This window comes from Saccharothrix carnea (genome assembly GCF_003014735.1).
In the GTDB taxonomy this organism is placed as follows: Bacteria; Actinomycetota; Actinomycetes; order Mycobacteriales; family Pseudonocardiaceae; genus Actinosynnema; species Actinosynnema carneum.
The window spans coordinates 57,672-115,342 of the sequence record NZ_PYAX01000002.1 but is presented as its reverse complement, the minus strand read 5'-3'; the positions used below and the strand labels follow the sequence as shown (position 1 = coordinate 115,342).

38 protein-coding genes and 7 pseudogenes (2 of these 45 cut by a window edge) are annotated in these 57,671 nt (G+C 70.2%); 21 read left to right on the top strand and 24 right to left on the bottom strand.

Annotation, left to right across the window (positions count from 1 at the left end; all coding sequences use genetic code 11):
- Nucleotides 1–3,920, bottom strand: partial view of a LamG-like jellyroll fold domain-containing protein gene (locus B0I31_RS04810; protein WP_146173728.1) — the 5' portion only. 718 nt of this gene lie to the left of the window's left edge; 3,920 of the gene's 4,638 nt are visible here — the first part of the coding sequence; it begins with the start codon at nucleotides 3,918–3,920; the stop codon falls past the left edge of the window.
- A 283-nt stretch (nucleotides 3,921–4,203) separates the two neighbouring features.
- Here B0I31_RS04810 and B0I31_RS04805 point away from each other — a divergent pair, with 283 nt between their 5' ends.
- Nucleotides 4,204–5,073, top strand: a complete 870-nt coding sequence (locus tag B0I31_RS04805) for a helix-turn-helix transcriptional regulator (RefSeq protein ID WP_181319993.1) — start codon at nucleotides 4,204–4,206, stop codon at nucleotides 5,071–5,073.
- A 192-nt stretch (nucleotides 5,074–5,265) separates the two neighbouring features.
- Here B0I31_RS04805 and B0I31_RS04800 read toward each other — a convergent pair whose 3' ends face one another.
- Both B0I31_RS04800 and B0I31_RS04795 read right to left on the bottom strand, forming a co-directional pair.
- Complete coding sequence (locus B0I31_RS04800) at nucleotides 5,266–5,775, bottom strand: response regulator (RefSeq protein WP_106614108.1); 510 nt, start codon at nucleotides 5,773–5,775, stop codon at nucleotides 5,266–5,268.
- Nucleotides 5,776–5,869: 94 nt separating this feature from the next.
- Nucleotides 5,870–6,307, bottom strand: coding sequence for an Rrf2 family transcriptional regulator (locus B0I31_RS04795; protein WP_106614107.1), 438 nt, complete (start codon nucleotides 6,305–6,307; stop codon nucleotides 5,870–5,872).
- Nucleotides 6,308–6,433: 126 nt separating this feature from the next.
- Between B0I31_RS04795 and B0I31_RS04790 the strand changes: the two genes are divergently transcribed.
- Nucleotides 6,434–7,183, top strand: coding sequence for an SDR family NAD(P)-dependent oxidoreductase (locus B0I31_RS04790; protein ID WP_106614106.1), 750 nt, complete (start codon nucleotides 6,434–6,436; stop codon nucleotides 7,181–7,183).
- Nucleotides 7,184–7,953: 770 nt separating this feature from the next.
- Here the strand turns inward: B0I31_RS04790 and B0I31_RS04785 are convergent.
- The gene (locus B0I31_RS04785; RefSeq protein ID WP_106614666.1) at nucleotides 7,954–8,598 is read right to left on the bottom strand and encodes a TetR/AcrR family transcriptional regulator; all 645 of its coding nucleotides are present in this window, start codon (nucleotides 8,596–8,598) and stop codon (nucleotides 7,954–7,956) included.
- A gap of 140 nt (nucleotides 8,599–8,738) precedes the next feature.
- Here B0I31_RS04785 and B0I31_RS04780 point away from each other — a divergent pair, with 140 nt between their 5' ends.
- From B0I31_RS04780 to B0I31_RS43050, 3 genes are all read left to right on the top strand, one after another.
- Entirely contained in the window at nucleotides 8,739–9,518 is a 780-nt protein-coding gene (locus tag B0I31_RS04780; protein ID WP_106614105.1) for a glucose 1-dehydrogenase, read from the top strand.
- Nucleotides 9,475–9,987: a nitroreductase/quinone reductase family protein gene (locus tag B0I31_RS43055; RefSeq protein ID WP_219910597.1), complete on the top strand. Its 513-nt coding sequence runs from the start codon at nucleotides 9,475–9,477 to the stop codon at nucleotides 9,985–9,987. The genes B0I31_RS04780 and B0I31_RS43055 overlap by 44 nt, the downstream gene beginning before the upstream one ends.
- 746 nt (nucleotides 9,988–10,733) lie before the next feature.
- On the top strand, nucleotides 10,734–11,813 hold the full coding sequence (locus B0I31_RS43050) for a Mu transposase domain-containing protein (protein WP_425444347.1): 1,080 nt from the start codon (nucleotides 10,734–10,736) through the stop codon (nucleotides 11,811–11,813).
- Between the two features lie 80 nt (nucleotides 11,814–11,893).
- Here the strand turns inward: B0I31_RS43050 and B0I31_RS04765 are convergent, their stop codons facing one another.
- Together B0I31_RS04765 and B0I31_RS04760 are read right to left on the bottom strand one after the other, a co-directional pair.
- A complete protein-coding gene (locus B0I31_RS04765; protein ID WP_106614104.1) occupies nucleotides 11,894–12,367 on the bottom strand; it encodes a hypothetical protein in 474 nt (157 codons plus the stop codon).
- Nucleotides 12,364–12,753, bottom strand: a complete 390-nt coding sequence (locus B0I31_RS04760; protein ID WP_106614103.1) for a hypothetical protein — start codon at nucleotides 12,751–12,753, stop codon at nucleotides 12,364–12,366. The genes B0I31_RS04765 and B0I31_RS04760 overlap by 4 nt, the downstream gene beginning before the upstream one ends.
- Before the next feature lie 131 nt (nucleotides 12,754–12,884).
- Here B0I31_RS04760 and B0I31_RS04755 point away from each other — a divergent pair, with 131 nt between their 5' ends.
- The 3 genes from B0I31_RS04755 to B0I31_RS42880 are packed head-to-tail and all read left to right on the top strand — an operon-like array spanning nucleotide 12,885 to nucleotide 14,606.
- Nucleotides 12,885–13,583, top strand: a complete 699-nt coding sequence (locus tag B0I31_RS04755) for a hypothetical protein (RefSeq protein WP_106614102.1) — start codon at nucleotides 12,885–12,887, stop codon at nucleotides 13,581–13,583.
- Between the two features lie 20 nt (nucleotides 13,584–13,603).
- Nucleotides 13,604–14,317 carry a hypothetical protein gene (locus B0I31_RS04750; RefSeq protein WP_106614101.1) on the top strand — a complete coding sequence of 238 codons (714 nt, stop codon included), beginning with the start codon at nucleotides 13,604–13,606 and terminating at the stop codon, nucleotides 14,315–14,317.
- A gap of 19 nt (nucleotides 14,318–14,336) precedes the next feature.
- Complete coding sequence (locus B0I31_RS42880) at nucleotides 14,337–14,606, top strand: hypothetical protein (protein WP_181320060.1); 270 nt, start codon at nucleotides 14,337–14,339, stop codon at nucleotides 14,604–14,606.
- 4 nt (nucleotides 14,607–14,610) lie between these two features.
- Here B0I31_RS42880 and B0I31_RS42875 read toward each other — a convergent pair.
- Nucleotides 14,611–14,691, bottom strand: a pseudogene (locus B0I31_RS42875) (hypothetical protein); the annotation flags it as partial.
- 480 nt (nucleotides 14,692–15,171) lie between these two features.
- Between B0I31_RS42875 and B0I31_RS04740 the strand changes: the two are divergent.
- Nucleotides 15,172–15,839 (top strand): annotated as a pseudogene (locus B0I31_RS04740) (transposase); the annotation flags it as partial.
- A gap of 178 nt (nucleotides 15,840–16,017) precedes the next feature.
- On the opposite strand, the gene B0I31_RS04735 reads toward B0I31_RS04740, so the two are convergent.
- Nucleotides 16,018–18,843 (bottom strand): AfsR/SARP family transcriptional regulator, encoded by a 2,826-nt coding sequence (locus B0I31_RS04735; RefSeq protein WP_106614100.1) that lies wholly within the window; start codon nucleotides 18,841–18,843, stop codon nucleotides 16,018–16,020.
- A gap of 233 nt (nucleotides 18,844–19,076) precedes the next feature.
- On the opposite strand from B0I31_RS04735, the gene B0I31_RS04730 reads away from it, so the two are divergent.
- The 3 genes from B0I31_RS04730 to B0I31_RS04715 all read left to right on the top strand — a co-directional run bounded on the left by B0I31_RS04730 (nucleotide 19,077) and on the right by B0I31_RS04715 (nucleotide 24,069).
- Nucleotides 19,077–19,586, top strand: coding sequence for a hypothetical protein (locus tag B0I31_RS04730; RefSeq protein ID WP_106614099.1), 510 nt, complete (start codon nucleotides 19,077–19,079; stop codon nucleotides 19,584–19,586).
- A 1,175-nt stretch (nucleotides 19,587–20,761) separates the two neighbouring features.
- A complete protein-coding gene (locus tag B0I31_RS04720; RefSeq protein ID WP_106614098.1) occupies nucleotides 20,762–21,643 on the top strand; it encodes a hypothetical protein in 882 nt (293 codons plus the stop codon).
- A gap of 1,076 nt (nucleotides 21,644–22,719) precedes the next feature.
- Nucleotides 22,720–24,069: a hypothetical protein gene (locus tag B0I31_RS04715; protein ID WP_106614097.1), complete on the top strand. Its 1,350-nt coding sequence runs from the start codon at nucleotides 22,720–22,722 to the stop codon at nucleotides 24,067–24,069.
- A 14-nt stretch (nucleotides 24,070–24,083) separates the two neighbouring features.
- Here the strand turns inward: B0I31_RS04715 and B0I31_RS04710 are convergent.
- A pseudogene (locus tag B0I31_RS04710) lies at nucleotides 24,084–24,764 on the bottom strand (DMT family transporter); the annotation flags it as partial.
- 84 nt (nucleotides 24,765–24,848) lie between these two features.
- Here B0I31_RS04710 and B0I31_RS41510 point away from each other — a divergent pair.
- Nucleotides 24,849–25,222 (top strand): annotated as a pseudogene (locus B0I31_RS41510) (transposase); the annotation flags it as partial.
- Between the two features lie 163 nt (nucleotides 25,223–25,385).
- On the opposite strand, the gene B0I31_RS04700 reads toward B0I31_RS41510, so the two are convergent.
- From B0I31_RS04700 to B0I31_RS04675, 5 genes and pseudogenes are all read right to left on the bottom strand, one after another.
- Nucleotides 25,386–25,910: a hypothetical protein gene (locus B0I31_RS04700; protein WP_106614095.1), complete on the bottom strand. Its 525-nt coding sequence runs from the start codon at nucleotides 25,908–25,910 to the stop codon at nucleotides 25,386–25,388.
- 247 nt (nucleotides 25,911–26,157) lie between these two features.
- Nucleotides 26,158–26,503, bottom strand: a pseudogene (locus B0I31_RS04690) (transposase); the annotation flags it as partial.
- 281 nt (nucleotides 26,504–26,784) lie between these two features.
- Entirely contained in the window at nucleotides 26,785–26,976 is a 192-nt protein-coding gene (locus tag B0I31_RS39890; protein ID WP_146173727.1) for a hypothetical protein, read from the bottom strand.
- A gap of 532 nt (nucleotides 26,977–27,508) precedes the next feature.
- Nucleotides 27,509–28,264 (bottom strand): class I SAM-dependent methyltransferase, encoded by a 756-nt coding sequence (locus tag B0I31_RS04680; protein WP_106614091.1) that lies wholly within the window; start codon nucleotides 28,262–28,264, stop codon nucleotides 27,509–27,511.
- Between the two features lie 309 nt (nucleotides 28,265–28,573).
- On the bottom strand, nucleotides 28,574–28,765 hold the full coding sequence (locus tag B0I31_RS04675; protein ID WP_146173726.1) for a hypothetical protein: 192 nt from the start codon (nucleotides 28,763–28,765) through the stop codon (nucleotides 28,574–28,576).
- 377 nt (nucleotides 28,766–29,142) lie between these two features.
- Between B0I31_RS04675 and B0I31_RS39885 the strand changes: the two genes are divergently transcribed.
- Nucleotides 29,143–29,514, top strand: coding sequence for a hypothetical protein (locus tag B0I31_RS39885; RefSeq protein ID WP_146173725.1), 372 nt, complete (start codon nucleotides 29,143–29,145; stop codon nucleotides 29,512–29,514).
- A gap of 313 nt (nucleotides 29,515–29,827) precedes the next feature.
- Here B0I31_RS39885 and B0I31_RS04670 read toward each other — a convergent pair whose 3' ends face one another.
- The 4 genes from B0I31_RS04670 to B0I31_RS04655 form a co-directional block, all read right to left on the bottom strand.
- A complete protein-coding gene (locus B0I31_RS04670; RefSeq protein ID WP_106614089.1) occupies nucleotides 29,828–31,720 on the bottom strand; it encodes a glycosyl hydrolase 53 family protein in 1,893 nt (630 codons plus the stop codon).
- Between the two features lie 140 nt (nucleotides 31,721–31,860).
- On the bottom strand, nucleotides 31,861–34,065 hold the full coding sequence (locus B0I31_RS04665; protein ID WP_106614665.1) for a family 43 glycosylhydrolase: 2,205 nt from the start codon (nucleotides 34,063–34,065) through the stop codon (nucleotides 31,861–31,863).
- A gap of 11 nt (nucleotides 34,066–34,076) precedes the next feature.
- Nucleotides 34,077–35,813 carry a right-handed parallel beta-helix repeat-containing protein gene (locus B0I31_RS04660; RefSeq protein ID WP_181319990.1) on the bottom strand — a complete coding sequence of 579 codons (1,737 nt, stop codon included), beginning with the start codon at nucleotides 35,811–35,813 and terminating at the stop codon, nucleotides 34,077–34,079.
- Between the two features lie 44 nt (nucleotides 35,814–35,857).
- Nucleotides 35,858–36,280: a glycosyl hydrolase 53 family protein gene (locus tag B0I31_RS04655; protein ID WP_281262274.1), complete on the bottom strand. Its 423-nt coding sequence runs from the start codon at nucleotides 36,278–36,280 to the stop codon at nucleotides 35,858–35,860.
- Nucleotides 36,281–37,453: 1,173 nt separating this feature from the next.
- On the opposite strand from B0I31_RS04655, the gene B0I31_RS42460 reads away from it, so the two are divergent.
- The 5 genes and pseudogenes from B0I31_RS42460 to B0I31_RS43045 all read left to right on the top strand — a co-directional run.
- Complete coding sequence (locus tag B0I31_RS42460; RefSeq protein WP_281262273.1) at nucleotides 37,454–37,762, top strand: rhamnogalacturonan endolyase family protein; 309 nt, start codon at nucleotides 37,454–37,456, stop codon at nucleotides 37,760–37,762.
- An 18-nt stretch (nucleotides 37,763–37,780) separates the two neighbouring features.
- Complete coding sequence (locus B0I31_RS04650) at nucleotides 37,781–39,031, top strand: rhamnogalacturonan lyase (RefSeq protein ID WP_281262272.1); 1,251 nt, start codon at nucleotides 37,781–37,783, stop codon at nucleotides 39,029–39,031.
- A 78-nt stretch (nucleotides 39,032–39,109) separates the two neighbouring features.
- Complete coding sequence (locus B0I31_RS04645) at nucleotides 39,110–40,429, top strand: RICIN domain-containing protein (protein WP_106614087.1); 1,320 nt, start codon at nucleotides 39,110–39,112, stop codon at nucleotides 40,427–40,429.
- A 92-nt stretch (nucleotides 40,430–40,521) separates the two neighbouring features.
- Nucleotides 40,522–41,985, top strand: a complete 1,464-nt coding sequence (locus B0I31_RS04640) for a GDSL-type esterase/lipase family protein (protein ID WP_219910596.1) — start codon at nucleotides 40,522–40,524, stop codon at nucleotides 41,983–41,985.
- Nucleotides 41,986–42,184: 199 nt separating this feature from the next.
- Nucleotides 42,185–42,301: pseudogene (locus tag B0I31_RS43045) on the top strand (sugar ABC transporter permease); the annotation flags it as partial.
- Here the strand turns inward: B0I31_RS43045 and B0I31_RS04630 are convergent.
- The 6 genes and pseudogenes from B0I31_RS04630 to B0I31_RS04605 form a co-directional block, all read right to left on the bottom strand.
- A pseudogene (locus tag B0I31_RS04630) lies at nucleotides 42,299–42,552 on the bottom strand (IS481 family transposase); the annotation flags it as partial. The pseudogenes B0I31_RS43045 and B0I31_RS04630 overlap by 3 nt on opposite strands.
- Before the next feature lie 115 nt (nucleotides 42,553–42,667).
- On the bottom strand, nucleotides 42,668–43,147 hold the full coding sequence (locus B0I31_RS04625; RefSeq protein ID WP_106614086.1) for a nuclear transport factor 2 family protein: 480 nt from the start codon (nucleotides 43,145–43,147) through the stop codon (nucleotides 42,668–42,670).
- 364 nt (nucleotides 43,148–43,511) lie between these two features.
- Nucleotides 43,512–44,354 carry a 3-hydroxyacyl-CoA dehydrogenase family protein gene (locus B0I31_RS04620; RefSeq protein WP_106614085.1) on the bottom strand — a complete coding sequence of 281 codons (843 nt, stop codon included), beginning with the start codon at nucleotides 44,352–44,354 and terminating at the stop codon, nucleotides 43,512–43,514.
- On the bottom strand, nucleotides 44,351–45,382 hold the full coding sequence (locus B0I31_RS04615; RefSeq protein ID WP_106614084.1) for an HAD-IIIC family phosphatase: 1,032 nt from the start codon (nucleotides 45,380–45,382) through the stop codon (nucleotides 44,351–44,353). The genes B0I31_RS04620 and B0I31_RS04615 overlap by 4 nt, the downstream gene beginning before the upstream one ends.
- On the bottom strand, nucleotides 45,379–45,675 hold the full coding sequence (locus tag B0I31_RS04610) for an acyl-CoA dehydrogenase family protein (protein WP_106614083.1): 297 nt from the start codon (nucleotides 45,673–45,675) through the stop codon (nucleotides 45,379–45,381). The genes B0I31_RS04615 and B0I31_RS04610 overlap by 4 nt, the downstream gene beginning before the upstream one ends.
- 3 nt (nucleotides 45,676–45,678) lie before the next feature.
- Entirely contained in the window at nucleotides 45,679–45,954 is a 276-nt protein-coding gene (locus B0I31_RS04605; RefSeq protein WP_245949688.1) for an acyl carrier protein, read from the bottom strand.
- Between the two features lie 212 nt (nucleotides 45,955–46,166).
- Here B0I31_RS04605 and B0I31_RS04600 point away from each other — a divergent pair, with 212 nt between their 5' ends.
- On the top strand, nucleotides 46,167–53,885 hold the full coding sequence (locus B0I31_RS04600) for a non-ribosomal peptide synthetase (protein WP_106614081.1): 7,719 nt from the start codon (nucleotides 46,167–46,169) through the stop codon (nucleotides 53,883–53,885).
- Nucleotides 53,882–57,671, top strand: the 5' portion of a protein-coding gene (locus B0I31_RS04595; protein ID WP_245949686.1) for a condensation domain-containing protein. 1,568 nt of this gene lie beyond the right edge of the window; only the first 3,790 of its 5,358 coding nucleotides appear in the window; the start codon lies at nucleotides 53,882–53,884; its stop codon lies off the right edge, out of view. Before B0I31_RS04600 ends, B0I31_RS04595 begins: the two co-directional genes overlap by 4 nt.

The following is a 57,671-nucleotide window of genomic DNA, read 5'->3' as shown; positions in this document are numbered from 1 at the left end:
ACGCGGATCTCGTCGGCGAACAACGCACGGCTGTGCATTTGCACGTCGTCGATCGCGCCGACGAACCTGTCGCGAGCCGTCCCTCGCGACTTGGCCTGGCCGACTTGCAACTTGCCGTCGTTGTGCTGAGGCAGGGTGAGTTTCGCCGTGGCGACCAGCGCGCCGTTGACGTGGAGTTCGAGCTGCTGCCGCTGCTTGTTGTGGACACCGGTGACCTGCGTCCACACGCCGGGCTGCACGTCGCCAGCGACGGCGGACGCATCGGCGGCGGACAGCTGCCACTTGCCGTCCCGGTTCGCGGACAGCGAGAACGCCGGGACGGTGTCAAAGGCTTGCGACACGATCGTGCAGGTGCAATCCCTGCCCGCGTCCGGCCGGACCCACGCGGACACCGAGTAGCTCTCCAGCGGGTTGACCGCGTTCGGCGCCTCGACACCGTTGGTCCCGGTGAGCCGCAACGCCTGGTCGGCCGAGTCGGAGTTCTCGCTCTGCCCTTCGGTGTACGCCGCCGTCCCGTTCCACGTGCCCGTGAGGCCACGGCCCGAGGAGTCGTTCAGGTTCCCGTCCAGCCGCCACGAACCCGCCGACACCCGGCTCTGGCTGACCACGCCCTTGATGTCGTCGGCCGACAGCACCCGGCTGTAGGTTCGGACCTCGTCGACCGCGCCCGGCCAGAAGTCGGCCTCGGCGCCGTTGAACTTGCCCCGGCCGACCACCGCCCGGCCCGTGGCGTTCCACTCGGTGCCCGGGTAGAGGAAGCGCTCGTCATTGCCCGGCTCACCGTTGACGTAGATCCGCATCTCCTTGGTCGACCCGTCGTAGACACCGGTCAGGTGCACCCAGTCGTTGACGACGGGTGTCTGTTTCGCACTGACGCCGTGCCACCTCAACGTGGGGCCGTCGGCGATGTCGGCGGAGAACTTCAGGAAGACCCACTTCTGGCTGTCGCCGTGGTACTGCAGGTAGTAGCCGCTGGTGAAGGCGCCGTCCTGGCTCACCGCGGTCATCGACCTGCCGGCGGCGACGAACCGGTCCGCCTTCACCCAGGCGGAGATCGAGAAGCTCCGGTCGGTGCGCACCGCCGGGCCACCGGTCACCACCTGGTCGTCGGTGCCGTCGAACCGCACCGCACGACCGAGATCTCCGTTGTCCACGAAGGTCGCACCGTTGACGAGTGCGCCGTCGCTCGCTCCCGCGACCTCGTTGCGTGCCTTGGTGTTCGATTGACCGCCCGGCGCGGGCTCGTCGTCGAACTTCAGGTGCCCGGTGCGGACGTCGTCCCGACTCACCTTGGCGCTGACCTCGGCATCGGACAGCGCCCGGTCGAAGACCTGCACCTCGTCGATCGCACCGGACCACGGGTGCGACTGGCTGCCGGCCCACTGGAGCCTGCCGACCGCCACCCGGCCGCCGGACTGCCACGGAACCCATCCCGGCGGCGTGGTCTTCTTCCCGATCAGCACACCGTCCGCGTACAGCCTGGTTTCGGCGGCGTTGCGGTCGAACACCCCGGTCAGGTGGGTCCATCGGCCTTGTTGCGGCTGGTGTGCCGGTGCCGAGCCCTCGGTGACGACTCCGGCCCCGGGATTCGCGGTGTCCCCGCCGGGAAGCCAGAACGCCCACTTCGGGCCTTGGCCGTCGTCCCGGTAGTGCAGCAACCAGCCGCTGTAACCGGTCTGGTCGTTGTCCTGGCTGACGACGCCCATGGGGCGATCGGGCATCACGTCCGGGCGGGCCCATGCGGACACCGAGAAGCTGGTGTCCGTGCGCGTCACGTTTCGGGCGGTCATGGCACTTCCGTTGGCGCCGTCCAACAACAACGCGGTGCCGACCGCGCCCGACGTGTAGGAGGCACCACCGCTCAGTTCCCCGTGCCGGTCGCCCAGGTACGCGTTGTCCTTGGCATTGCCCTCGAACGACCACTGGCCGAGCGCTCCGTCACCGGCACGCACGTAGACCCCGTGGGTCCGCGCGGGGCTCTTGTTCCCGGCCCGGTCGACGCTTTGCACGAACAACGTCTGCGGACCGTCGGCGGACGGGGCGATTGTCGCGAAGGCCGGGCCGCCCAGCGCGGTGGCATCGGCCCGTGTCGTCGGCGGGTCCTGCCACCCGTGCAGGTAGTGGTCGATGTCGCCGACACCGTTGCTGCCGAAGGTGAAGACGTCCGACACCCCGACACCACCGTGCCAGTTGTTGTCCTGGGTGTGGATCCTGGACTCCACGGTCGGCGCGACCGTCACGGGTGTCCGGTCGACCGCGAACACCGGGCCGTGGCTCGCGCCGCTCGACGCCGGGGTGTCGTCCTCGGCGTGCAGCCACCAGTTGATCCGCAGCCCGTCCTTGTCGGCGAGCGGAACAGCACGGCTCACCGGGACACCGGACGGAACCCAGTCGCCGTCCGAGGTCTCTTCGGCCCGTCCTTCCGGACGGATCCGCCACTTGGGCCTGACGCGCTCGTGGTCGGGGTCCGACAGCGTGGCGATCAGGCGGATGTCCTGGTTGGAGATGTGCGGGATCCCTGCGCACCACTGGCACGGCTGCGGTAGCGGCGGATCGGTGCGCAGGTCTTGGGGCAGATCGGGGACGCGGTTCCACTTGATCACGATCCGCGTCTCGGCCGACGCGTACTTCCGCCACGCGGTCTGGTCGTTGGGGTCCGAGGCGTGCAGGTAGTACGTGGACGCACCGCCCACGTTCAGCATTCCGCGGATGTCCAGCTCGACCCCGTGCGCACCGTTGCAGGAGTTCGGGGCGGCGAACTCGATCCGCTGGTTCGGGTTCTCCGGTTTGTTGTTCCAGGTCGTGCCGTCGCCGATGGCGTGGTGGACCAGCCGCAGCTGGTGGTTGCGGATCTCGCAGTTCGGGCTGTACATCACCGTGCTGTAGAACTTCGCCTCGAGGATGTCCTTGCCGCTGAGCAGGCCGGTGTCGTGGAACGAGAAGTAAGCGCGGGCCTCACCGATGCCGTTGCACTCGCCGCGTCCGTTCCAGCACTGCCCGACCTGGGCCCAGTCGGGATGAGTGGCGTCGGCGCTCCTCCTGTTGTACGCCTGGTCGCGGAAGCGGTCCCCGGACAGCACCGTCGCCCAGTAGTTGTGCGCGTGGGGGAAGTAGGCCGGATCCACGGTGACCGGGTACGCGGTCGACTCGTCGGCCAGGAACGCCCGGTCCGGAACCAGCGTCAGCACGTCCCCGGCGACCTCGACGCCGACGTTCTCGACTCGACCCTTCGAGTCCCACATCGTCGAGGGCGCCGAGCTGAGCACGGTCGCGCCCTTCTCGTCTACCGCCTTCAACGCACCGGAGTCGTCCGCCGTGACGCGCAGCCCCTTGACCGCCACCCGCAACCGCACGCGGGCCAACGCCGGGTTCTTCGCGGCCTCGGCGGTCTTCACCACCAGCAACTGCTGGTACCCGCCCGACTCCACGCGCATCACCAGGTCGATCCCCGGCAGGACCTCGGCGTAGGTCGCGGCGGTTCCCGACAACACCGGTTCCGGCAGCGCAGTGGGCCAGTACAGCGCCAACTCGTTGGCACCGGCAACGATCGTGATCAACGGCTTGGAACCGCCACCGGACAGGACCACGTCCTCGGCGACCGCCTTGGACGCCACCGACCCGTCCGCGCGCACCGCCAGCGTCCGGTCCAACGGCACCCAGGCCTGCTCGCGCTGGAACCTCATCGGAGTCGCGGCCAGCTCCGTGGTACGGGTGCCATCCGGTTCGGCGTACACGGTCGAGGTCGCGGTCCGCTGATCCACCACCTCGACCCTGGTGCCCTGACGTGCCGCGGCCACGGCGGCCGCCGATTCGTCCGGAGCCTGCCGAACAGCCACCGGATGTCGTTCCGCACCGCCCTCTCCGCCGCTCACCGCCCACGCCTCGGACGACGCGGACGACATCGCGAGGAAAACGGACACAAGCAACAGGAAAAGGCGCGCGCTGAATCCACGCGCCCGCCATTGGCGCACCATGACTGAAGCCCCCCGGTCTCTGACGTCTCCCCGACCTACCCGGTCACGATTCCGCGGCGCTTCTCGCGTCCGGCGGCTCTTGACACCCCTTCACGACGAGACGCTAACGGGATTACCTGGCGATCGCTTGGACAAATGTCAGCACTCCGCCGGCCCAGCGGGTACTAGCATCGATCACGGGCAGCACGTCGCGTACTCAGGGGGATACGTGCACACAGAGCCAGAGCCCATGCGCCGTACTGGCGATACGTCCTTCGTGCTGCGCCTGCCACGTCCGGCGCTGGCCGGCCACGTCCTGGCCTATGGTGGGTACAGCCGCACGTGGACCGAGCCGACCACGTGCAGGATGACGGCGCTCGGCTCGGTCACGTTGATCATCGACATCGACACCTCCGTCACGCGCGCGATCGACGGGACACCGGCGGCCTCCGTCCCCTCACCCGTCAGGGGGCTCAGCGACCAGCCGACGAGCTACGAACAGACCGGCCGGGAAACAGCTGTCATCGTGGAGTTGTCGCCGCATGGCGCCAAGGCCCTGTTCGGCCTCCCCCTGAAGGAGATCGCCAACACCGACGTCAGCCTCCACGAGCTGCTCGGCCCGCGAGCCCGACGGTTGTCGGAACAGCTCGCCGAGGCCGGCACCTGGTCCGAACGGCTGCGGATCCTCGACGAGCGGCTCACCACCTGGATCTCCGATGGCCCAGCGCTCGCCACACCACTTCAAGGTGCCTGGCGTCAACTCATCACGTCGGCCGGGCGGGCGAGGATCGACGCCGTGGCCGACCAGATCGGGTGGTCGCGCCAGCACCTCAACGCCCGCTTCCGCGAACAGGTCGGGCTGCCTGCCAAAACAATCGCCCGCATCGCCCGCCTCCACAAAGCGATCGACCTCGCCACTCGACCGAATCCACCGCTGTGGTCCCACATCGCGGCGGCGTGCGGATATACTGACCAGTCGCACCTGAACCGCGACTTCCGCGCACTCACCGGCCACAACCCGACGGAACTGATCACCTCCGTCAGCCAGGGAAGCACTTACCTGGGCGCCTGGGTCGGTACTCGACTTGTCGCGCCGAGCTCGGCCCCGATCCTGCGGTGACGCTGCGCACGACGTCCGGACCGGTGACGAACACCCGGCCCGTGGGGTGCCATCACGACCAGGTCGGTCAGCGCACGGCCACGATGTGGTCCGCCCGTCCAGTCCGAGCGCACGACCGGCCCGGTCACCGCGCCCCTGGCCGGTTGGCAAGTCGATCAACAGCGCCCCCTCGGCGCGATCACCCGATCCGGCTCAACGCGTGCGCGCGGTGGCGGATACGACCAGTTCCGCCAGTGCGGGCTTGGCTTGCGGGGCGATCACCGCCGACTCCAGTGCGATCAGGGCCCGCCGCGCGCGGTCGGCGATGAGTTGCTCCACGCGTGTGACGGCACCTGTTGGGTGCCAGAAGTCGGCCACGTGGTCCGACCTGTGTTTAAGGCGTGCGCACCGGTCCGGCTCGTTGATGATGACGTCTTCGGCGTGCCGGATGCAGCCCCACGCGGAGTCGCCCCACGGATCGGCGACCTTGACCTCGCGGGGTTGTCGCAGGGGCTCGACAAGCCGTATGCGACGAGTGGACGCGATCCCGTCCAGCACCGGCGTCCTGATGTCCATCAGGATCACGTCGGGGCGGATCTCGCCCGCCAGCGCGACAGCTTCGGCACCATCAGCGGACTCGCCGACCACCTCGCCCCCCGGCGCGGCGGTGAACAGGGCCACGAGCCCACGTCGGAACAGCGCCTGGTCGTCGACGACGAGTATGCGAAATCATGTTCCGTCCTCGGTGATCGGCATACGCAGGTTCATGGCGAAGCCGCAGTGCTCCCGGGCCGGCAGTGAGGGCGCCGCCGTAGAGCTACTGGCGCGGTACCGCGAGGACGTCCTGGAGCACGTCCTGCATCGTGACGCGGGCCAACTCGGCTCTCAGCGTCTCCTCGATGCCCCCATAGATGCCCTGCATCGCCGGCCGGATGCCGTAGCCCACCACGCACTCCTGGTCCGGGGTGGCGCGGTGCATCGCGAACAGCGGGCCGGGCTCCACCGCGTCGTACACGTCGAGCAGGGTGATCGACTCCAGCTCGCGTGCCAGCGCCCAGCCGGCGCCCGCGCCACGCCGGGACTCCACGAGCCCCGCCCTGCGCAGCTCGCCGAGCAGCCGCCTGATCACCACGGGGTTGGTGTTCGCGCTGCCCGCGATCTGCTCGGACGTGGCCACGTCATGGCCGCGACGCTGGTAGAGGCCGATCCAGGCCAGCGCGTGCGCGGCGATGGTCAACCTGCTGTTGGCGCTCACGAAGCCCTCCTCTCGGCCGTAACACGCCATGTTACGGCCGCTCTGTCGTAACAGCAACAGTTGCGACAGTGAGTCGTAACGATTAGTGTTACGACCACTGAAGGATCGAACAGCGAGGTGGGAACAATGAACGAGCCGCTCACCGGCAAGGTCGCCCTGGTCACCGGAGGGTCCCGCGGACTGGGTGCCGCCACCGTCAGGCTCTTGGCCGAGCAGGGCGCCGACGTCGGGTTCACCTACGTCAACTCGGAGAAGCTGGCACAGGCCGTGGTCGACGAGGTGCGCGCCACGGGCGCGAAGGTCGCGGCCTTCCGGTCCGACCAGGCGGACCCGAGCGGGGCACCGGCGCTGATCGACGCGGTGGTCGCGCAGTTCGGCGGCCTGGACATCCTCGTCAACAACGCGGCGATCGGCGTGGCGGGCACGGTGGACGACCCGGACGCCGACACCGCCGCGCTGGATCGCATGCACGCCACGAACTACCTCGGCGTGATCGCGATCATCCGGGCCGCCTCCCGGGTGCTACGCGCCGACGGCCGCATCATCACGGTGAGCTCGGGACTGGGCTCCCGGGTCGGCGTCCCCGGCAACGCCGACTACGCCGCGACCAAGTCGGGGATCGAGCGGTACACCATGGGCGCCGCTCGCGACCTCGCACCCCGAGGCATCACGGCCAACGTGGTGGAAGCCGGACTGATGGAGGGCGGGATCGAAGCACCCGACCCCGAGACCCTCAAGACGCTGCTCGGCTCGCTGTCACTGCAGCGCATGGGTCATCCGCGGGAGATGGCCGCCGCGATCGCCTTCCTGGCGAGCCCCGCCGCCTCGTACGTCACGGGCGCGGTGCTGGACGCCCACGGCGGCTACAACGCCTGACCCGAAGGTTCCCGTGGGCGGGCCATCACTGCCGTAGGCAGAAGCCGGGTTTCCCGGCGGCACCGCCCGGCGGACGGTTGTGGCGCATCCGGACCTCGGGAGGAACGCCCACAGTGGACCCGAGATCGTTCGTCGTCAACGGCCGGACCCACGTTATGCCGGCCGCGCCGGTCGTCCTGATCTGCTTCGATCCTGCGGCTTACCGGAATATCCGGATGGCGGCGTAGCTGGTGTGGCCGGCGTGAGCTTGGTCCGCCGGCAGCGTCCATACCCGGCACGGTAGGGGCCGGGGCGGCCGTCGAACCAGGCTCTTGCGACACCAGCGCGCAGCATGGCGTCGGTGGGGTTGCGTGGTCCGGCGGTGAGCGTCGATCTCGATCCGCCCCCTCGCGGGCAGGCCGTGCTGCTCGTGCGGCAGCGTCTCAGGAGGTCTCCGAACGGCGCCACGGTTCAGCGAATGCCCGATCAATCCCGGGGCCCCGCAGCACCAGTCTCGGACCCCTGGCTCTGCCTCCGGCCCGCAGGGCCATCACGGTGCTACCACCACGGGGGTAGCCGGGGAACCCGTCCGAGGGGGACGACCGGAGCCGCTTCCAGCAGTAGCGTCGACGACATGATCGACCTGACGGGGCGGACATAACGACATTCGAGCCTCTGGCGCCTGGGCCCCGAACCTCAGCGCAAGGTGGACCTCGACGATCGAGCCCGAACCCGCGCACGACTGGGTGATCTCCGGAGCTGTTCCCAGGCCGACATGTTGTCGGCGGTACTCAGTCGTTGGTGGACGCCCCTGGTCCAGTCGCGGCGTACCGGGCGGCGATGGTGCGGACGGCCTCGTCGACTACCTGAGCGACGCGTTCGGCGCTCACCTCCCAGCCCGGCACCAGGAGTGTTGGCCAGAAGACGTAGTTGGAGATCATGCCCAGGAACTGGGTGGCTGCGAGGTCCACGTCCTCGATTCGCACCGTTCCCGCCTCGTGCTCAGCCAGGAGGTAGCTGCGTACGGACTCGAAGTAGGGCATCTTCCCGTGCGAGAACTGCGCATCGGCCAACTCCGGGAACCGCGGCAGTTCGGCGATGACGATCCTGAACAGGTCGGTCATCTGGGCACGGCCTAGCAGCTCGGCGTAACGGCGACCCATGGCGCTGAGTCCGTCGACGATGTTGCCTGCCGGCGGAGGTTCCCCCTCGTCAGCGGCTGACCAGGACTCGGTGACGATGGCATCGAACAAGGCCGCTTTGGTGGGGAACTGCTTGAACAGGGTGGCTCTCGAGACCCCGGAGCGCTCTGCGATCCGCGCGAGCGAGGTCCGGTCATATCCCAGTTCGAGGAACAGCGCGGTTGCCGCCGCCACGATCAGGTCGCGCTTCTCCTTGGCAACCCGCTGGTGGTATGTGGGCACAACACTGCTCATGAACCGATCATACGAGGTGAGTGGCTTGACTCGCCAACAGTCGCAGCTTACCCTCGTCAAGAGGTGAGCCACTCGACTCACCACTAGGTCTCGAGGTCGTCAGTGATTTCATCCAGTCTGCCTACCTATGAAGGACGTTCATGACCCGCTTCAGAAGCCAGACCGCGCTTGTCACCGGCGGAGCCGGCGGCCAGGGCGCGAGCCACATCCGCGCGTTCCATGCCGAGGGCGCGAACGTGGTGATCGGCGACATCGACGCCGACCGCGGCGCGGCGCTCGCCGAGGAGCTTGGCGACCGTGCTCATTTCACGAAACTCGACGTCACTGACGAGACGTCGTGGTCTGCTGCGATCCGCGCTGCCGAGGACATCTTTGGCGGCCTGAACGTGCTGGTGAACAACGCAGGCGTCCAGAATCCACCGGCACCGATCGAGCACACTGACCAAGCGATCTGGTCGCGCATCTTGGACATCAACCTCACCGGCACCTTCCTCGGCATGAAGGTTGCCGCACCCGCCTTGCGCCGTGCTGCGGGAGGGTCCATCGTCAACATCGCCTCGACCATGAGCCTTGGGGGCACGGCCCACTACGCACCCTATGTCGCCAGCAAGTGGGCCGTGCGGGGGCTCACCCGCACCGCAGCTCTTGAGCTCGGCCGCGACGGTATCCGCGTGAACACGATCCACCCCGGTGTGATCGCAACGCCGTTCATCAACGAGCCGGCAGCCGGCGCCACAGCAGCAATCGCCGACTTCTACTCGCCTGAGCCGTTCGCCATCCCCCGGCTAGGGGAGCCGGCCGACGTCACCCACCTACTCCTGTTCCTCAGCTCCTCGGCAGCGGCGTTCATCACGGGGTCGGAGTACGTCATCGACGGTGGTCTTCTGCTCGGTCCCGCTCTTCAGAGCGAGCCGGTGTGAGTACCCGGACCCCGGCCGGATCGAACGACTCCCCACGAGACGAGTCGTTGTCGCACCTCCCCGAACGCATCCGGCGGGCTATCGAGATCACCCCCGCCGCAGGGACGCGCGACGGATCATCGACATCACGACCCGGGGACGCCGCACGGGCAGACCGCGCCGCATCGAGATCTTCTTCTACCGAGCCGCCGGAAGGACCTACCTGTGCAGCGGAGCCGGTGGGGCCGCTACCGACTGGCATGCGAACCTGCTCGCCAACCCCGACTTCACCTTCCACCTGAAGAACGGGGTCCGTGTGGACCTCGCCGCGCGGGCCACGCCCGTAACCGACCCAGCGGAACGTCAGGCGGTGCTAGCAGAGATCGTCGCTGACCTCAACCAGCCCCACGACCCCGGCACGATCCGGCCGACCCGGCTCGAAGACTGGATGGACAGCAGGTTGATGCGTGTCACCTTCCCCCAGCCGTGAACGTCACCCTGGGCAGCGACCCTGCTCTTCGCACTCGCCACACCCCACAACCGACATCGAGGCGAGGCGCCACATGCCCTCTGAGACAACGACCCACCTGCGCCTGGCCATCAGAGCAGCCGGGCACGCAGTTCGGCAGCAATCAGGTGAGAACGCTGGAGGCGGGGGACGTCTGCGCGATCAGGCAGATCCGTTGCCGGATCGCCTCGCCGATCACCGTCGGGCGTCCCCCGCTCCATTTGGGTCCAGTGCCGTGAACCCCGCTCGTTGCACGCGTGGATCACCGGGACCCGCCTGCCCGTGGGCGGCCGACCGGGCCGGTTGGGACTGTAAAACGAGCGGCTCTGACCCGTATTCGGCGGTAACGCACAGTAGCCGTTCGCGGTCATGATCTTGTGATGGATGTCGATTCCCTTGTGGGGACGGTGTTTTCCGGATTGCCGGCGCTGGTTGTCCAGGACGTGGCAGAGAGCGAAGGCATCGTGGTGGTCACGGCCCGCACTCGGGGTGTGCCCGTGCCGTGCCCGGTGTGCGGGGCAGACGCCGACGCACCCGGCCGACGGTGATCGAGCCGTTCCTGGCCTACTGCCGGGCGCGGCTGGCCGACGACCCGCACCTGTGGGCCTCGACGCTGCTCGACGAGCTGGTCGGCCTCGGCTTCACCGGCTCCTACCCGTCGCTGACCGCGGCGATCCGCGAGCACCGGCTGCGCCCGCACCGCGAACCATGTCAGGCCACCAGGGGTCGTGACGTCGCGATCATCGCCCATCCGGCGGGCGAGGAGACCCAGTGGGACTCGGTCGAGCTGCCCGACCCGCCCGCCGCCTGGGGCCTGGGCCGGCACGCGCACCTGCTGGTCGGGGCGTTGGCGCACTCGGGGCGTTGGCGGGCGGTACTGGCCGAGGCGGAGGACTTCCCACACTTGGTCGAGGCGCTGGACGCGGTGGTGCGCAAGCTGGGCGGGGTCCCCCGGGTCTGGCGGTTCGACCGGATGGCCACGGTCTGCTCACCGGCGTCGGGCCGGATCACGGCGGCGTTCGCCCAGGTCGCCAAGCACTACGGCGTCAGGTCGGTGGTCTGCCCTCCCCGGCGGGGCAACCGCAAGGGCGTGGTCGAGAAGGCCAACCACTCCGCGGCGCAACGTTGGTCGCGCACGCTGGCCGACGACGCCACGGTCACCCAGGCCCAAGCCGGCGTCGACCGGCTCGCGGTCGAGCTGGACGGCCGCCGCCGGGTCCGTGACGGGCCGCCCGCCACGGTCGCCGAGCTCGCGGCGGACCGAGGAGCTGCACGCGGTCCCGGTCGTGGCGTTCCCGGCCGAGTTCGACGTCGCCCGCGTGGTCACCGCGCAGGCCTTGGTCGCGTTCCGCGGCAACTCCTACTCGGTGCCACCGGGCCTGGCCGGCGCGCAGGTCCAGGTCCGGCACCGGCTCGGGGCCGACACACTGCGGATCGTCACCGCGCGCGCCGCGACCGTCGCCATCCACCGGCGAGCCGTCGACGGCGCGGGACTGGTCATCCGGGACGAGGGGCACGTCGTCGCACTCGAACAGGCCGTGCTCGCCGGTTCCACCTCCGAGAGGCCCTGCACCCACAAGACACGCCGTCCGCCCTCGGCGGCGGCGAAGCTGCGCGGCCTTCCCGCGACCGGGCCCGCAGCCCACGTCGTGATCGACCTGTCCGCCTACGCGGCCACCGCCGCCCGAGCTGGGGGTGTTCTTCGCCGGTCGCCTTCACGGCCAGCCGGGCGATGTCCATGGCCTGGTCGAAGAGGTGCACGTCACCGGCCTCGACCGCGGCCAGCTGCAACAGCGACAGGTTGCTGAGGAACTTGCCGCGGTCCCCGCCGGCTCCTGCCGTCACCGCGTCCTCGGCCGCCCGGAGGCCGTCGTCCAAGTCGTTGCGATCACCGCGGAACGCGTACCGGCTGTGCAGGACAAACGGCCAGGTTCGTCAAGTGCGGCGCGCGGTCACCGTGATCGGGAGGCAGTTCGACTGACAGCCGCAGCGCGGTGACGGCGTCGTCCAGGTCTTCGCCGTTGGCGGTCTCGGTCGACCTTCGGGCCAGGGCGTGGCCGAGCGTGCTCTGCAGTGAATGCGTGTCCGTTTGGTGCGGTCCGCGAGCTGCGATCGCCAAGCGGACCTCGGTGATCGCCTCGTCCAGGTCGGCGATCTCACCAGCGCGGTCGAAGCGCTCGAGCAGCGCACTGCTGAGGTTCATCCGGTGGCGGGGCAGGTCGTGGTCCTGCTCAGGGTCCGAGGCCTGCACGGCCCACCTGGCGAGGTCGACCGCCTCGTCGAGCATCCGCCGCTTGCCGGTGAACAGGTAGGCGCCGTGGATCGCGGCGGCGAGCGCGGAGGCGTAACCGGGCCAGCTCACCGCGTCGGGCTGTTCACAGCGACAGCCCGGCGAAGCACCCTCACGGCTTCGCGGGCTTGGGCGGCGGTCTCGGCGGTGAGCGCCAGCCACGACCCGACGAGGCTGAGGACAGGCGCCAGCTGGGGATCGCCCCGCCGGACGGCGGCCCGGGCCCGGTCGAACAGCGCACCGGCCTCGGCGAGGTCACCCGCCGCGGCGGCGAACACATACCAGGTGACGAGCGCGGCGCCGAGGTCGGCGAGCGCGGCCGGGTCCCGCGGCCGGGCCTGCACCCCGGCCCGCAGCACCGCGACGGCGCGCTGGAGCAGTTCGGGGTCACCGCTCACCTGCGCCTGCACCACGTGGTCGGTCACCTGCCGGAGCAACGGCCGGTGACCGACAGTCACGCCTCACCATGCCGGACCGGACCTGCTCGGGGCATGTACGCGCCACCGGACCTCACCAACGGGCGATAGACCTGGTCCCGCCGAGCACCCGGCGAGCAGAATTCCGTTCACCGAGCCGATTGGGGGTCCTGATGACCGAGAAAGGCTGGCCGAACCCGAGCAGTGCCGAGAACACCGCATCCTTCTCCGGATCCGGCACCGGCAGGCGCGGACCGGCGGAGCGGGTCGAACCGCTGGGCACGGAGGAACTGCACTCCCGGCAACGCGCCTTCCCCAAGGACCCCGAGGTCGAGTACGAGCGCTCCGCCATCCGCATCCCGTTCTACTTGCGGGGAGCGCAGCCGGAGGGGCGCGACCTCGACGTGATGGTGTTCGACGCGTTCATGAGGCTGGAGCGGGAGGCGCCGACGACGAACGGGCTCGGCTACCGGCAGTTCGAGTTCACCATCGCGACCTGGGAGCTGAACAACACCTACAGCATGGGCCTCGGGGCGGACATCACGTTCTCCCTGTCCGACACCGTCCAGCCCAAGAGCCTCTGCGTCGCCCAGCGCCGCGAGTCGGACTACCCCGCGCTGATCGTCTACTCGGCGATCTACGACGTGTTCCTGGGGTCGAAGAAGATCGTGTCCAACCAACCCGGCGTGGCCTACGCGTCGCCGGTGTGGGAGATCCCGCCGCGCAACGTGACCGTCGCCTTCGAGAAGCCCTTCTCCTCCGACCTGTTCGCCTTCTCCGCCGGCACGTGCGAGGGCATGCGATCCATCGGCCGGGAGGAGTTCGAGGAAGGCGTCCGAGTGGCCCGCGCGACGAGGGCGCAGGCGCAGTGACCGGGCCCGGAGGAGCGCAGGTGACGGAGATGCGGTCGTCGACGCCACCGGTGGGCGCGCTCGACGTGGACGTGGCGGAGCTGGCGCGGCTGCTGACCGCCGAGCAGAGGCGCGGGATGGCGGAGTTCCGGAACGACCTCGACGCGATCGGGACCCTGCGACCGTCCGGCGCCGCGGGAGAGGAGGCGTGGATCCGAGAGGCCGCTCTGATCGGGCACCTGGGACGGACGGTCGGCCGGGATCTCGCGGACACCCTCGGGCGGGCGATCCGCGCGCTCCCGGACAGCAGGCTGTCCACGAGCGCCGGGGACCGACCGGTTCCCTGGTTCGCGATCGCCGCGAAGGTCCCCGTCTACGACGTCGAACCGACCGCCACCCCGCCGTCGCGGTTGAGCACGTCGCCGAACATGGCCGAGGTGATCGACTTCGTGCACCGGGCCTTCCCCAGCCTCGAACCGGAGCTGATCGACCCGCAGGAGTTGCCGTCCCGCTACGCGAACCTGCGGCACCCCCGACACGAGGCCCTGTTGGAGGGGACCATCGGCCTGATCCACCGGAACCTGGGCTGGTGGGCGGTGATCGCTTTCGTGCTGTCCCTCTCCGCCGCGGCCGACTGCGCACCACCGGGATGGGCGGCGTGGCCGGTGCACGTCCACCTGCTCGCCGCCTGCGTGGGCGGGTGGACGTTGACAGTGGTGGGCGGCTGCGTGCTGAGCATCGCACCGGTCGCGTGAGCCTCCGTATCGTGTCGTCATGACCACGACGACCGCTCCGGTCGACTGGCGGGCCGTACCGGGCTACCCGGTCTTCTACCGGCCCGACGTGATCGAGCCCGGCCTGCGCGGCCTCGCCCAGGCGACCGGCACCGTCGCCGCGGCCCAGGCGACCGCGAGCCTCGACGGAGGCGCGTTCGTCCACGGGCACAGCGGTGCCGCCATGCCCGCGGCCGCGTCCGCAGCACCGTTCCTGCTCGACGTCCGCCGCTCCATTTTGGGTCCAGCGCCGCGAACCCCCGCTCGTTGAACGCGTGGATCACGTCACGGACGTAGTCCTCGCTCACCTGCATCAACGAGGTGATGTCGCGGACCGCCTGGCCCTGGCCGGACATCAGCACCACGATCGCCCGCCTCAGCCGCACCGGGTCCTTCGCGGTCCTGGTGATCCGCTGGATCTTCCGGCCTTCCTCCATCGACAACGGTCTGACGAACACACTCGGTCGACGAGCCACGACCACCTCCCGCACTTGACATGCAGGACCAGCCTCGCCGATCAGCCCGACCGATCGACTACCGGGTCAACCCTCAGAGACGCGCCACTAGACGGTGGTCACGAGCAGTGTCGAAGTCGTCCAAGCGCGCGGCGAACCAGCCCACGGAGTTGAGCGCTTCGGCTTCCCTCACCGGCTGGCCAAGGGTGCGGTAGAGGTGGAGAGCATGTCGTGCGTGTTCCAGGCCCCGCCGGTCGTCTGCCTGTCGCCCCCAGGCAACCGCGAGCTGTTGGTGGGTGTGTGCATGTTCGGCGGTGTCGCGGTGGTGCACGGCCAGGGCGAGAGCCTGGTTCAAGTGCTCGGTGGCCTTATTGTGCAGGCCCGGAGCTGGTCGCGACCGCGCCCCGGCAGGTCTACAGCCGGGACATCACCAAGCTCGCCGGCCCGGTGAAGGGCACCTACTACGACGCCTACGTGATGATCGACATCTACTCCCGGTACATCGTCGGCGTGCACGTCCACGCCCACGAATCCGGTGTCCTGGCGAGGGAGCTGATGGAACGGATCTTGTCCGTCCACGGCATCCCGCAGGTCGTGCATGCCGACCGGGGCACCTCGATGACCAGCAAGACCGTCGCGGCCCTGCTTGCCGATCTCGACGTCACCCGATCACACTCGCGACCTCGGGTGTCCAACGACAACCCGTACTCCGAAGCACTGTTCAAACCCTGAAGTACGGTCCGGAATTCCCCGAACGCTTCGGATCACTCACCGCGTCCAGGACATTCATGGACGAGATCACTCACTGGTACAACCACGAGCACCGCCACACCGGCATCGGCCTGCACACACCCGCCGACGTCCACTTCGGACTCGCAGCCGCCACAGCCGCCGGCAGACGCACCGTGCTCGCCGAGGCCCGCGCTCGCCACCCACGCCGGTTAAGCGGCATCACCACAGCACTGAAGATCCTCGACCTACCCGACACCGTCTGGCTCAACCGGCCGGCCGACGACACCACGCAGCGGACCGAGACAGAAGCCGCCTAACACCCACTGGTCTCACTCACCTTGACAAATTCCGCGCCGGTGACATGCCGATCCTCTGCGACCTGTGCGTTCCCTGTGCTGTCTCACGGTGATGTCACTGTGATCAGCCTCAGAGGGTGTTGCACTTCTTCAGGATCCGGCCGACGGCGTGGGCGCAGGGAGCGACGCGATGGGAGGGTTAGGACGTTCCCGCTGAGGTCGGTGTCTCCGCATGCACGAGGGCGTCGAGTTGCCGAAGTACCCCTTCGGCGTCTGACTCGCGGCCTTGTTGCCGGTACATCGCCAGGGCTTCGCGCCAGGCCACGCGGGCGTGGTCGTGCTGGCCGAGAGCGGCGTGCGGAGAGCCGAGGTGCTCGAGGGTGCTGGCGGCGTCGTAGGCGTTGCCGAGGCTGCGGCGCAGGGCGAGGGCTTGCCGGTAGTAGTGCACAGCTTCGTGGTGGTCGCCGGTGTTGTGCTCGACGTAGCCGAGGCTGTCAAGGGTGTTCGCTTCACCGGTGGGGTTGTGGTGTTGTCGGTGCAGGGTGAGAGCGGTGCGGAAGTGGCTGCGTGCGGTGTCGTAGTCGCCGAGTCGGGCGGTATACCAGCCCACAGCGTTGCGTCCGTGGGCTTCGCACAATGGCCGGTCGAGGTCGCGGAACAGGTGAAGTGCTTGTTTGGCGTAATCGAGGGCTTTGTGATCGTCGTGCCTGCCCCACACCCGTGCGAGTGTCAGGAGGGCGTGTGCCTGTTCGTAGAGGGCTCCCTGACCCTCAGTGGGGTCGAGGACATGGTGCAGGTGTCCGATTGCTTCCTCGTGCAATCCCAGGGCGGCGCAGGCGCGCCCGAGGTGCCGGTGGGCTACGAGGCGAGGTACCTGGTCGGTCAGGTGTTCCGTGGCGTGCGTCGCGGCACGCCACGCGACGAGGCGGTCGTGACGATGGCCTCGCCGGTGGTGGAACGTGTCCAGGGACATCGCCAGCCACCACACGGTGTGGTGGCTGTGTTGGAGGGCCGCGACGTGCTGGGCGGCGAGCAGGGTGGCGCGCTCGGAGTCGAACCAGGCCATCGCCTCGGTCGCATCGGCCGGCGAATGGACATGCGTGCCGGGTGAGGGCGGCGCGAGTCCGAGGGGTCCGCGGTGCACGTCCAGCAGTAGATCGGCTTGGTAGGCGGTGTGGGTGTAGAAGTCGAGCACGCGTCCCAGCGCCGCTTGCCGCGCCTGTTCGGTCAGATCGCGGTAAGCGGTGGTGGCGGCGTAGGCGCGGACGAGGTCGTGCATGGCGTAGCGGCCGCCGGGTGCCTGGGTGATCAGTGATGCGTCCGTCAGTGCGCGTAGCACGGAGTGCGTCTCGCGTGCGGACAGTCCGGTGAGGTTGATGGCGGCGGGCAGACCGGTGTCGGGTCCGGGGGCGATCGCGAGCAGCGCGAACGCTGCGCGGTGCCGTTCGCCGAGGTGGCGCAGGGACCAAGACAGTACGACGGTCAGGCAGCCGTCGGGGTCGTCCGAGCTCAGGGCGTCCAGGCCGAATTCACGCAGGTCGACGACGATGTCATCGAGGAGGTGCGGGTGGGTGCGGATGCGTGCGGTGATCAGGCCGAGGGCAAGGGGCAATCCGCCGCACAGCGTGATCAGCTCGGTGACCGCCCGCTGGACGGTGACAGGGGTCTGGACGTCGGCGAGTGCGGTAGCGAGCAGGGAGCGCGCTTCGGCGTCGGTGAGCACGTCGACGGGGATGGGTCGGGCACCGTGGCGGGTGAGCAGGGCGGGGAGCCGGTTGCGGCTGGTGATCAGGACGGCGCACGCGTCACCGCCGGGTAGGAGAGGGACGACTTGGTCGGCGGTGGCTGCGTTGTCGAGCAGGATCAGCATCCGCTTGCCGGTGGTGTGGGTGCGGTAGAGCGCGGCACGGGCGTCGATGTCCCGGGGAAGGCGGTCGCGGTCGACGCCCAAGGCTGCGAGGAAGTCGGCCAGCACGTCGCCTGCCTGCCTGGGATGGTCTGGGCTGAAGCCGCGGAGGTCGACCCACAGGTGTCCGTCCGGGAATCGGCCGGTGTGCTGGTGGGCCCAGTGCAGTGCCAGCGAGGTTTTTCCCATGCCTCCGGTGCCGACGATGGAGACGATGCCGACTGGGCCCGTCGTGGCCGTCGCGTTCAAGTGGTCGTCCAGTTCCTGCAGTGCGTCCTCGCGGCCGACGAAGGACGCGAGAGCGGCGGGTAGCTGACGGGGCACCACCGGCTGGGGCGCTGCGGCTGTGCGGGTTGTGCGCGTGGGTGCTGCGGCGAGGCTGGGATCGGCGGCAAGGATCTGCCGATGCAGCTCCTGCAGGGCGGCGCCGGGGTCGGTGCCCAACTCGTCTACGAGTTGCGTACGGACGTGTCTGTAGTGCTCCAAGGCGTCAGTGGTGCGCCCGGCCCGGTGCAAAGCCACCAGGTACTGGCCCGCCACTCGCTCGTCCAGCGGGTGCCGTACGGCACGTGCGGACAGCTCTGCCAGCAACTCCCCGCCGTCTCCGGCGCGCAGCCGGGCGTCGACCAGTTCGTGCTCGGTCGCCAACCTCTCTTGTTCCAGTCGATCACGCTCGGCCGCCACCCATTCCCCGGCCACACCGGTCAGTGCGTCCCCGCGCCACAGCGCGAGCGCCTCGGTCAGCAGCCGAGCCGTCAACTCGTCGTCGACTGCCGCCTCAGCGGCCGAGCACAAGGCTCGGAACCTGTACAGGTCCACCACAGGCTCGGCCGTGTCGGCAATCAGGGCGTAGCCGCCCGAGCGGCGCACGATGGCCACCCCGGCCGCACCGGCCAGCACCCCTCGCAGGCGGGAGATGTAGTTGTGCAGCGTCGACCGCGCCCGCGGCGCCGCATCCACGCCCCACACGCGCTCGACCAACCGGTCCGCCGGCACGACCCGCCCGGCGTCGATCGCCAACGCGGCCAGTACACACCGTTGCCGGGGAGTGCCCAGCTCCACCAGTCGCCCGTCGACCTCCGCGCCCACCTCGCCCAACAGACGTACCACCGCCGCCACTACACCGCCCCTCTCCCAGATGGCTCATCGACACCAGGCATAGCCGCTTGACCAGCGCCGTACAGGAAAACTGTGAGCGGTTCACACGATCGGGCGCACATCCTGGTCCCGGTCCACAACGTCGCTACGAACGTCCGGCGGCCAGGACTGGACCACTCCCCCGGACACTCGTCGGCAGCCGGCTCGCGGAGGGGACGGGCCGGCCACCTTCAAAGAAACCATTGGAGCGCAATGTGAAGAGGATCATCGGTGTGCTCACGGCCCTGCTGTCGGGCCTGCTGGTGGCGGCCGCGTTCGCGCCACCGGCCTCGGCGGCGGTGCGGACCTGGTCGACGCCGGTCGCCTACCCGTACCCGGGCAACTGGCACTGCACCGAGAGAAACACCTCGACCTACAGCGTCGACGTGTGCCTGATCAACTCCCACAACGGGGTCGAACCGGTGTACAAGGCGGTCATGATCGTGTGGAACCACCGCTCCACCGGGTTCCAGATGAGCGGCGCGGTGATCAATATGTGGGCGCAGCCCAGCCCGTCCACGCAGGTCCGTGACGACGCGTGCTACGACAGCGGGCTGTCCGGCGGCTACCGGGCGGCGTGCTACGGCACGGCGATCACGCTGTCCGCGCTGTGCGACAAGAAGCGCGACGCCACCACCGCCACTGCGAACGGTGCCGTCAACATCCCGGCGGTCGCGTCGAGCCGCATCGCCGTGGAGAGTCCGCGGGTCACGGTGAACTGCTGATCCCGCTACTCCGGGTCGGGCCTTCGCGCGGAGGCCCGACCCGGAGCACCTGGGTGACGGGCACAGGGTGGGCCAGGACGCGGCCGCGTCCGGACACCGACCACTTCCGCACCCTGACCACCCGCCACAACCTCGCCCACTGCCGGGGTGCGGCCGGGGACCCGGAGCGCGCGGTCGCCGAATTCGAGGCGCTGCTGGCCGACGAGCTTGTGCTTGCCGAAAATGTCGTCCGTGCAGGTCAGGCGGCGTGGTGGTACTCATTGAGGATGCCGCCCAGTCGTTGCCGACGGCGGATGTCGAGTCGGGTGACCGCTGCTTGGTCGGTGGTCGGCTGTGGCAGCGGTTGTAGTGGTCGGGCGTTGACGATGCCTTGATGGGGGCGGTGGGTGTTGTAGAACTGCTCTTACTCGCGCAGGTCGTGCAGCAGGTGCCGCCGGTTCCAGATCAGCGTGCGGTCGAGGAGTTCGCGTCGGCCGGTCCGGATCCAGCGTTCCATGATCGCGTTGGAAGGTTGACCATGTCGTCGTGGTGCGTTCGGGTGCCGGGTCGATTCCGGCGTCCTTGAGGATCTGCCACACCGTGGATGCGGCGCTCTTGATGCCGAGTACGAGGAGCTCGCCGTGAATGCGGCGTTAGCCCCAGGTGGGGTTCTCCCGTGCCAGGCGAAGTGCGAGGAGGCGGATCGAGCGGACGGTCCGTGGTCGACCGGGCCGCCTGGGGCGGGAACTGGCAGCGTGGCGGCGCGCGAGGTGCGCCCGGTGCCACCGCAGCACCGTCTCCGGGCGCACCAGCAGTCGGAGCCGATGAAGTGTGGCGACCGGAAGCCGGTGCAGCGGCGCCGCGAGGAACGCCCGGTCGCCGCGGGAGAACCGCGGACGGGCGTTACCCAGTTGGCGTTCCAGGATCGTGAGCTGGTGGCGTAGCGCCAGGATCTCCACGTCCTTGTCCGACTGGTCATGGGCAGCAGGCGCAGTAGCGCGAACGCGTTGGTCACACCGAGGTAGGCCAGTCGGAGCAGCACAGCCGGTCATCATGCCGTGCTGTGAGCGCTTCGAGGTCTTTGGCCTTGCAAGCCCTCTACCTGCGTGGATGGGCTTCTCGGCAGGTACAGCCTCAGCCGCGCCCAAAACTTCCAACCGGGAAGGTTCCGCCCGCTCGACGGGGTAGCGTGAGCCGTGCCCGACGACCTGGACTATTCCCCGCTCGCCGCCCCGGTCGACCCGGCTGCGGCATTGGCGCACGCGAAAGCGAACGGCGACCCCCCGGGCCGCGACATGGCGTGCGGCGCACTCGTGTTCGCCGTGCTCGTCGCCGCCTTCTCCGGTTTCCTGAGCATTCCGCTCAACATGTACCTCACCGGCGCCCATCCGGACGGCGGCGTGGGCGTCCGGCTCCTCGGGCTGCTGCCGCTGGTGATCGGTCTCGGGCTGATCGTCCTGGTCGTCGTTCAGGGCCGCAAAGGTAGCGGGCGGGTGCGGATCGACCACTACCGCATCATGCAGTTCGCCGCCCGCAACGGCATGGGCTACCGGATGAAGGTCAGGGACCCCGAGCAGCCCGCCGGGGTCTTCGACATCGGCAACAACCGCTGCGCCGTTGACGTCGTCAACATCGAAGGGCCACGTCCGATGGAAATAGGCCAGTACCACTACACGGCCGGCTACCACGGCGCGGAAACGTACCACTTGGGCTACGCAACCACCCCTCTCGACGCCCACCTTCCCCACCTGCTGCTGACCTCGCGGGCGAAAGGCACGGGCGTTCGGCACATGTCCGGCGGAGCCACCCTCGGGAACCCCGACCTGCGCGGCCCCGGCACCGAAGCTTTCACGGTCTCCGGGCCGTTCGGCAGGGCCGGGGAGATCCAGGCCCTGCTGGACCGCACCCTCTTCTCCCCCGACCTCCTGGCCCGGTACGCCGAACGCCCGGTCAACATCGAAATCGTCAAGAACCGCCTGTACTTCTTCTCCCCCAAGCCGCTGTCCACCACCGACCCGGAAACCTGGCGCTGGCTCCTCGCCCTGCTCTCCGACACCGCGGAGCGCCTGGAATCCTGAGCGCTGCCCGGGCGCGGGCCCGCGCGGCCGAAAACGGTGTGGAACGAACATGTCGACGTCGTCGACATCGGCTCGCGTGGTGGGGCACCCGCTGCGGGTGTGGCTGCACCGACACCGACACCGACGCCGAGCAGACCCGGACCTACAACCGGCCCTTCATGGTGCCCGACACCGTCACCGCCTGGCCTCGGGCACCACACCGGACTCGCCCCGTCCAGTTCGGCCCGTGCCGCACTGCGCTGAGCTTGAGCTTCGTTGATCGCCTCGACCAGCACCGCAGGCTCGACACCAGCAGCGATGGCCGCTTGGAGCCGCTTCAAACTCGCCTCGGCAACCTCCAACCGCTTCCTCGCGGCATCGTGCGCAGCCGATGCCGCAGTCACCTTCCGCTGAGACTCGACCAACGCGGCAACGGTCCGGTCCCGATTCTCCGGAGCGAACAGCCCGTCCAGCCACTTGCCCAACGGTCCCAACACTGCCGCTTCCGGTAGGTAGACATTGTTCGGGTGGCCGTTCAGTGTCGGTGAACCCGGCACCAGCGTTCGTGACGCAGCACTAGCGCAACCCTGAAGCCGCGCAAACGGGCACTCTGGGAGCCGTCGGACGTGTTCAACGGCGTCGAACCGCGTCCAACGGATCCCGGTAGTTGCCGCTGTCATCGGGGGAGTTGGTCGGGCTCGAGCGGGACCTGGTGGCCGAGGTGGCGGCGGCGGAAGAAGCGAGAGGGTTCAGCGGCTACTTGTTCATCGTGGTGGGTGGTTAGCGGGAGCTGGTAAGGATCGCGGGTCGGGAGGGTGTGCCCCACCCGCGACCGTGCCGAGCAACGGTGACCTGGGCGTGACCGGTGACGGGGGCCGCTGAGCAGGACCAGTTGCGGGGATCCGTAGGGCTCGTTGCTCCCATCCGCTGACGGCGCTGGTCCGGGACGGTGAATCGGTGGTGGGGTGGTTGGAGGTGAGTGGCACTCTGGCCCACTGTGCCGGCCCGAGGCGGTCGGAGCGCATCGCTGGACGCGACCGTCGACGAAGGGCTGTGAAGTGCTGAGGACCGTTCGCTGGCTGCTTGCCGCTGTACTGATGACCACAGCTGTGACCTGGTCCGGAGCTGGGAGTGCCGGGGCGGTGTCGTGGAACCTGACCACCGCTCAGCGGCAGGCGTACCTGTACCACTACGCGCCGCTGATCTACAAGCGCGGTGACGAGAACAACAGCCAGGAGGGCACGGACTGGTTGTCCAACTACGACTTCGACCGCAACGGGCGGTTCTCCGACAATCGGGTGAACTGGCGCAACGTCAACCAGTACGTGCAGGGCGCGAACACCCACTGGCGCATCCGGCCGACGCTCTACAGCGCGTTGCTGGAATACGCCGAGAACGGGACCAAGAACCTTGTTCTGCTCTACCACGTCTACAACGCCGCGGACAAGGACTTCGACCAGATCCACGACTGGGAACGCGTCGAGATCGTGCTCCGCGGCGTCACGGGGAACCCCGGCACCGGCGAGAGCGTCGCCTACGCCACGGTGACCACTCACCACGAGCACATCATGCGCCGCTCCACCGACAGCGCCGTGCAGTTCATGACGACGCCCACGGGCAAGCACCTGATGTTGTGGCAAGCGGACGGCAGCGGAGCACTGCCCACGACCACTCGCGGTCACGAGCTGCGGTTCGCCACCACGCCGTGGAGCACCGTCGCGGCGAGCATGAACGGGACCGGCAAGGCCGAGGTCGACATCAACAACGACAGCAAGAAGAACATCCACTACGCGTTCGTCCCGGAAGCGTCGGCGGGCGCGGTTTCCACGTGGGGTGCGCAGGCCGTGACGTCCGCTTCGGCCCCGGTGCTGGCCAGCAGGCTCGACAACGGCGACTCGACGTCCTGGCGGTCGGTCAAGCGCGTCACCTACGAACTGCAGGACCTGGCCGACGTCCTGCCGACGCACTGGCAGAACTGGCAGCTGCACTGGCGGGACACCAAGACCAGCGATGTGCTGCTGGAGTCCCCGGTGACCTCGGAGGCGGGACAGGCGGAGGTGCTCGCGGGGCTGCAGCGCTTCTACACCGCCTCGCTCGACATCGGCGCGGGCGACCTCACCGATGGCCGCGAGGGCATCCCGTCCAAGAGTTGGCTGTACGGCGCGTACTCGGCTGAGGCGAACGCGGACGACAGCGCGAGTTCCGACGACTTCGGCGGGTACGAAGGGGTCGGGCTCGACAGCTACGGCCGCAGCCGGGGTGCGGTCAGCGGCGACCTCGCCTCGCACAACGCGTACTGGCGTCAACACGACTTCTTCGTCCACACCGGCGTCGTCGACACCGCGGACCGGCGTGAAGCGGGCACCTGGCTCCCCGCCCAGTGGCACCTCGCCGCCAACGGTGGGTTCGACGGCCGCTGGACCCAGCTGTTCGACGACCGTCCCTGACGACTGAGGCAGGGTCACCTCGACGCGGTGACGGCGGGCTGGGGTCTGCCCTGTGAGACGGCGACGCCCATCAGGCACAGCGCCCCGCCCGCCAACGCCACGACGCCTGGGATCTCGTCCATCAGCGCCCACACGGCAGCACGACGATCGCCGGCACCAGGTAGGTCGTGGCGCCCAGCTTGCCGGTGGTCATGTGCGACAGCGGGTAGGCCCACGTGTAGAAGGCGAGCGCGGTCGGCAGCAAGCCAGGTACACCACTGCGGTCGTGGCGGTCGCCGGGCGTCGGGCAGGTCGCCGAGGAGTCGGCCGCCGAACGGCAGGCACACGATCGCCCCGACCACGCAGCCGAACGTGATGGCCTGCAACGCGGACGCGTGCCCCAGAGCGGGTTTCTGCGCCACGACGCCGACCGCGTACCCCGCCGCCGCGACCAGGCAGCGCAGTGCGCCCCAGGTGGTCGAGCCGCCGCCGGAGTCGAGGAGGCCGACCGCCGCGACGCCCGCGAAGGCGATCGCGAGGCCGGCCAGCAGCCTGGCCGGGAAGCCCTCGCGGAGCAGCCAACCCGCCAGGAACGCGACCAGGATCGGGCCGATCCCGACGATCAGCGCGGCCGTCCCGGCGTCCGCGTGCCGTTCGCCCCAGTTCAGCGCGACCATGTACAGCGCGAACCAGAAGACCCCGGATCCGACGATCCCCGGCCACGCCGCTCTTAGTGATCAGTTCAGAATGAGCTGGCGTGTCGGCTTTGCCTGTGGCTCTGGATCTTCGAAGATCACGGCGTGCGCGAGGAGGTCTTGACCGACCAGCTGTGGGCTCGGCTGGAACCGTTGATCCCGGTGCGTTCGAGGCGTTTCCGTCATCCCGGTCGCAGGCGTGCCGATGACCGGGCGGCGTTCGAGGGCATCCTGTACGCGGTGCGTACCGGCATCGGCTGGAACCGGCTGCCCACCGCCCTGTTCGGCGCCTCGGGCGCGACGTGCTGGCGGCGGTTGACCGAGCGGCACGAGGCAGGTGTCTGGCAGCAGCTGCACGAACAGCTGCTCGCCGAGCTGCGCGCGGCCGGTCTGCTGGACCTGTCCGCAGCGCTGGTCGACTCCACCCACCTGCGTGCCCTCAAAGGGGCGAGCACACGGGGCCGCGCCCGGTCGACAGGTCGTCGAGGACCGCAACGCCCCAACGACGGCCGAGTCCGCTTCCGGAACCACAACGACCTCGGCTCGACCGCCTCGGCCGCGGCCGGCACCGACCACCGGCTCATCACCGGGCCGGTCACCGACTACATCGCCACCCTCCCGCCCGACCGGTGACCGCCGAGGCTAGGGGCGGAAGATGGTCAGCGTGGTCGGGCCGGTGAGGCTGGAGATCCCGGTGCCGGCGCACTGCAGGACGTCCGGCGTCACGAGCACGGCCACCTGTTCCGCGCTCGCGGGGGCGAACGTGCCGCTGGTGATCAGGCCCGTGTTGGTGATCACCGCTTGGCCGCCGATGTCGCTGACCGTCCAGTTGTAGGCGAACGTCGTCGGCGCGGCCAACGGGTTGCTCCACGTGTAGGTGCGCGACGCCGCCCCCGCGCTGAGGAGCGTCGCGCACGACACCGTGTCCGTGAACGTCTGGGCGTACGACCCGCTGGGCGCGCCGAGGTTCGTGCAGGTGGGGAAAAACCCCGTGAGGTTGCCGGTCACGACCCGCGGGGTGTTGGTGATGGGCGGGTCGTAGGTGACCGCCCACGTGCCGACGCAGACCTGGTCCACGGTGACGGCATGAGCGGCGCCGGTCGTGGCGAACAAGCCGCCCGCCATGGTCAAAACCAGCACCAGGAACGCACCGAACCTCCGTGACATGACACCCAGCCTTTCATCGATGGTTCCCCGACTCCCACCTGTGTCGTATCCGATTCCGCGCCCCTCGGACACCGCTGTTCAGGGCGACCTGCTCGCAGGCGATGGCGTTGTTGTCGCCGTCGAGCCGGTACGCGTCCGGGCCGATGACGGTGACCGGCCCGCGCACGTACGCCGGACCGTCGCAGGAGCCGCCTTCGCAGTCGACGTCGCTCTCGATCGGCACGCACGGTGTGTCCGGCGTTGTTGATCAGTAGTTCTCGGCGTTCGGCCAGCGGTCACCGAACGTGATGGAGAAGGCGTTCAGCACAAGCTTCCAGCGCATCATCCACCTGCGTCCCCGTCCTGACGGGCCACCAGCGGCGAAGGTGCTGCGGATCAGATGCACGATGCAGGTCTGGACCACGGTCCGCTGCCACACGTTGGCACCACCTCCGGTAGGCCCTTGACCGTCGCAGACCAGGAAGAACACGTCCCCGACGCCGCGGTTCTTCAGATCGACCAGCACGCCCGTCGGAGAACTCGGCCCCCTCGCCGCCGGCGCCCATCCACAATCCGAGCACGTCCTCGCGCCCATCCACGGTCACCCCGATCGCGCCGAGCCGATGTGAACGAAGCAATGGTCAGCCTGGCCTGCTCGATCATCTGCCTGTGAAAACTCATTCTACACTGATCACTTATGACCACTCCGCTGTGACACCACTTTGGACCGCCCCGGAAGGCATTGCGCTGCGGTCGGAAGGCTTTGAAACGTGGGCTCCGGCCCACTTGGACAGTCGCCGGAAGTTGTTGCTATGCTTGACTTATGCGGCACCGTGGCGGTGTCCGAGATGGGCTGAAGCCCACGTGCGGGGGTTCAACAAGTTCGGACACATTGTTACCACACGGGGTCGTTTTCCATCACGGAAAACGACCCCGTGTGGTTTTCGTTGTCCCAGGTGAACGCGGTCAACTGCCCGCAGATCCCACAGCGCAACACCCCTGCGAACAGATACTCACGAACCTCGCCGGAACCGGTGGCACGTCGGGTGCGCAGCCGCTGCACGGCGACAAAGTCTTGTTCGCTCACCAGCGGGGTGTGGGCACGCTGCCGGGACACGACCCACCGGTCGGCCGGGTTGCGCTTGACTGGGACGAGGGTGACGGCCTTCCGAACGACGCGACGCTGGCGGTCGTGCTGACGACACTGGCCACTCACGCACACGGCGTGCCGGCGAGGAGGCAGTGGGCTCGGGAGCTCGCGGAGACTGCGCACCGCACGGCGTCGGCGATCGGCACGCCGTCCACGACAGATCGCCGCCTGGCCTCGATCGGCCAGTCGAACGCGGACAAGGCCAGGGCTCTCGCCACCGTCACCGGCTATCCGGGTTGGGCGGACGACGCGCCGCTCGCCGTGCTGCGACGCGCTGCGCCTGTCCCTCGACTGAAACAGATAGGTGTTCTTCTCGGTGCGGACGGCGGCGATCCCGTTCCTCGGCAGGCTCCGCGACGGGGTGCTCGATCGGACCGCGCACAGCGTGCTGGACGTCGACTCGTGGTGGACGGCCTGAGCGGGTGTCCGACTCCGGCCGGAGCGCAGCGGCTCCGGCCGGAGTGTCCACTCAGGACTTTCGGCGCGCAACGAGCAGGAGCCGCCCGCTGCCGATCCCGTAGGGTTCGCCGCCCGGGCCGCCGAACAGCTCGACGTCGGTGAACCCGTGGCCGGACAGCAGGTCGACGATCTGCGCCACCGTGTACACGTGGTGGATCGCGGTCACGTCGAGCTGCTCCTCGCCGCGGGTGAACCGGTAGCGGCTGAACACCCGGCTCCCGGCGACGTCGTATTCGCTGGTCGCGAGGACGGTGATGTCGCCGGTCCGCATGGCCCGCGGCTCGGCCCGGTAGCCGGGCAGGACCGACTCGGCGGCCGAGCCGAAGTCGACGACCAGGCCGCCGCCGGGCCGGACGGCGCCGCCCAGCGCGGCGGCGAACTCCCTCAGGCCCTCGAGCTCGAGATAGCCGAAGCTGTTGCCGAGGCAGAGCACGGCGTCGAACCCCTTGCCCCACGGGATCTCCCGCATGTCGGCGCGGACGAATTCGACGTCGAGACCGGCGGCGGCGCGCCGGGCATGCCCGATCGCTTCGGCGGACAAGTCGACACCGGTCACGCGGTGCCCGCGCCGGGCCAGCTCCACGCTGTGCCGCCCGCTGCCGCACGGAACATCCAGGATCAGCGAGCGGGGCGCGAGACCGAGGCGTTGCTCGACGAAGTCAATCTCTTCGACGGTGACCTCCGGCGGCACGGCACGCCGCCAGAACTCGTTGGGAAGTTCGGTGAAGAAGTCCACGTACCAGGTGGACGGAGGTATAGCGGACATGGGTAAGCTCCTCGCGGTGCATCGGCGTTCACAGGCGATGTCACCGGGCGACCCGGGCCGTCAATCGGCCTCGGTGCGGTGGCCCGGCGTGAGGCTCCGGGCAGCCATGGCTTCCTCCACGGTCAGCGATTCGCCCCGACGCTAACAGCCGCCCGACCGGATCGTGAACGCATTTTCCGGCGGCCGGACAACCCGTTCGACCTCGGTGCCCCCCTGGCGGCAAGGTCTGCAGACACCCGCCGTGGAGATTCTCCGACCCGCTCCCGATGTCCTGCACCGACCGCGGCTCCAGCTTGCAGGTCCAGTCGGTCATGACAGCGAGGGCGCAACCGTCGGCGACGGCCACCTCCAGGCGGCGCGGGCGATGACGAGGAGCACCACCTCGACGAGGAGGTAGTAGACCCACGTCTCGCCGATGCACGACACGAGGATGGTGATCAGGTAGAGGAAGCTGACGATCCGGTTGACCCGGGGTGCGAGGAGGAGGGTCAAAATCACCATCAGGACCGACGGCGGATGCACATCAGGGTGGAGGGTCAGGAACACAGACCCGGGTAGACCGACTGCAGGAGGGCGCACGCGGCACGTTCGAACTCCGCGGGCTCCAGGCGACGTTCCAGGAGAGCCCGCTCGACCCGTGCGACCACATCCATGGACCGATGTTACGAGGTCGTCAACGTCTCGCAGACACTGCGCACCGCACGAGACAGGCGGCCCTACTGCCGGTACCGCCAAACGTGACCTTCGCATGCGCCGGGCATGTCCCTCGACAGTTTCATTCTTCCTATTTCATCGCCTGCCTGTCGGCGCGCACTACCGGCACGGACGTGGGTGCAACGAACTGTCGACCTTACGGATCGTAGTTAACCGCGGAGTACATGCTGTCCGAAACAAAGACCGAGGCGGTATCGGCACTCGGATTGACCTCGCCGTCACAAGCACGCTCCCAAATGGCAGATCAGGCATTCATCGCCATCCAAGCGAAGAGAGTCGACAACAACGAACTGCTCACCGCAATGTCCGACCACCTCATCAACCGGTACCTCATACCTGTCGGACGCAACCACGGCATCTTTTTAGCCTCCTGGATCACGCCAGAACAGCGCCCAAGAACTTGGTCGCGGTCAACCTTCCCAACCGCAGAGGAACTACTCGATCGACTAAAACTCCAGGCGAGCGATGCTCTCACTCGACGAATCCATGCGGTTGGGGTGTGCTCCGGCGTCGACGAGGCGGTAGCCGTGCGCTGATCCAGGTTCATCGGCGGATACGACGGTCGGGGCTGCATCCCGATCACAACCACCGATCTCAACACCCGGCGATAGCGGCCGCATCCGGTCGCACTATGCCCACGGATTCCACCGCGGTACCGGCCTGCTGGCCGCCTGGGCCGAGCACGACCGGCCGCCGCAACGCCGGGGCCGGCAACGTGGAACGTGTGCGCCGGACTCTTTCCTACAGTTCCTCCACCACGACGTATGGCGATGATCGATGACAGGGGGCTGAACACGCATGCGCGTGCCCAGCCCTCCGCTCGTCGTCCTGGTCAGGTCGATCGTCGTGTCAGCTCCGTCCGGCCACGACGTCGATGATCGCCTTGACCGGTCCTACGTCGGTCACACCGGTGACTGTCACCTCGCCCGGCCTGTCGGTCGCGCCGGGCGGCAGTTGCCGCCAGCGAACGGGGATGGCGGTGATCGTCTTGGTGGCGGTGGTGAGCAGGTGGATGGTGGAGGGAAGTTTCGGGGCGGTGCGCACCGCGGTGGTGGTGTAGACGGTGTCCTGGAGGACGTGCTTGGCGCGGCTGGCGTTGAAGACGTTGACGGAGGCGTGCGGTTCCCACGTATTCGCCATTCCGGGCACCGCCCGGAACATCGTCTGATAGCCGGCCGGTTCCCAGACCAGCACGCCGGTGCCCTGGTTGTCGACCACGTCGTTGGCGGCCTGGAAGACCCGCTGGATGGCGTCCGCCTGTCCTTGGATCGTCCGGGGGAAAGGCGAGTTGGGCATCGGTGAGCCGTCGCCACCCGAGGCGGGGTAGGCGGTTTCGGCGACCTCGATCTCGTAGTCGGGGTAGGCGGTGGCCATGGTGTGCAGGTTGTGGTCCAGCGCCTCGGGCGTGCCGTGCCACTCCGGGTAGTAGGAGATGGCCAGCACGTCGGGGTTCTGGCCCTTGGCGTTCACCCGGGTGAGGTACTGGTGCCAGAACTCCATGGTCTTGGCGAGCCGGTCCTTGTTGACGATCACGTGGATCTCGACCTTCGAGGTCGGCGAGGCGTCGCGGACGGCCTTGATGCCCGATGCGGCCAGGGTCGTGAACCGGTCCCACGCCTGGTCGTAGAGCTGCTGCTCGGCCGGTACGGTCGAGCCCCAGTACTGCCACAGCAGGCCACCGCCGGGCTTGGACTGGTAGAGGGAGGCCTGGTCGACGAAGTACTTCGGGTCCGTCGTGCCGATGAGGGCGGCCTCGCTGCCGTACAGGAAGCCGTTGATGATCTCGTTCCCGATGGCGACCTTGTCGGGTGTGGTGCCCTGCCGGATCAGCTGGCGCAGGTGGTTGGCGGTGAAGTCGTACAGCGCCCGGTTCAGGGCAGGGAACTCCAGCCCTGCCCAGGCGCGCGGCTTCGGTTGCTTGCTCGGGTCCGCCCATGAGTCCGCGTAGTGGTAGTCGATGCCCAGGCCCATGTTCCGCTGCTTGATCCACTGCGCGGAGGTCAACGTGCGCTGCGGACCCTGGCGCGGCAGCGCCGTCAGTCGACCGGTGCTCTCGTCACGCGGTTCGTTGAACACCCGTAGCCGCGCGTACTGCATGCCACGGTCCTTGACCACGTCCAGCTGGTGCGGTCCGGCACCCTTGTTGGAGGACAGCGGGTTGACCCAGTACTGCCGGGACTGGTGGTCGTCCACCCAGGACAGGTCAGCACCGAGGACGAGGTCGTCGCGCAGGTAGTTGAAGACCTGGAGCTCGCTGACACCGGCGCGCGCACCGGTGAACGTCAGTCGGATGAAGCGCGTCGCCGGTCGGGTGAACAGGTGCACCTCACCCCGGGAAGCGGCCTGGTTGCCGGACCTGTCGGCGATCGACTTCCACAGGTTTCCGTCGGTGGAGGCCTCTACGACGTACCGGTGGACCGCGCCGCGCTCGGGGAACACGACCTTGACCTTGCGCAGGTTGTCGTAGGTGCCGCCGAGGTCGACGGTGAGCCACTGCCCGGGACCATCGGGCTGCCATGCTGTCGCCGGGTCGCCGTCGATGGCCAGTCGGGCGGTCGACGAGCCGCTGCCCGCCGTCGCCGAGGACCACGGCTTGGTGGCGATGTTGCTCTCGATCGGCTTGATGTTCGCGGTGCCGAAGATCGCGCCGGCCGGCGCGGTCCCCGCGGCCAGGCCCGCGGACACCAGAGTGGCCAGCGTCGTCAGACCCGCGAAGACGCGGATCAGGCGTATGTTGCTCATGTCCTTCTCCTGACGGTGTTCACAACGTGATTTCTTCCGCCCGCCCGGGCGGGAGATCCAACGGGAAGCGGTCGACCCGGTGCACGCCCCGACGCGGGCACCCGGTCGCCCCGGATGCCCGCGCCCTGCTCGGTGGATGGTCAGCCGGTCACGACTCCGACGTCGAGGTGGTCGACGTTGGGCAGACCCTCGGTCGCGGTGGGTTCGAGGCGGATGGTGTTGCTGCCCGCGTTCAGCGGGGCGGTGAAGGACTTGGTGGACCAGGTCGTCCACGCGCCGGTGGCCTCGAACGAGACCGTGCCGATCGTGGACCCGTTGACGACGAGGTTCGCGGGTCGCGCGGCGCCGCTGCTGCTGCCGTTGGCGAATCGGACCGCCAGCGCCGCCGGGCCTGCCTGCGCCGCGTCGACGGTGAACTGGGCATACGCCCCGACTGCCGCGGTGCCGTTGCAGAATCCGGTGCCGGTGAAGCCGGCCTGGTTGGAGTCGATCGTGCCCTGGCACACGGCCGGTGCCGTCTCCGCTTCGTAGCGCTGCCCTGTCGGTGTGCCTCCTTCGGTCCTGACGAGCGAGAGTTGGTCGACGATGACGCCGCCCGAACCTGACGCCCGCACGGTGACGGTGGCGGCTCCGCTGGGTAGCGTGATGCCGGTGAGCTCGCGCTTGGCCCAGCCGCTCGATGACGGGAGGCTGAGGGTGCGTTGGCTGCCGTTGGCACCGGTGATCACGACCTGTCCGGCACTGCCCCGAGCGTGCGAGGACAGGGTGTAGGTGCCTGCGGGCACCGATTCGATCCGCTGCTCAACGCCGCCGCTGTTGCTCACCTGGAGGGCGAAGCGAGACCCGTTCACACCACCGTTGACGTTGGTCACCGAACCGCCGAGGTTCCGCCATCCCCGTACGCTGGAGACGATGATGCGGTCGGCCTGGATGTCGGGGTTGAGGATGTAGTTGTTGTCCGGGCCGACCCGCCACTCGCCGGTGGTGACGTTGAACTGCCACTGGCTGACCGAGTGGAACTGGGGCCGTGCGCCGGTCTTGGTGATCGGTACCCACTGGTTGTAGCCGATGCCGTTCCAGGCGAAGTCGGCCCAGCGGTCGCCCGCGTAGATCACCGTGTTCTGCTTGGTGCCCTTCACGGTGACGAAGAACCCGGTCTGGGTCACGTGGCTGTAATCCATCTCGGTGCCGGCGAGGACGTACTCGCTGCTGTAGGTGCCCTGGATGTTGCTGCTGGTCGACTCGTTGACGTAGTTGACCGAGGTGTTCCAGCCGTGCAGGTCCGAGGCGGCGTGGTAGTACCTGCCGTCGAGTTTGAACATGGCGTTGCCCTCGCGGCCGGAGCCGCTGCGGATCTGCACGCCCGGCTCGATCCGCAGCGAGTCGGACTCGCGGAACTTGCTGACGAAGCCGCGGGAACGTCCTTCGCGGTTGGAGAAGATCAGGTAGTCCTTGCCGTCCTCGTCGGTGAAGACGGTCTGGTCGCCGGTGCCGGTCGTCGGCGAGTTGACGACCTGGCCCTGGAAGTAGCCGTAGGTGAAGTTGCTGGTGGGGGTGTTGCCCTGGAGGAGCAGCACCCCGTGCGCGCCTCCGACGTAGGCCTGGGTGGCGAGGACGTACTTGCCGGTGTTCTCGTTGTACGCGACCCCGAGCCGTCCGACCCACCCGGTCGAAGCCATGGTGTTGCCGTTGTGGATCGCGGTCGAGCGGGTAGCGACCCGGTTCTCGAACTTCCAGTTCACAAGGTCCCTGGACGAGTACACCGGGATCGACACGAACGAGACTTCGCCGTCGTACTTGCGCGTCGGGTTGGCCCGGTAGCTCTCCGCGCCGCGGTAGTGCACGCCGTACCAGTAGTACGTGTCGCCGAACTTGAAGACCCCGCCGCCTTGCGAGTAGATGGGGTTGCCGCCGGTGTCGTTCCAGAAGGTGTTGTTGGTGATGGTCTGGAACGTGCCCTCATCCGCGGCCTCCAGGTCGCCGGCTGCGGTGACCAGGGCCGTCTTCGCCGCGGCGGCTTCCGTTGCGTTCGCCGAGGGGTTCTTGGCGACGTCGTCCGCCGTGGTCAGCGCCTTGGCGAAGGGCTTCCACGAGTCGGTGGTGTACTTGGTCGGGATGCGCGTCCGGTAGTCGGCGACCGTCTTCTTGAGGCCGTGGGGATCGTCCGCCGCGTCCTCGATGCCCGGAGCGTCCTGGGCGGCCGGGTGGACCGCAGTGACCGGGGCGGCTTCGGTGACGGGCTGCGCCGCGGCCGTCACCGACTGCGGTGTCAGCACCGACGCGAACAGCAGTACGGCGGCGGCCAGGACGCGCCGTTTTACGGGCGTAGGAGGTGTTCTGGTCATCTCGGTGCCTTTCACAGGGTGAGGTGATCGATGTTGGGCAGGCCGTCCGCCGTGGTCGGGTCCAGCCGGACGGTGTTGCCGCCGGCGGTCAGGGAGGCGGTGACGGTCTTGGTGGTCCAAGCCGTCCAGCTGCCGGTGGACTCGAACGAGACCGTGGCCACCGTCGACCCGTTGACGACGAGGTTCGCCGGTCGGGCGGTGCCGCCGCTGCTGCCGTTGGCGAAGCGGATGCCGAGCGTTGCCGTGCCGGCGGTCGCTGCGTCCACGGTGAACTGGGCGTAGGCGCCTATCGCGGCGCTGCCGTTGCAGAATCCGGTGCCGGAGAAGCCGGACTGGTTGGCATCGATGGTGCCCTGGCACACCGCCGGCGCGGCCTCCGCCTCGTAGCGGGACGGCGGTGGGGCGCTGCCGAGCCGCTCGAAAGCGCCGAGGTCCGGTGCCGCTCCCTGGTAGGGCAGGCCGACGTTGGTGCCCTTGTCGATCAGGGTGCTGTTGGCTGCAAGCCGGAGGTGTGGCAGGGCGGGCAGGCTGCCGTCGGACTGGCGCGGAGCGTCCCAGCCGGATGTCGCCACGCTCTGGAACTGCGCGTCGGACAGGGGCAGGCCCAGGTTCCAGGAGTTGTGCGAGGCGCTCGTGCCGGTCATGTTCGCCGTGGCGGTGCCGTTGTAGGCGATGTTGTTGCGCAGGTTTCCCCGGCCGACGGAGGCGCCGCTCGAGGTGATTCCGCGCATGTCGAAGTTGGGGTGGTTCCCGTAGCCGGTGTTGTTGATGTAGTCGTTGGCCACCGGGTGGTGATTGGAGTAGAAACCCGCCGCTTTGTTGAGCAGCGCAACCGAGAACCGGACGGTGTGCTTCACCGCGCCGGCGTCGTACTCGGCGCCGAAGCCACCGACCTTGAAGCCCGCTCCGTTGCCGGAGGGTGTCGTCGTCCCCGGCACGTACCCGTTGCGCCAGGACCACGAGTTCTCGATGATCACGGGCGAGTAGGTGGAGATGAGGTCGTAACCGTCATCGGCGTTCCACCACGCACGGGAACCCCGGAACACGTTCGCGGGCCGCCCCGCGGGCGTGTAGTGCGCGCCGAACCCGTCGGCGTTCTCGCCGGGCCCGTCCGAGCTGCGCAGGTCGTAGTTGTCGTGCGAATCCGTGTTGAGCACGAGGTTGCCGCCGCCACCGTTGATGAACAGGCCGGTTCCCATGTGGTGGTGGGTGTCGACCAGCTCGAAGGTGTTGTTGCTACCGGAGACCCAGATCCCCCAGGACTCGGCGTTGAGACTGTTGTTCTGCGGCACGCCGGTGACTTCCAGCCCTTTGAGGTGGAGGTGGCTGCCGGTGACGTTGAAGCCCTTGATCCGGCAGTCGTCCCGCACGGCCGAGAAGTCGAAGACCGGCTTCTCGCCCGGGTAGGCCCAGTAGCGGATCGGGTTGCCCGACGTGCCGCTCTTGCTCAGGGTGATCGCGTCCACCCGGGCCGTCCGACTGGCACAGGCAGAGTTCGCCCGGGTGTAGGCGTAAGTGCCAGCCCGGAAGTAGACCGTGTCACCCGCCGTCGCGACGGCCTGCGCGCGGGCGATGGACGCCCAGGGCGCGACCTGGGTTCCCGCAGCGTTGTCGCTGCCGTTGGGCGCGACGTAGTAGGTGTTGCCGGCAGCTGCGGCCGTGCCGGGCACGATCGCGGCGATCGCGGCGAGGACGGCTGAGCCGGTGACAGCCCGGTGAAGGGCCCGCCATCGGGTTGTGAAGCGCATCGCAGTCTCCTTGGGTGCCTTGTGAAGCGGCGATGCAGGCCCGCTCACCGATCACGGGCGGGCGGCCGTCGCTTCTCGCCGTGGGTCAGACGTTGAGGAAGCCGTCCATGGCGGCGGTCGGCCTGCGGGTGCCCGGATCCCAGGCGGTGCTCGAAGACCTGCTTGGACACGTCGTACGCGGCGTTGAGCAGTCCGGTCATCTGGGCCGGGTTGCTGACGCTGCCCACCGGCCTGCAGATGCCGCTGTTCTGCCCATTGCCGATCTTCACCCAGCCGGGTGTGACGCCAGCGGACTTCATCACGTTCAACGAGCGGTCGACGTAGCCGCGCAGCGCGTCGCGCATCTGGCTGTAGTTCATGTTCTTCCACGCCGCGGGTGGGTGGGGCGGCCGGTGCCGTACGCGGTCATTCGATCTCCTTTGATCGAGTGTGAACAGGGGCGCGGCGGCAGGGCGGTGAACGTGCACTGTCGGGGTCGTGCTTTGCGGCGTTCGCTTCGCCGGCGCGAGCACATGCGGTCCGGGCAGGCCGTCGTGGCGCAGCCGGCAACAACGTTCGGCAGCGCGGGTAAGGAGCGAATCGCAGCGTAGAGCCGGCCGACCGGAGGACCGGCTAGGCGAAACCCCGGCCTGACACGGACAAGCCGAGCGTCGATTTCTCCAACAGAGTCACGCTTCGCCTCCTTGCGAGCAGGATCTGTCCGCGCGCCGCCGGATGCCAGGCCCGGACCACGCGGCAACCTGACCGAGCGGCCATCGGCACCGCCCGCGACGCCGGTGGGTCGATCACGGCTTCCGGTGTGCCCGGACCCACCGGGCGTACTGGCGTCAGCGGACCGCGGCGCCGAACAGAGCCGTAGACAGTCGAAAGTTAAAACGTTTGCACTTCGCGGCCCCAGCTTAGAGGATCGCCCTCCCCTGTCAACATCCCCTTCAGCTGGATACCCTGTAGTCACTGGATGCTGACGTTCCACTCTCCCGATCGACGCCAAGCTACCGAAGAGTAAACGTTTACAGGCGAACCATCCGTGGGACGAGTCGCGCGCGGGCTCCCGTAGGCGCCAGGACACTGTGGACTGGAACCGATTCGACCTCCCGGACCGATCCATCGCACGCGGGTGGACTCGCGGCACCGCACTGTCGAACATTCGACGGATGCCACCGTTCACCACGTTGCGACTGGTCCGAATGGGCGTCGTATTGGGAACGTGCACAGTGTTTTCTAACCCAGTTGTTCCGTCATAGCAACGAAGTTGCTGTGTTTACATACGTGATGAGTCCAGATACTGTGCACGTTCACAGCGCCTTGTCCCTGTCCGCTGCCGCAGCTCCCCCGGTCCCTGCTCGACAAGGAGTGCATCACAGATGCCATCGAACGCCTGGGCCCCGGCACCCTGGCCGGTCGAGGAGCCGAAGCCCGAGTCGACTCACGGTCCGGCAGTGTCTCGACGTGTCGGGTGCACCCCGGGCGGACGCGCCCGCTTTGATCAACGACATCCGTCGGCTCTCATGACGACGCCAGGTTTCTCGTGACGACCTGAGCCGCTCGCGATCCGCCGCCGCCGTGGGAAGCAATGATGCAACTCCGACGAACGGGAAACTGCCATGCACAGATCAACGTTGATACGTGCGCTGCTGGTCGTGACGTCATCAGTTCTCGTGGCCGGGGCCGTGGCGTACCCGGCCGCAGGAGCCGCGCCTGACGTCCCGCAGGCCGAGAGGCTGGACCGCGGACTCATCAGCGTCCACACCAGGAACGGCAACTTCGTCAACTGGAGACTGTTGACCGGTGACGCCCGGGGGACGGCGTTCAACGTCTACCGCGACGGTTTGAAGGTGACGTCCAGCCCGATCACGCGGACGAACTTCCAGGACCACGGCGCACTGGCGAGCGCCGTCTACACGGTTCGTCCGGTGGTGAGCGGTGTCGAGCAGGCGGGTGCCGCTTAGGCGGAGCGGTCGTTGCGGATGTCGGCCCACACCGGTGACGAGCTCGGCGTCACCGCGAGCACGAGGGACGTCCCGTTGCAGGTTCCGCCGGGAGGTTCGACGCTGTCGGGCAGCTTCACCTACGAGGCCAACGACGGCAGCGTCGGTGACCTGGACGGCGACGGGCAGTACGAGATCGTTCTCAAGTGGAACCCCACCAACGCCAAGGACAATGCCCAGTCGGGTTACACCGGCAACACGATCATCGACGCCTACAAGCTGGACGGCCGGCGGCTGTGGCGGATCGACCTGGGCCGCAACATCCGCTCGGGCGCGCACTACACGCAGTTCCAGGTGTTCGACTACGACGGCGACGGCCGGGCCGAAGTGGTGGTGAAGACCGCCGACGCCACCCGCTCGGGCACCGGCCAGGTGATCGGCAACGCCGGCGCCGACCACCGCAACTCCAGCGGCTACGTGCTGTCCGGCCTGGAGTTCCTGACCGTGTTCCGCGGCAGTGACGGTGCGATCCTGGACACCGAGAACTACGTGCCGCCACGCGGCAACGTCTCGGACTGGGGCGACGACTACGGCAACCGCGCCGACCGGTTCCTGGCCGCGACGGCCTACGTGGACGGTTCGCGGCCGAGCATCATCATGGCCCGCGGCTACTACACCCGTGCCGTGGTCGTGGCGTGGGACTTCCGCAACGGGCAGCTGACGCGGCGGTGGACCTACGACTCCGGCCGCGGCGGTGGCGCCTACGGGCAGGGCAACCACAACCTGTCGGTCGCCGACGTCGACGCCGACGGCCGTGACGAGATCGTCTACGGCTCGGCGGCGATCGACGACAACGGCGCGCTGATGTACAGCACCGGCCTCGGTCACGGCGACGCCATGCACGTCGGCAACCAGGTCACCGCGCGCAAGCCCGGCTCGCAGAACTTCGTGATCTGGTGGGACGGCGACGTCCAGCGCGAGCTGCTCGACGGCACCCAGATCTCCAAGTACGGCACCGGAGGCGACACCCGCCTGCTCACCGGCTCCGGCGTGGCGTCCAACAACGGCACCAAGTCCACCCCGGTGCTCCAGGCCGACATCCTCGGCGACTGGCGCGAGGAGGTCATCTGGCGCACCGACGACAACCGGGCACTGCGGATCTACTCCACCACCGACCCCGCCACCATCAGCCGCCCCTCGCTGATGCAGGACCACCGGTACCGGCTGGCCGTGGCGTGGCAGAACACCGCCTACAACCAGCCGCCCCACCCCAGCTTCGCCACCCCGTGACCTCGCGCTCGACGCTCCTGCCGCCGTCGCGGGCGGCAGGAGCGCGTCCTCGATCATCCCTGCACTAAGGAGTCATCCATGACCATGCAACGGCGGACCTTTCTCAGCATGAGCGCGGCCGGAGCGGCGGGCTTGAGCCTGGGCCTGCTCGGCGCGGGGCAGGCACTCGCCGCCCCCGTCGGTTCGCTGGCCACGGCACCGACCACGCCGTTCGCGGTCGGCGTGCGCCGGTACAACTGGACCCGCGGCAGCCGCCCCTGCACCACCTACGTCTACTACCCCGCCACCGGCACCGCGGGCGGCAACCCCGTGACCGACGCCCCGGCCGCCAACGGCGTCTTCCCCGTCTACAACTTCACCCACGGCTACGACAGCAGCCCGCAGAACTCCCTGTTCATCATCCGGGCCCTCGCCTCGGCCGGGTTCATCGTCCCCGCACCGCACTTCAACCACAACCCGAGCGACGTCGGCAACGGCGAAACCCCGAAAGACGTCTCGCAGATCATCACCAACACCCTCGCCCTCAACACCAGCGGACCGCTCGCCGGGCACATCAACACCGACATCGGCGTCGGCGTCTCCGGCCACTCCATGGGCGGTATGACCACCCACGGCCTGCTGACCCGCTGGGCCGACCCCCGCATCATCTCCGCCAACCCCCAGTCGTGCACCGACCAGGGCACCCCCTCCAGCGCGATCACGGCCAAGGTCCTGTTCGTCCACGGCGACCGCGACACCCTCACCGGGTACTCCTCGGCCCGGCAGGCGTACAACGAGATCACCTGGCCCAAGGCGTTCCTCACCTTCGTCGGCGGCAGCCACACCAGCTTCTGGAGCGACCAGCGCTTCCCCCGCACCGTCGTCGACTGGGCCCGCTGGACCATGTACGGCGACACCGCCGCACGCGACCGCCTCCCCGCCGACGCCTCCGGCTCCAACACCCGATGGGAAGCCCAACTCGGCGCCACCCCCACCGAGCCCGGCACCTACACCCTGACCGCCCAGCACAGCGGCAAGGCCGCCGAGATCAACGGCGCCTCCACCGCGGCCGGCGCGGGGCTCGTCCAGCGGACCGCTACCAGCGGCACCCACCAGCAGTTCGAGTTCGTCACCGCCGCCGACGGCCACGTCAGGCTCAAGGCACGCCACAGCGGCCTGTTCCTCCAGCCCACCGGCACCACCAACGGCGCGAACGTCGTCCAACAAGCCGACTCCACCGCCACCGGCCAGCAGTGGCGCGTGGTCGACCACGGCAGCAACGTGGTCAGCCTCGTCAACCGGGAGTCCGGCCTCGCCCTGGACGTGTGGGAGCACTCCACCGCCGACGGCGCCCGCATCGCCCTCTACACCTACAACGCCGGCAGCCCCAACCAGCGCTTCACCCGCCGCAGCATCTGACCAGGTTGCGGGGCTCGGCCGGCCCTACCCGGTGGGAGCCGGCCGAGCACCGCGACGCCTCCCGGCGACTCGACCCTGCATTGGAGTTCAACGTGCTCTCAGTCATACAGCGCGCCGCGCTGCTCCTCACCGGCTTGGCCTCCGCAGTGGCCGGTGTCGGTGTGGTCATGCCCTCGGCCGCTTCCGCCGCGGCGACTCGCTACGAGGCCGAAGCCGCACCCGCCACCTGCGACGGCTCCATCGGGACCAACCACAGCGGCTACTCCGGCAGCGGGTTCTGCGACGGGCGTGCCGCGGTCGGCGCGGCAGCCCAGTTCACCGTCGACGCCTCCGCGACGGGGACCGCCACGCTCACCGTCCGGTTCGCCAACGGTGGCACCAGCGCACGTCCCACCGACGTGGTCGTCAACGGCGCCATGGTCCAGGCTGTGTCGTTCGAGCCCACCGGCACCTGGTCGACCTGGGCGACCAGGTCTCTCGCCGTGCCGTTGAACTCGGGCAGCAACACCGTTCGGCTCAACCCGACCGGCGGCGGCGGTCTGCCCAACGTTGACCACGTCGAGCTGGAAGCAGCTGACGGCTCACCGCCCGGACGCCCTGCGGAGTGCACCGGCACCTCGCCGATCAAGTGCCACTTCACCGTCTCCCCCGGCAACTACACGGTCACCGCGTGGATCGGCGACCGCGCCGCAGCGGGCAACACCTCGATGTCGGTGGAAGCCCGACGGCGCATCCTGCCCGCGGTCGACACCGCGGCCGGCACGGTCACCAAGCAGGTCTTCACGATCAACGTGCGACAGCCCGAGGGCCAGCCGACCGGCCAGGGCGGCACGGGCACCCCGGGGTTGACCATCACCTTCGCCGGCACGGCGCCGAGGCTGTCCGGCCTGACCGTCCAGCCCGCGACCGCCCCGCTGGCCGTGTACCTGGCCGGTGACTCCACCACGTGCGACCAGTTCACCGCCCCGTACACCGGTTGGGGGCAGCTCCTGCCCACACACGTGTCCGCCGGTGCCGTCATCGCCAACTACGGCGACTCCGGCGAGAGCTCGGGCAGCTTCCTCAACAACTCGGCCCTGTTCCCGACGGTGAAACCGCTGATCAAGCTCAATGACCTGGTCCTGATCCAGTTCGGGCACAACGACAAGTCCACGTCGGCATCCGCCTTCCGGAGCAACCTCACCTCGATGGTCAACCAGGTGCGGGAGAAAGGCGGCGTGCCCGTCCTCGTCACCCCACCGGTACGACGGCAGTTCAGCGGGAACCAGCTCAACTCCACCGCCCTGCACGTCAACGGCGTCGGCGTCAACCTTCCGGCCGAGATGCGCAACCTCGGCTCCGCGCTCAACGTCCCGGTGATCGACCTGACCGCCAAGAGCGAAGCGCTCGTGGAATCACTGGGCCCGACCGACTCCGCCCAGCTCTTCCTCCGCCAGTCCGTGGACGGGGTCACCGACAACACCCACTTCTCCGAGTACGGCGCCGGGAAGATGGCGGAACTGGTCGTCCAGGGAGTCCGCGAACGCAACCTGCCCCTGGTCGGCTACCTGCGCTGACCGAGCAGACAGCGAACGAAATCGTGCTTCCGGCTCGTGACCCCGGCTACCGGCGTTCGTCGTATCACCGCCCAGGGTCGCCGGGACGATCCGGCCGGGTGGAACTGGTCCACCCGGCCGGATTCCCGGCTTGTGCCGTGCCCGGTGCCGAAGCGAGGACCGGCACACCGAGCGCTCACCAGCGACCCGAACCTCACGCAACTACGTCGCCGCCCTCGGCGACGACGAGTTCTGGTCGGCTTTCGGGCGCGTGCTGCTGTTCCTGGTGGTCCAGGTCCCGGTCATGCTCCTGCTCGCGCTGGTCGCGGCCCTGGCCGGTGGGGTCGAGGAAGCTGCGGCGGTTCAGGCCGAGGTCGGCCAGGTGCCGGCCGACCGTACGCACCGACACGACCGTGCCCTCGGCGGCGAGTTCCACGGCGATGCGGCGGCCCGACCACTTGCGGTCCCGCCGCAGCCGCTCGATGAGGACCACGACCTCGGCCGCGACGTAGCGATGGGGCGCGTGCGGCAGCGTTGGACGAGGCGGTGGCGGCCTTCGACGGACAGCGGGGCGTTACGGTGGAGCACGGACGGGTCTTTCTGCTCGGCGGATGTGTTGGTCGCACTTCTCATCCTGCCGCCGAAAGACCCGTCCCTCGTCTCAGGCCCTACCAGCCGTCACCAACGTCATGACCCGCAACAGCTAGTCGGCCGGCGGCTCGGGCACCCAGCTCGGCAGCGGGCCCACCTCGAACGGCCGGTGCACGGTCCGCCGGGCGATCCGCCACCGGCCGTCGTGTCGGCGGTACTGGTCGAGGTACGTTCCGCCGCCGGTCACCCACGTGCCGTCGGCCAGTCGGACGTGCACGATCACGTCGCTGCGGCCGGTCGCGGTGCCCTCCGCCGCGCCGTCGAGGTCGACCACGTGGTTGACCGTGCCGTGCTGCATGACCGGGTACGCCCGCCACTGCCACTGGACCGCCGCGCAGATGGCGTCCGTGCCGCTGAAGACGCGCTCTGGTGCGGAGCCGGTCGCCCACACCGCGTCCGGCGTCCACACCGCGCGCCACAGCTCCAGGTCGCGGTGGTCAGCGGCCACGCAGTACTCGGACACCAGCCTGCGCAGCGCCAACTCGGCCTCGACCCGTTCCAGCCGGGCGATGATGTCGTGATCGTCGCTCATGCCGTCCACACTGCCCGATCCCGCCGTGCCGGATCGCGGTCAGGCGACCCCGGCCGGCGGCACCCGCCCCGCCGCGAACTCCGACCGGCAGCGTAACCCTCGTCGAGAAGGGAGGCGAGCGGTCGGCGACTGCGGATCGTGAACTTCCTGGAGAACTCGCGACAGTCGAACACGCGACCTCACCAGTCAGACGGCGGATCGCAACCTGCGCAAGCGGAAGTCCGCCGAGCCGTGGGGACTGCTGACCTCCACGGTGTACCAGGCCGGACAGGACTCGACGCTGGAGACCGTCCACGCCCAGGCCAACGCCATTCGCGAAGGCCGTACACGTGCGGCCCGGCTGCCGCTTCACGCCCTGACCTGCTCAGAACCGCCAGGCGTGGAAGCCCCGGCCCGACTTCTTGCCCAGCCGACCGGACTCGACCATTTCCGTCAGCAAGGGGCACGGGGTGTAAACCGGGTCGTCCAACAGCTCGCGCAGCACCAGCAGGGTGTCCCGGATGGTGTCCAGGCCGATGAGGTCGGCGGTGCGCAGGGGACCCATCTGGTGGCCGAAGCAGGATACGAAGACCTCGTCCACGGTGGCCGCGGGGGCGGTGCCCTCCGCCACCACCTTCACCGCCTCGTTGATGGCCAGCATCAGCACCCGGTTGGTCACGAACCCCGGCGCGTCCGCCACCACGATCGCCTTCTTGCCCAGCGACGACAGCACCTCGGCCGTGCGCGCCATCGCCGCGTCCGAGGTCTTCGGGCCGCGCACGACCTCGACGGCCTCCTTCAGCGGCGCCGGGTTCATGAAGTGGGTGGCCAGCACGCGGTCCGGTCGGGTGGTGACGGCCGCCAGCACGTCGACCGGGATCGCCGACGTGCACGACGCCAGCACGGTGTCCGGCCCGCACAGGCGGTCCAGCGCCGCGAACAGCTCCTCCTTCACCGCGATCCGCTCCGGGCCGCACTCCACGACGAACCCGCTCCCGGCGAGCGCGTCGAGGTCGGCGGTCCAGCCCACCCTGTCCGGCACTCCGGCCGGATCGGCCGGCGCCGGTCCGAGCAGCACCTGGAGCCGCAGGCCGTCGCGCACCCGGTCCGGCCCGGCGGCCAGTGCCGCCGGGTCCGGGTCGACCACGACCACCTCGTGCCCGGCCGCGGCGAAGCACTGCGCCACACCGGTGCCCATCACCCCGGCGCCGACCACACCGACCTTCACCGCCGCCTCCCGTCGACCAGCCGCACGTGCGCGGGATCGGGCAGCGGCTCGGGCGAGGTCCGCGCCAGCAGCATCCGGTCGCCGTCCCGCTCCACCACCTCGAACCCGGCGAACCGCAGCGTCACCAGCATCACCTGGTTGACCGGCGTGCGCAGGAAGCGCGCCACCGGCCGCCGTCCCCGCTCCACGGCGTCGCGCACGATGTCGCCCAGCAGCGCCGAGCCCACACCGCGCGACATCACCCGGCACGACATGAGCAGCAGTTCCAGCACCGCGTCGCCGCCGACGTGCGCCACGACCGCGAGCCCGATCGTGCCGTAGTCGCCGAACCGGTCCCGCAGCCGTGCCACGAGCACGTCGTGCTCCGACGACGCGCACAACGCCCGCAGTTCGTCCAGGTCGTAGGTGATCCCCGTGGTGTTGAGCTGGTGGGTCCGCACGGTCAGCTCCCGCGCGCGGTCCAGGTCGGCCTCGGTGGCGGGCACGACGGTCAGCTCCAGGTCGAGCGAGGCCAGGAACTGCGCCGCCGACCCGTCGAACCGCTGCTCGGCCTCCGCGCGCTCCCGCTCGGTCAGGTAGGACTCGCGCCGCCGACGCGACTCCGCCGTCACCGTCCCGGTCCGGAACTCCGACAGCGACGCCAGTGACCCCACCTGTTCGGCCGGGTAGCAGCGCACTTGCGGCAGTGCCGCGGCGACCTCCGCCCGTTCCACCACGTCGTTGTCGGTGAACGCGATGGTGTCCAGCCCGATGTTGAGCCCTTGCGCGATCCGCCGCACCGCCTCGGACTTCGGACCCCAGCCGACCTCCACGGCGCAGAACATCCGGTCCAGGCCGTGCTCGGCCAGGTGGGCCAACGCCACCTCGTGGTCGCCGCGACTGGCCACCGCGTGCAGGATCCCCCGCTCGTCCAACGCCTTGAGCGCCGCCACCGCCTCCGGACGCGGCACGGGGCGGTCACCTTCGAGCACCACGCCGTCCCACAACGTGTCGTCCAAGTCCCAGACCAGGCACTTCACCGCCGTCACGACCCACCCCGCAACGCATTGCCGCCCAGGTGCTGCTCGGCCACCTCGTCGGCGCCTTCGACGATCCCCATGACCGCAGCGTCCCGGTGGAACCGGCCCACCGCGCTGTCCGGCGCGATCCCCGCCGCGCCGTGCAGCCGCACGGCGTGCTCGGCGACCACCCGGGTGGGCACGTCGGCGGCCGGGAACCCGGCTTCCGCCACCGCCCGCACGACCTCGGTGGGCACGCCGCCCGCCCGGTCCCACTCGGCCGCGTCCGCGCGCACCGACTCCGCGAGAGTGACGTGGTCCACCGCTCACCGGGCCGCGGCGAGTTTGCCGCCGACGAACGCGGCTATTCGGTTCATGGTCCGGAAGTTGTCCAGGTCGAGATCCTCGACGTCCACCCGGATGGTGAAACTCTTTTCCACGTAGCTCACCAGTTCGAGGGCGAGCAGCGAGTTCACCAGACCGAGCGCGAAATAGTCCTGGTCCGGTTCCAACGGGCTTTCCGGCAGTGCCGAGGCGAAGAACGCGCGTATGCGCTCGACGATCGGGCCGAGGTCGTCGTCCACGCCGAAGTCGCTGGCCACATGACCTCCTCCGGTGAAGTCCAAGGCAACGTAACACGGTCGGGCAACTGTGGCGACCATCGGTTCGGTATTCAACATCCGAAGCGCGGGTTCGGTTCCCCGAATGGTATGCCGCCAATCGGCGGTTGCCCCGGTCGGATGGCACTGGAAACGTCGGTGCTCCGGTTGATGCGTTCGATGGCGATATCCGGAGTCGACTGGCGGAATTGCGCATGGGTGTCGAGCACTTGTCGGTGGGAAGCGTGCACGACCTGTTCGCGGCCCGCGTCGCCGCCGAGCCGGACCGGATCTCGGTGGTGTGCGGCGCGCAGCGGCTGACCTTCCGGGAACTGGCCGCCGGGGTGGACGCGGTGACAGGTGGGCTGCTCGCGCGCGGCGTGCGGCCGGAGGACCCGGTCGGCCTGCTCGTCGAACGCGGCGTGGACGCGGTGGTGGCGCTGCTCGCGATCCTGCGGGCGGGCGGCGCGGTCGTGCCGCTGGCCGTGGACCTGCCCGACGCGCGCCTGGCCGAGCTGGTCATCGACGCCCGCCCGGCGCTCGTGCTCACCCGGCAGCGGTTCGCGCACCGGCTGCCCGGCGTCCCCACCGTCTTCCTCGAGGACGACCACCCGCCGAGCAGCGCGCCCCCGCCCCGGCTCACGCCCGACCACCTCGCCTACGTCCTGCACACCTCCGGCTCCACCGGCCGCCCGAACGGCGTGCTGGCCACCCACCGCGGCCTGCTCGCCCTGCACGCGCACCACAGCCGCGGCCTGTTCGCCTCGGTGTCGCCGCTCAAGGTCGCCCACACCGCCGGGTTCGGCTTCGACGCGATGTGGCTGCCGGTGCTGTGGATGCTGGCCGGCCACGAGCTGCACGTGATCGACGACGACGCGCTCGCCGACCCGAGGACGCTGGTCGACCACGTGGTCGCCGCCGGCATCGACGTGCTGGACGAGACGCCGTCACGGCTGCGCGAGCTCCTGCGCGCCGGGCTGCTCGAAGGCGGGCACCGACCGCGGGTCGTGGTCACGGGGGGAGAGCCGGTCGACCCGGACCTGTGCGCGCGCCTGGTCGCGGCCGGTGTCGCCGCGCACAACGCCTACGGCACCACCGAGGTCGCGGTGGAGAGCCTGCTGTGCCCGGTGACCGAGGTCGACCAGGCGGTGCTGGGACACCCGATCGCGGGCGCCCGTGCGCACGTGCTGGACGCCGACCTGCGGCCGGCCGACGAGGGCGAGCTGTACCTGGCCGGTCCCGGCGTGGCCCGCGGCTACCTCGGCCGGCCGGGCCTGACCGCAGCGTCGTTCGTCGCCGACCCGCACGGCCCGCCCGGCAGCCGGATGTACCGCACCGGCGACCTCGTGCGCCGCCGCCCGGACGGCCTGCTGGACCACCTGGGCCGCGTCGGCGGGCACGTGAAGGTGCGCGGCGCCCGGGTCGACCCGGGCGAGGTCGAGGCGACGCTGCTGCGGCACCCCGACGTGTCCGCCGCGGCCGTGGTCCTGCGGGACGACCGGCTCGTCGCCTACGTCGTGGCCGACCGGCCGCCGGACGTGCTGCGGTCCTACCTCGCCGACCTCCTGCCCGCCCCGGCGGTGCCGTCGCTGGTGGTGCCGCTGGCCGCGCTCCCGCTGACCGCCAACGGCAAGCTCGACCGGCGCAACCTGCCGCGGCCACGGCCCACCGGCCCCGTGACGCCACCGCGGACCCCCGCCGAGGAACGGGTCGCCGCCGTGTGGCGCGACGTGCTCGGCGTCGAGCGGGTCGGCGCGGACGACGACTTCGTGGCGCTGGGCGGTGACTCGATCCTGGCCATGCGGGTCGTCGCCGCGCTGGACCGGAACCTGCCCGCGCGGCAGGTGTTCGCGTTGCGCACGGTCGAGGCGCTGGCCGCGGCGCTGTCGTCCGACCAGCGCCCCCGACCCGGCGTGGACACCACGCCGCCGGAGACCGCGGCACCCCTGTCCTACGCCCAGGAACGCCTGTGGTTCCTCGACGAGTTCGCGCCCGGTGGCACCGAGTACACGACCACGGCCGGGTTCCGGCTGCGCGGCGAGCCGGACCCGGACGCGTTGGGCGTGGCCCTGACCCGGCTCGTCGCCCGGCACGAGCAGTTGCGCACCACCTTCCACACCGTCGACGGCCGCGGCACGCAGGTGGTGGTGCCGCCCCACGAGGTGCGGGTGGAGTCGGGGACGCAGGCCGGGTTGGCCGACTTCGTGGCCCGGCCGTTCGACCTGCGCACCGGGCCGCTGCTGCGCGCGGCGCTGCTGGCGGCGGACGAGGACGGCGAGCACCTGCTCGTGCTGTGCCTGCACCACATCGTGACCGACGGTTGGTCGATGGGCGTGCTCGCGCAGGAGCTGGGCCTGTGCTACTCCGCCGCCGTGCGCGGGCAGGAGCCCGACCTCGCGCCGCTGCCCCTGCGCTACACGGACTTCGCGCGCCGCCAACGCTCCCGCCTCACCGGTGCGGCGCTGGACGCGCACCTCGTGCACTGGGAACGGCGGCTGGCCGGCATGGCGGTGCTGGACCTGCCCGTGGACCGGCCGCGTCCCGCGGTGCGCACCGCGGCCGGCTCGACCCACCGCCGCACCGTGCCGCCCGAGGTCGCCGAGGGCCTGGTGGAGCTGGGCCGCGGCCACGGCGCGACGCTGTTCACCACGCTCATGGCGGCCACGCAGGCGTTCCTGGCGCGGGTGAGCGGTCAACGCGACATCGCCGTCGGCACGGTGACCTCCGGCCGCGACCACCCCGACCTGGCGGGTCTGGTCGGGTTCTTCGTCAACACCGTGGTGATCCGGTCGCAGGTCGACCCCGGACTGTCCTTCGTGGACTTCCTGCGCCGCGTCAAGGACACCGTCCGCGACGCGCTCGACCACGACGACGTCCCGTTCCACCGCCTGGTCGAACTGCTGCAACCCGAACGTGACGCCGGCCGCTCACCGCTGGTGAACGTGGTGGTGGCGCTGCAGAACGCGCCGGCCGCGCCACCCGAGCTGGCCGGCCTGGAGGTGGTGGAGTTCGACCCACCGCGCCAAGCCGCCGTGTTCGACCTGACCCTGGAGTTCACCCGCGACGACAGCGGCCTGCACCTGGTCGTCGAGTACAGCACCGACCTGTTCGACGACACCACCGTCACCCGGCTGGTGGACCGCTTCCTGGTGCTGCTCGACCACATCACCGCCGACCCGCACCGGCCGCTGTCCCGGCTGCGCCTGCTCACGCCCGGCGAACGGCGCCAGGTCCTGCACGACTGGACCTCGGGGGCGCCGAGCCCGGACCGCACGATCACCGGCCGGTTCGCCGACCACGTCGCCGAACGCCCGGACGCGGTCGCGGTGACCTGCGACGGGAGGTCGTTGACCTACCGGGAGTTGGACGGGGCGGCCAACCGGCTCGCCCACGGGCTGCTGGCCCGGGGCGTGCGCTCGGAAGACCGCGTCGGCCTGTGCGCGCCGCGCGGCCTGCCCGCCATCGTCGCGCTGCTGGGCATCCTCAAGGCCGGCGCCGCGTTCGTGCCGCTGGACCCCGGCTACCCGGTCGGTCGGCTCGCCGACATGATCACCGACTCCGGCGCACGCCTGGTGCTCGCGCCCGCCGGCGCACGGGAACGGCTGCCCGCCGGGATCGACGTCGTGGACCCGACGCCGGACGACCGGCTGCCCGACCAGGCACCGCCGGTCGTGGTCCGGCCGCGCAACGCCGCGTACGTGATGTTCACCTCCGGCTCCACCGGACGTCCGAAGGGCGTGCTGGTCGAGCACCGGTCGGTGGCCCGGCTCGCCGAGGGCGACCCGTTCCCGATCGGCCCGCACGACGTGGTGGCGCAGTGCTCCACGCTGTCGTTCGACGCCTCGACGTTCGAGATCTGGGCGGCGCTGCTGTCCGGAGCCCGGCTGGCGGTGTCCTCGGGGACGCTGCTGTCGCCCGACGACCTGCGCGCGTTCACCGCCGCGCACGGCGTGACCGTCCAGTGGCTGACCGCGGGACTGTTCCACGAGGTCGCCGCGGCCGACCCGACCGCGTTCGCCGGGCTGCGCCACCTGGGCAGCGGCGGTGACGTGATCTCGCCGGGCCACTGCGCCGCGGTGCTGCGGCACGTGCCGGACCTGCGGATCGTGGACGGCTACGGCCCCACCGAAGGCACCACGTTCGCTTCGGCGCACGTCGTGCGGCCGATCGACCTCGGCGCCGCGTCCCTGCCGATCGGGCGGCCGGTCACCGGCACGCGGTGCTACGTGCTGGACGAGAACCTGGACCCGGTGCCGGTCGGCGTGCCCGGTGAGCTGCACATCGGCGGCACCGGGCTGGCCCGCGGCTACCTCGACCACCCCGGGCTGACCGCGTCCCGGTTCGTCGCGGATCCGTTCGGGCACGGTGACCGGCTCTACCGCACGGGCGATCTGGTGCGCTGGACCGCCGACGGACTGCTGGAGTTCCTCGGCCGCACGGACGACCAGGTCAAGATCCGCGGGTTCCGGGTGGAGCCGGGCGAGGTGGAGGCGGCGCTGCGCCGCCACCCCGAGGTCACCGAGGTGGTCGTCGTGCCGCACGAGCACGTGCCCGGCCACAGGCAACTCGTCGCCTACGTGGTCGCGGGCGCCGGGGCCGACGAACTGCGCCGGTTCCTGGCCGACCGGGTGCCCGCCCACCTGGTGCCCGCCGTGATCGTGCCGCTGCCCGCGCTGCCGCTCATGGTCAACGGCAAGGTCGACCGCAGGGCCCTGCCGCCGCCCCGCGCCCGGTCCGACCGCGCCCACGTGCCGCCGAGCGGGCCGCACGAGGAGGTGCTGGCCCGCGTCTGGGCGGAGGTGCTGGGCGTGGAGCGGGTCGGCGCGGACGACAACTTCTTCGCCCTCGGCGGCGACTCCATCCTCAGCATCCAGGTGGTGTCGCGAGCCCGTGAACTGGGGGTGTCGGTGACGCCCCGGGACGTGTTCCTGCACCAGACGCTCAGCGGCGTCGCGGCACACGCCACCACCGCCCGGCCCCCGTCCGCCGAACGGGAGCCCGCGACCGGCCCGGTGCCGTTGACCCCGGTCCAGCACTGGTTCCTGGCCACCTCGGCCGACCCGGCGCACTTCGCGCAGTGGCTCGAGGTGGAGCTGGAACCCGACGTGGACGTGGCCGCGCTGCGGGCCGCGGTCGAGGCGCTCCCGGTCCGGCACGACCTGCTGCGCGCCCGGTTCGAACGGGTCGACGGGCAGTGGCGGCAGCACGTGCCGGAAGAGTCGGGTGAGGTCCTCACCACCGGGCCGCTCGTGCCGGCCGAGTGGCGTGCCCCGCTGGCCACGGGCCCGCTGTTCCGGGCCGTCCTGTCGACCGACGCCTCGCGGCTGGTGCTGCTCGCGCACCACCTCGTCGTGGACGGCGTGTCGTGGCGGATCCTGCTGGAGGACCTGGCCACCGGCTACGACCAGGCCGCCGCCGGCCGGCCCGTCGACCTCGGACCGCGGACCACGTCGTTCCGGGAGTGGGCGCGCCGGTTGCACGCCGAGGCCGGGCGGTTCGCCGAGCACCTGGCGTACTGGGAACGTGCCGTCGCCGCCACGGCAGGGCTGGTCGAGCCCGTGGAGGCCGGGCGGTCGGCCGACTTGCGGTACGGGGATCGCGGGGTCGCCGCGGCGTCGGGGCGGGATGTGGCCGTGCCGGCGGATCGGCCGGAATCCGCGGACCGCGCGGTGGCGGCGGAGCCGGACGAGACCGAGTTGCCCGAGCACGCCGTCACCGTGAGGCTGTCCGCCGAGGAGACGGCCGCGTTGCTGCGCGGCGCGGCCACCGCCTACCGCGCCGGCGCGGAGGACGTGCTGGTCGCCGCGGTCGGCCGGGTGCTGGGCCGGTGGAGCGGGCAGGCGCGCGTGCCGCTGGAGCTGGAGGGCCACGGGCGGGAGGAGGTGTTCGCCGGGGTCGACCTGTCCCGCACGGTCGGCTGGTTCACCACGCTGTTCCCGTTCACCGCCGAGCTGCCCGACGCCGACTGGGGCACGGCGGTCAAGACCGTGAAGGAGCAACTGCGCACCGCGCACCGGCACGCGCTCAGCCACAGTGTGCTGCGGTGGCTGACGACCAGCCACCCGGCCGGGCACCGGCCGTTGGCTCGGGTGAACTACCTCGGGCGCTACGACGCCGTGTTCACCCGCGTGCCGGGCGGCATCCGGTTGGCCAAGCCGCCGACGACCGCGCCACGCCTGGACGTCACGGCCGCCGTCACGGCCGGCGGCGAGCTGGAGGTCGAGTGGGTGCACGCGCCGGAGGCCCACCCGACCCCTGTGGTCGAGCGGATCGCCGAGGACGTGCTGGCCGCGTTGCGGGAGATCACCGCGCACTGCGCCGGACCGGGCGCGGGCGGCGTCACGCCGTCGGACTTCCCGTTGGCCCGGCTGACGCAGGACGAGCTGGACGTGATCGCGGGTGACGGCCGGTCGGTCGAGGACGTCTACCCGCTCACGCCCGCGCAGGGCGGGATGCTGTTCCACAGCCTCTCCCGGCCCGACGCCTACGTGGAGCAACTGCACCTGACCCTCACCGACGCCGACCCGGACGGCCTGGCCCGGGCGTGGCGGCGGGTGGTCGACGCGAACCCCGCCCTGCGCACGTCCGTGGTGTGGGCGGAGGTGCGCGAGCCGGTGCAGGTGGTGCGGCGGTCGGTCGACCTGCCGATCACCCACCACGACTGGCGCGGCGCGGCGGACGACGAGCGGTGGCGGCGGTTGCTGGCCGAGGACCGGGCGGCCGGGTTCGACCTGTCGGCGCACACGTTGACCCGCCTGGCGTTCGTCCGCACCGGCGACCGCGAGATCCGTCTGCTGTGGACGTTCCACCACCTCCTGCTGGACGGCTGGAGCGCGTTCCAGGTGCTGTCGGAGGTGCTGGGCGGGCCGCGGTCGCGCCGGCCGTTCCGCGACCACGTGGCGCGGGTGCTGCGCCAGGACCCGAGTGAGGAGCGCTGGCGGGCGCTGTTCGACGGGTTCCGCGGGCCGACCGCGCTGCCCTACGACCGGCCGCCGGACCGCGCGCACCTGTCGTGCTCCTCGGCCGTCCACGTGACCGGGCTGCCCGCCGGCGTGCGGGGGTTCGCCCGGCGCAACCGGCTCACGCTCGGCACGGTGGCGCAGGGCGCGTGGGCGTTGCTGCTGGCCCGGCACGGCGGCACGCGTGACGTGTGCTTCGGCCTGGTGGTGTCCGGGCGGACCCCGGACCTGCCCGGCGCGGACACCGTGGTCGGGATGCTGGTCAACACCGTGCCGGTGCGGGTGCGGGTGGAAACCGAAGACGTGCCGGGCTGGCTGGCCCGGCTGCAGGCCGAGGGGCGGCCGGCCGACCACGCCGCGCTGACCGACATCCGGCGGTGGGCCGGGCTGCCGGCCGGGACACCGCTGTTCGACAGCGTCGTGGTGGTCGAGAACTACCCGCTGGACCACGACGTCGCGGCGGTCGACGTCCAGGCGGTGGAGAACACGAACTACCCGCTGCACCTCGTCGTCCACGACACCGAGCCGCTGACGGCCCAGCTCGGCTACGACCCGGACCTGTTCGACGCGGCCACGGCCGCCACCCTGCTCGACGAGTTCGCGGCCCTGCTGGCGGACCTGGGCAACGCGGCTCCCGCTGTTCCGCCGGACCGCGCCACCCGGCCGGTCGACCGCGACGACCCACCTGCCAACGGGCCGGCGCGGTTCGTGCCACCGGCCACGCCGGGGGAACTGGCGGTCGCCCGGGCCTGGGCCGACGTGCTCGGCGTGGACCGCGTCGGTCGCGGTGACGACTTCTTCGCCCTCGGCGGCGACTCGCTGCTCGCCCTCCGGGTCGCCGCCCGGCTCCGACCGGTCTTCGGACGGACGGTGGCGCCCCGGACCCTGTTCGACCACCCCACGGTCGGCGCATTGGCGGCGGTGCTCGGCAGCACCGCGGTCGAGGACGCCCACGCCCGGGACTACCAGCTGTGACGACGGAGGCAGCCGTGCGGGACGAGGACATCGCCATCATCGGGGTCGCCGCGCTGGTGCCCGGCCTCGACGGCCCCACCGGACCGGACGACCTGCACCGGCTGCTGGCCGAGGGTACCGACCTGATCGGGCAACCGTCGCCGACCCGCGTGCGGCACACCGGCGGCACCACCGGCACCCGGTACCTGCCGATGGCCTACCTGGACCGGATCGACCTGTTCGACCACCGGTTCTTCGGCATCTCCCGCCGCGAGGCCGAGATGATGGACCCCCACCAGCGGCTGCTGCTCCAACTCGCGCACGAGGCGATCGAGAACGCCTGCCTGGCACCGGGTTCGCTGCGCGGGTCGCGCACCGCCGTCGTGCTCGGGCACTCGCAGTCCGACTACGAAACCCTCTACCAGGGCGAGGACCCGCACCAGACGCTCGGCGCGCTGTCGGCTTCCTCCGCCGCCCGCGTCTCCTACCACCTGGACCTCACCGGACCGGCGTACGTCGTGGACACGGCGTGCAGCAGCAGCCTCACCGCGTTGGCCGGCGCGGTGGACGCGTTGCGCCACGGCACCGCAGACCTGGCGTTGGCGGGTGGTGTCAGCGTGCGGCCCGTGCTGCTCACCGAGCAGACCCACAGCCCGGTCCGGGGCGTGGAGTCCACCGACGGCCGGTGCCGGCCGTTCGACGAGCGGTCCACCGGCGCCCTGGCGGGCGAGGGCGGCGCGGTCGTGCTGCTGCGCCGGCTGCGGGACGCGGTGGCGGCGGGCGACCCGATCCGGGCCGTGGTGAAGGGCATCGCGGTCAACCACAACGGCCACCGCATGGTCGGGCTCAGCGCGCCCAGCCGCATCGCGCAGACCGAGGTGCTGCACCAGGCCTGGCGCGACGCCGACGTCGACCCGGCCACGATCGCCTACGTGGAGTGCCACGGCTCGGCCACGCCCCTGGGCGACGTGATCGAGGTGGACGCCCTGCGCGAGGCGTTCACCGCGGCCGGTGTGCCCGCGCCGGGCGCCGCGATCGGCTCGGTCAAGGGCAACGTCGGCCACCTCGATGGCGCCGCGGGCATGGCCGGGCTGCTCAAGGCGCTGCTGTCGGTGGGGCGCGGCGTGCTGTACCCGACCGCCAACTTCACCTCGCCCAACCCGATGCTCGACCTGTCCGGGCCGGTGCACGTCAACCCCGGGCACCGGCCGTGGCCCGGACGCGACGGCGTGCCGCGGCGGGCCGGCGTGACCGCGCTGGGCATGACCGGCACGAACGTGCACGCGGTGCTGGAGCAGCCGCCCGCGCGGGTGGCGCCGGAGCCGGAGTCCGGCGTGGAGCTGGTGACCGTGTCGGCGAAGTCCGCGGCCGCGTTCCAGGCCTACTGCGACCGGCTCGCCGACTTCGTCGAACGCACCGGGCACGCCCTGCGGACCGTGGCGCACGCGATGAACCGGGGCCGCGACGACCACGCGTTCCGCGGCGCGTTCGCGGTGGAGAGCGGGGAGGAGCTGGTCGAGGCGCTGCGATCGGCCGTGCCGCCGGACGCCGCGGTGCCCGACGACCGGCCGGTGGTGGTGTTGTTGCCGGGCGACGCCGCGCCCGACGACGCCACGTGGGCGGAGCTGGCCTCGTCGTTCCCCGCGCTGGCCGCCGTGACGCTGCCCGAGGCGTCCGCCGCCCGGCTGGTCGTGGCGCAGACCGCGTTGCTCGACCTGGCACGGGGACTCGGCGTGCGGGACGCGCACCTGGTCGGCTCGGGCGCCGGCAACCTCGCGGTGCGGGTGGCCCGCGGTGAGCTGTCCGTGCCGGACGCCGTCACCGCCGCCGCGGAGCTGGGACTGACCTCCGACCTGGACCGCACCCGCCTCGGACGGGTGGTCGAGCGGTTCGCCGCCGACCAGGCGGTGCTGGTGGACCTGGGCGGCAACGGCGTGCTCGTCCGCGAGATCCGCCGCCTCCGACCGGACCTGCCGTGCGTGGAGCTGTTCTCCGTGCCGGGGCGGCGGGGCGTGCTGCGCCAGCTCGGCGCCCTGTACCGGCTCGGCGCGCGGATCGACTGGGACGCGCACTACGCCGACACCGCCGTCCCCCGCATCGAGGCGCCGACCTACCCGTTCGAGCCGGTGCGCTGCTGGTGCCGCCCCCTCGGCCCGGTCCAGGTCACCCACCCGGCGCCGGAGGTCGCCCGACCGAGGACCGGCGCCGCTCCCGAGGACCGGGTGGCCGAGGTGTGGCAGGAGGTGCTGGGCGCGGAAGGGCTCACCCCGGACTCGGACTACTTCGCCCTCGGCGGCACGTCCATCGCCGGGATCAGCGTGCTGCGCGCGTTGGAGCGGGACTTCGCCGTGCGCCTCACCTTCGCCGACCTCTACGCCCACCCGACCGTGCGCGGACTCGCCGGACGCGTGGCCGAACTGCGCGACGAGGGTGGGACGAGCGGGCCCGCGCCGATGGTGCTGGTGCCGCGCGGCGGTGCGCTGCCGGTGTCGTTCGGCCAGGAGCAGCTGTGGTACCTCGACCACCTCGACCCCGGCACCCCCCTCTACAACATCCCGCACGACTTGCGGCTGACCGGACCGCTCGACCGGACCGCGCTCGTCGCCGCCGTGCGCGGCATCCTCGCCAGGCACGAAGTGCTGCGCACCCGCGTCGCGGCCGACGACGACGGCGTGCCGCGGGCGTACGTGCGCGAGGAAGAACCCGAGGTCATCGTGATCGACCTCAGCGGGCTGCCGGAAGCCGAACGCCACCGCCAGGCGCGGCGGGTGGTGGACGAGGAGGCCCAGCGACCGTTCGACCTCGCCGCGGGACCGCTGGTGCGGACCACGTTGGTGCGCCTGGCCGAAGAGGACCACGTGCTGATGTGGAGCTACCACCACATCGTCTTCGACGGCTGGTCGCCCACGGTGTTCTTCCGCGACTTCACCGAGCTGTACCTGGCCGCGCTGGCCGGCCGCGAGCCCGACCTGCCCGTGCTCACCGCGCAGTACGCCGACTTCGCCGAACAGCAACGCCGCCGGTTCGCCGGCGGCGCGCTGGAGGCCGACCTCCGGTTCTGGCGGTCGCAACTGGCCGGGCTGCGGTCACCGGAACTGCCGCTGGACCGGCCGCGGCCCGCCACGCGCTCGTTCGCGGGCGCGATGGTGGAGTTCGAGATAGGTGCGCGGGACGCCGAAGCGGTCCGGGCGCTGAGCAGGCGCCTGGGCGTCACCACGTTCGTCACCATGCTCGCCGTGGTCGACGCCCTGCTGCACCGCTGGGGACGGCTCACCGACGTGGTGGTGGGCGTGGCCACGTCCGGCCGGGTCGACCCGGCCTCCCACGACCTGATCGGCTACTTCAACAACGTGCTGCCGTTCCGCACGCCCGTGCGCGGCGAAGCGCGGTTCCGCGATCTCGTCCAGCGTTGCGCGCGCACCGTGGCCGACGTGCTCGACCACGAGGAGGTGCCGCTGGAGAAGATCGTCGCCGACGTGCTGGGCCGACGCGACCCGGCGCGGCACCCGCTGTTCGACGTCGTCTACACCTACCAGAACGTGCCGCAGGCGACCGCCGAACTGGCCGGCCTGCCGTGCTCGCGCTACCTGGACGGTGCCATCGCCGGCATCGCGCCCGGCACCGCGAAGTTCGACCTGACCTTCGGCGTCGTGGACCAGGGCACGAGCGCCATGAGCGGCTACGTCGAGTTCGCCACCGCGCTGTACGACCGGGAGACCGCCGACCGGCTGGCGTCGTGGCTGCCCGCGATCGTCGCGCGGGTGGCGGCGGACCCTGACGTGCGGCTGGACGACCTGACCGGTGATG

Coding starts and splice junctions, on each gene's coding strand:
- B0I31_RS04665 (WP_106614665.1), bottom strand. CDS start 34,065: ATGACCAGAACACCTCCTACGCCCGTAAAACGGCGCGTCCTGGCCGCC.
- B0I31_RS04625 (WP_106614086.1), bottom strand. CDS start 43,147: ATGAGCGACGATCACGACATCATCGCCCGGCTGGAACGGGTCGAGGCC.
- B0I31_RS04790 (WP_106614106.1), top strand. CDS start 6,434: ATGAACGAGCCGCTCACCGGCAAGGTCGCCCTGGTCACCGGAGGGTCC.
- B0I31_RS04675 (WP_146173726.1), bottom strand. CDS start 28,765: ATGGTGATTTTGACCCTCCTCCTCGCACCCCGGGTCAACCGGATCGTC.
- B0I31_RS04680 (WP_106614091.1), bottom strand. CDS start 28,264: ATGTCCGCTATACCTCCGTCCACCTGGTACGTGGACTTCTTCACCGAA.
- B0I31_RS04785 (WP_106614666.1), bottom strand. CDS start 8,598: ATGAGCAGTGTTGTGCCCACATACCACCAGCGGGTTGCCAAGGAGAAG.
- B0I31_RS04715 (WP_106614097.1), top strand. CDS start 22,720: ATGACCACAGCTGTGACCTGGTCCGGAGCTGGGAGTGCCGGGGCGGTG.
- B0I31_RS04600 (WP_106614081.1), top strand. CDS start 46,167: ATGGGTGTCGAGCACTTGTCGGTGGGAAGCGTGCACGACCTGTTCGCG.
- B0I31_RS04650 (WP_281262272.1), top strand. CDS start 37,781: ATGTCGGCCCACACCGGTGACGAGCTCGGCGTCACCGCGAGCACGAGG.
- B0I31_RS04645 (WP_106614087.1), top strand. CDS start 39,110: ATGACCATGCAACGGCGGACCTTTCTCAGCATGAGCGCGGCCGGAGCG.
- B0I31_RS39885 (WP_146173725.1), top strand. CDS start 29,143: ATGCTGTCCGAAACAAAGACCGAGGCGGTATCGGCACTCGGATTGACC.
- B0I31_RS04700 (WP_106614095.1), bottom strand. CDS start 25,910: ATGTCACGGAGGTTCGGTGCGTTCCTGGTGCTGGTTTTGACCATGGCG.
- B0I31_RS04805 (WP_181319993.1), top strand. CDS start 4,204: ATGCGCCGTACTGGCGATACGTCCTTCGTGCTGCGCCTGCCACGTCCG.
- B0I31_RS04755 (WP_106614102.1), top strand. CDS start 12,885: ATGACCGAGAAAGGCTGGCCGAACCCGAGCAGTGCCGAGAACACCGCA.
- B0I31_RS04660 (WP_181319990.1), bottom strand. CDS start 35,813: ATGCGCTTCACAACCCGATGGCGGGCCCTTCACCGGGCTGTCACCGGC.
- B0I31_RS04780 (WP_106614105.1), top strand. CDS start 8,739: ATGACCCGCTTCAGAAGCCAGACCGCGCTTGTCACCGGCGGAGCCGGC.
- B0I31_RS04670 (WP_106614089.1), bottom strand. CDS start 31,720: ATGAGCAACATACGCCTGATCCGCGTCTTCGCGGGTCTGACGACGCTG.
- B0I31_RS42880 (WP_181320060.1), top strand. CDS start 14,337: ATGACCACGACGACCGCTCCGGTCGACTGGCGGGCCGTACCGGGCTAC.